Origin of the sequence: Dysgonomonas gadei ATCC BAA-286 (genome assembly GCF_000213555.1) — a bacterium.
GTDB classification, from domain to species: Bacteria; Bacteroidota; Bacteroidia; order Bacteroidales; family Dysgonomonadaceae; genus Dysgonomonas; species Dysgonomonas gadei.
Map to the genome: position 1 here is coordinate 525,899 of NZ_GL891979.1, position 57,671 is coordinate 583,569.

37 protein-coding genes (2 of these 37 running past the window's edge) are annotated in these 57,671 nt (G+C 40.6%); 18 read left to right on the forward strand and 19 right to left on the reverse strand.

Annotation, left to right across the window (positions count from 1 at the left end; translation table 11 throughout):
* From HMPREF9455_RS01950 to HMPREF9455_RS01980, 7 genes are all read left to right on the forward strand, one after another.
* Positions 1-1,012, forward strand: partial view of a DUF418 domain-containing protein gene (locus HMPREF9455_RS01950; RefSeq protein WP_006797890.1) — the 3' portion only. Its footprint begins 242 nt before the window's first position; only the last 1,012 of its 1,254 coding nucleotides appear in the window; the start codon falls outside the window, past its left edge; the stop codon is at positions 1,010-1,012.
* A 78-nt stretch (positions 1,013-1,090) separates the two neighbouring features.
* Positions 1,091-2,104, forward strand: a complete 1,014-nt coding sequence (locus tag HMPREF9455_RS01955) for a sensor histidine kinase (protein WP_006797891.1) — start codon at positions 1,091-1,093, stop codon at positions 2,102-2,104.
* A gap of 5 nt (positions 2,105-2,109) precedes the next feature.
* A complete protein-coding gene (locus tag HMPREF9455_RS01960; RefSeq protein ID WP_006797892.1) occupies positions 2,110-2,862 on the forward strand; it encodes a LytR/AlgR family response regulator transcription factor in 753 nt (250 codons plus the stop codon).
* A 308-nt stretch (positions 2,863-3,170) separates the two neighbouring features.
* On the forward strand, positions 3,171-3,812 hold the full coding sequence (locus HMPREF9455_RS01965) for a hypothetical protein (protein WP_006797893.1): 642 nt from the start codon (positions 3,171-3,173) through the stop codon (positions 3,810-3,812).
* A gap of 6 nt (positions 3,813-3,818) precedes the next feature.
* Positions 3,819-5,693, forward strand: coding sequence for a TonB-dependent receptor (locus tag HMPREF9455_RS01970; RefSeq protein ID WP_006797894.1), 1,875 nt, complete (start codon positions 3,819-3,821; stop codon positions 5,691-5,693).
* A gap of 20 nt (positions 5,694-5,713) precedes the next feature.
* Positions 5,714-6,703 carry a DUF362 domain-containing protein gene (locus tag HMPREF9455_RS01975; protein WP_006797895.1) on the forward strand — a complete coding sequence of 330 codons (990 nt, stop codon included), beginning with the start codon at positions 5,714-5,716 and terminating at the stop codon, positions 6,701-6,703.
* Between the two features lie 250 nt (positions 6,704-6,953).
* The gene (locus tag HMPREF9455_RS01980) at positions 6,954-7,898 is read left to right on the forward strand and encodes a DMT family transporter (protein WP_006797896.1); all 945 of its coding nucleotides are present in this window, start codon (positions 6,954-6,956) and stop codon (positions 7,896-7,898) included.
* A gap of 55 nt (positions 7,899-7,953) precedes the next feature.
* On the opposite strand, the gene HMPREF9455_RS01985 is transcribed toward HMPREF9455_RS01980, so the two are convergent.
* From HMPREF9455_RS01985 to HMPREF9455_RS02015, 7 genes are all read right to left on the reverse strand, one after another.
* Positions 7,954-9,339, reverse strand: a complete 1,386-nt coding sequence (locus HMPREF9455_RS01985) for a DUF1080 domain-containing protein (protein ID WP_006797897.1) — start codon at positions 9,337-9,339, stop codon at positions 7,954-7,956.
* 44 nt (positions 9,340-9,383) lie between these two features.
* Complete coding sequence (locus HMPREF9455_RS01990) at positions 9,384-10,298, reverse strand: sugar phosphate isomerase/epimerase family protein (protein ID WP_006797898.1); 915 nt, start codon at positions 10,296-10,298, stop codon at positions 9,384-9,386.
* A gap of 94 nt (positions 10,299-10,392) precedes the next feature.
* Positions 10,393-11,280, reverse strand: a complete 888-nt coding sequence (locus HMPREF9455_RS01995; protein ID WP_006797899.1) for a 3-keto-disaccharide hydrolase — start codon at positions 11,278-11,280, stop codon at positions 10,393-10,395.
* A gap of 28 nt (positions 11,281-11,308) precedes the next feature.
* Complete coding sequence (locus tag HMPREF9455_RS02000; RefSeq protein ID WP_006797900.1) at positions 11,309-12,778, reverse strand: Gfo/Idh/MocA family protein; 1,470 nt, start codon at positions 12,776-12,778, stop codon at positions 11,309-11,311.
* A 34-nt stretch (positions 12,779-12,812) separates the two neighbouring features.
* Entirely contained in the window at positions 12,813-13,886 is a 1,074-nt protein-coding gene (locus HMPREF9455_RS02005) for a Gfo/Idh/MocA family protein (protein WP_006797901.1), read from the reverse strand.
* A gap of 242 nt (positions 13,887-14,128) precedes the next feature.
* Positions 14,129-15,802, reverse strand: a complete 1,674-nt coding sequence (locus tag HMPREF9455_RS02010) for a DUF6377 domain-containing protein (protein ID WP_006797902.1) — start codon at positions 15,800-15,802, stop codon at positions 14,129-14,131.
* A gap of 149 nt (positions 15,803-15,951) precedes the next feature.
* Entirely contained in the window at positions 15,952-16,341 is a 390-nt protein-coding gene (locus tag HMPREF9455_RS02015; RefSeq protein ID WP_044215403.1) for a VOC family protein, read from the reverse strand.
* A 126-nt stretch (positions 16,342-16,467) separates the two neighbouring features.
* Here HMPREF9455_RS02015 and HMPREF9455_RS02020 point away from each other — a divergent pair, with 126 nt between their 5' ends.
* Positions 16,468-17,040, forward strand: a complete 573-nt coding sequence (locus tag HMPREF9455_RS02020; RefSeq protein ID WP_006797904.1) for a Crp/Fnr family transcriptional regulator — start codon at positions 16,468-16,470, stop codon at positions 17,038-17,040.
* Between the two features lie 129 nt (positions 17,041-17,169).
* Here the strand turns inward: HMPREF9455_RS02020 and HMPREF9455_RS02025 are convergent, their stop codons facing one another.
* Together HMPREF9455_RS02025 and HMPREF9455_RS02030 are read right to left on the reverse strand one after the other, a co-directional pair.
* Positions 17,170-20,499, reverse strand: a complete 3,330-nt coding sequence (locus HMPREF9455_RS02025) for a glycoside hydrolase family 2 protein (RefSeq protein ID WP_006797905.1) — start codon at positions 20,497-20,499, stop codon at positions 17,170-17,172.
* Between the two features lie 242 nt (positions 20,500-20,741).
* Positions 20,742-23,318 carry a hypothetical protein gene (locus tag HMPREF9455_RS02030; protein WP_006797906.1) on the reverse strand — a complete coding sequence of 859 codons (2,577 nt, stop codon included), beginning with the start codon at positions 23,316-23,318 and terminating at the stop codon, positions 20,742-20,744.
* 570 nt (positions 23,319-23,888) lie between these two features.
* Here HMPREF9455_RS02030 and HMPREF9455_RS02035 point away from each other — a divergent pair.
* The 9 genes from HMPREF9455_RS02035 (at position 23,889) to HMPREF9455_RS02075 (ending at position 42,701) form a co-directional block, all read left to right on the forward strand.
* Complete coding sequence (locus HMPREF9455_RS02035) at positions 23,889-25,172, forward strand: carbohydrate-binding protein (protein ID WP_006797907.1); 1,284 nt, start codon at positions 23,889-23,891, stop codon at positions 25,170-25,172.
* 14 nt (positions 25,173-25,186) lie between these two features.
* Positions 25,187-28,192: a SusC/RagA family TonB-linked outer membrane protein gene (locus HMPREF9455_RS02040; RefSeq protein ID WP_006797908.1), complete on the forward strand. Its 3,006-nt coding sequence runs from the start codon at positions 25,187-25,189 to the stop codon at positions 28,190-28,192.
* A gap of 20 nt (positions 28,193-28,212) precedes the next feature.
* Positions 28,213-29,940 carry a RagB/SusD family nutrient uptake outer membrane protein gene (locus tag HMPREF9455_RS02045; protein WP_006797909.1) on the forward strand — a complete coding sequence of 576 codons (1,728 nt, stop codon included), beginning with the start codon at positions 28,213-28,215 and terminating at the stop codon, positions 29,938-29,940.
* A 17-nt stretch (positions 29,941-29,957) separates the two neighbouring features.
* On the forward strand, positions 29,958-30,341 hold the full coding sequence (locus tag HMPREF9455_RS02050) for a hypothetical protein (RefSeq protein ID WP_006797910.1): 384 nt from the start codon (positions 29,958-29,960) through the stop codon (positions 30,339-30,341).
* Between the two features lie 5 nt (positions 30,342-30,346).
* Positions 30,347-31,183, forward strand: a complete 837-nt coding sequence (locus tag HMPREF9455_RS02055; protein WP_006797911.1) for a lipoprotein — start codon at positions 30,347-30,349, stop codon at positions 31,181-31,183.
* Positions 31,184-31,313: 130 nt separating this feature from the next.
* Positions 31,314-35,621 (forward strand): discoidin domain-containing protein, encoded by a 4,308-nt coding sequence (locus HMPREF9455_RS02060; protein WP_006797912.1) that lies wholly within the window; start codon positions 31,314-31,316, stop codon positions 35,619-35,621.
* 41 nt (positions 35,622-35,662) lie between these two features.
* Positions 35,663-38,227, forward strand: coding sequence for a glycoside hydrolase family 3 C-terminal domain-containing protein (locus HMPREF9455_RS02065; RefSeq protein WP_006797913.1), 2,565 nt, complete (start codon positions 35,663-35,665; stop codon positions 38,225-38,227).
* 10 nt (positions 38,228-38,237) lie between these two features.
* Entirely contained in the window at positions 38,238-39,404 is a 1,167-nt protein-coding gene (gene porV, locus HMPREF9455_RS02070) for a type IX secretion system outer membrane channel protein PorV (protein ID WP_006797914.1), read from the forward strand.
* A 423-nt stretch (positions 39,405-39,827) separates the two neighbouring features.
* Entirely contained in the window at positions 39,828-42,701 is a 2,874-nt protein-coding gene (locus tag HMPREF9455_RS02075) for a glycoside hydrolase family 3 C-terminal domain-containing protein (protein WP_006797915.1), read from the forward strand.
* 49 nt (positions 42,702-42,750) lie between these two features.
* Here the strand turns inward: HMPREF9455_RS02075 and HMPREF9455_RS02080 are convergent, their stop codons facing one another.
* The 4 genes from HMPREF9455_RS02080 to HMPREF9455_RS02095 form a co-directional block, all read right to left on the reverse strand.
* Positions 42,751-44,727, reverse strand: a complete 1,977-nt coding sequence (locus HMPREF9455_RS02080) for a glycoside hydrolase family 97 protein (RefSeq protein ID WP_006797916.1) — start codon at positions 44,725-44,727, stop codon at positions 42,751-42,753.
* Between the two features lie 11 nt (positions 44,728-44,738).
* On the reverse strand, positions 44,739-45,860 hold the full coding sequence (locus tag HMPREF9455_RS02085; RefSeq protein WP_006797917.1) for a glycoside hydrolase family 26 protein: 1,122 nt from the start codon (positions 45,858-45,860) through the stop codon (positions 44,739-44,741).
* Between the two features lie 420 nt (positions 45,861-46,280).
* Positions 46,281-47,447, reverse strand: coding sequence for an AGE family epimerase/isomerase (locus HMPREF9455_RS02090; RefSeq protein WP_006797918.1), 1,167 nt, complete (start codon positions 47,445-47,447; stop codon positions 46,281-46,283).
* Entirely contained in the window at positions 47,444-48,841 is a 1,398-nt protein-coding gene (locus HMPREF9455_RS02095) for an MFS transporter (protein ID WP_006797919.1), read from the reverse strand. Before HMPREF9455_RS02095 ends, HMPREF9455_RS02090 begins: the two co-directional genes overlap by 4 nt.
* A 39-nt stretch (positions 48,842-48,880) precedes the next feature.
* On the opposite strand from HMPREF9455_RS02095, the gene HMPREF9455_RS02100 reads away from it, so the two are divergent.
* Positions 48,881-49,156 carry a hypothetical protein gene (locus HMPREF9455_RS02100; protein WP_006797920.1) on the forward strand — a complete coding sequence of 92 codons (276 nt, stop codon included), beginning with the start codon at positions 48,881-48,883 and terminating at the stop codon, positions 49,154-49,156.
* Positions 49,157-49,422: 266 nt separating this feature from the next.
* Here the strand turns inward: HMPREF9455_RS02100 and HMPREF9455_RS02105 are convergent, their stop codons facing one another.
* The 6 genes from HMPREF9455_RS02105 to HMPREF9455_RS02130 form a co-directional block, all read right to left on the reverse strand.
* Complete coding sequence (locus HMPREF9455_RS02105) at positions 49,423-50,625, reverse strand: glycoside hydrolase family 130 protein (RefSeq protein WP_006797921.1); 1,203 nt, start codon at positions 50,623-50,625, stop codon at positions 49,423-49,425.
* 73 nt (positions 50,626-50,698) lie between these two features.
* Positions 50,699-51,430 (reverse strand): 3-keto-disaccharide hydrolase, encoded by a 732-nt coding sequence (locus HMPREF9455_RS02110; protein WP_006797922.1) that lies wholly within the window; start codon positions 51,428-51,430, stop codon positions 50,699-50,701.
* 33 nt (positions 51,431-51,463) lie between these two features.
* A complete protein-coding gene (locus HMPREF9455_RS02115; protein WP_006797923.1) occupies positions 51,464-52,906 on the reverse strand; it encodes a glycosyl hydrolase in 1,443 nt (480 codons plus the stop codon).
* A 79-nt stretch (positions 52,907-52,985) separates the two neighbouring features.
* A complete protein-coding gene (locus HMPREF9455_RS02120; protein WP_006797924.1) occupies positions 52,986-54,134 on the reverse strand; it encodes a glycan-binding surface protein in 1,149 nt (382 codons plus the stop codon).
* Positions 54,135-54,164: 30 nt separating this feature from the next.
* Positions 54,165-55,928 carry a RagB/SusD family nutrient uptake outer membrane protein gene (locus tag HMPREF9455_RS02125; protein ID WP_006797925.1) on the reverse strand — a complete coding sequence of 588 codons (1,764 nt, stop codon included), beginning with the start codon at positions 55,926-55,928 and terminating at the stop codon, positions 54,165-54,167.
* Between the two features lie 25 nt (positions 55,929-55,953).
* Positions 55,954-57,671: the 3' portion of a SusC/RagA family TonB-linked outer membrane protein gene (locus HMPREF9455_RS02130; RefSeq protein ID WP_006797926.1), read on the reverse strand. It continues 1,486 nt past the right edge of the window; only the last 1,718 of its 3,204 coding nucleotides appear in the window; the start codon falls outside the window, past its right edge; its stop codon occupies positions 55,954-55,956.

The following is a 57,671-nucleotide window of genomic DNA, read 5'->3' on the forward strand; positions in this document are numbered from 1 at the left end:
AAGCTTTTTCATTCAGATGGACAGAGCTTCTAAAAAAGGGATTGATTTCCGGAAACGTTTCTTGTGGCGCATGGTTATACTTTTTATTATCGGAATCATCGGAAACTGTTTTTATACTGGAGATATTTTATCCATTTACGCTGTATTCGGAGTATTAATGGTTTTTCTTTATAAGTGTAAGAATTGGGTATTAATTGCTATCATTACCCTTTTGCTGATAGGCCTTCCCCGTATTTTAACAACGAGTTATAATCAAATGGTAAAAGTAGAGCAAACAACAAATTCGGGCAGTGCCCAAACTTCGGAAAACCGCCCTGCTGTACGTCCGCAAGCTTCAAATACGGAGAAACCTTCTTTTCTTAATTCAGCAAAGAATAACCTGACAAGAGGGCTGGAGGGAAAATTAAATTATCAATTTGGCTTATTTGGCCGTGGATATATTACACTGGCATTATTTATCCTAGGATTGATTATTGGTCGTATGCGCTTCTTTGAACAGGTTGAGATACAGAAGAAAAGGAACTTCATCCTTTTTGCAGGATTTGTTCTTGCCGTTATTGTTGTAAACTGGATTGTTGGATTATTTCCACCACAAGATATAAGGATGCTTATGAGGTCGGGTGCTGATATATCACCTGCTTTATTAGCTGTAATGGCTTTAGAAAATATTAGTACAGTATTATTCTCCGGGGCTTTGGTCATGGGATTTATAATACTTTACCAGATTAAAGGTATTGGAAAATGCCTGAGTGTGATGACTCCATATGGTCGTATGGGACTCACTAATTATGAGATGCAAAGTGTTATCGGTTGTCTTATATTCTCTATGTGGGCATTGGGTTCTATTTTTGGCAGCTGGGGAATTACAGAGTTATTTGCTTTAGGATTGGCTATATATGCAATGCAAGTCATATTTAGCAAATATTGGCTGAAACACTTCTTGTATGGACCTCTTGAATGGCTCTGGCGTTCGGCTACTTATCTGAAACTGCAACCATTCAGAAGGAAATAAATAAAATTATTTCGGTAGAATTTAAACAGTTACTCAAATAACATCAGTATTTTTATAATCCGGATATCATTTAATAAAATGAATATTTTAAATAAATATACAACTTTTAAACTGCTACTGATTACATTGATCAGTGCAGTTTTTATTGTCTATCCCAATATAGCTTGTCTACCGTGGGAATTGGATTTTATAAAGGGAATTGATAGGACTTATCATCTGCTTTACTTTGCTGTCCGCTATGTCTTTTTCTGTATATTAATTTTTGCGTTGCTCAAGGCTAATGTACAGGTGTTTAATACACAGTCGTTTAGGAGACGATTTTGGAATAATTTTATTGTCAGTTTGGTCGCTTATATTACTTTTATCGGGACTACTTTGCTGGTTTATCCCAAAGGAACTCATTTTGGGAGCATATTAGTGTTTCAGTTTTTTGTGGTATGCTTTCTAGTCACTTTTACCGGGCATACCTATTTGCTCTATTCTGTTCAGAGGAAAAAGGAGCAAGAGATAGAACGACTTAAAATGGAAAACTTGCAGAGCCGTTACGATGCATTGATGAACCAGATAAATCCACATTTTTTCTTCAATTCGTTGAACGGACTGACTGCTCTGATAAGAAAAAAGAATGATGAAAATACATTGACCTACGTAAACAAAATGTCGGATGTATTCAGGTATATATTGCAAAGTGATAAAAAAGGTCTGGTTACACTTGAAGAAGAATTAGAGTTTGTAGATGCATTCTTTTATATGATGGAGGTGCGTTTTGCCAATAAACTGGAATTCAAAGTCTGTGTAGATAAGGAAAAATTATCTTGTAAATTACCCGTTTTGTCAATTCTTCCTTTGATTGAAAATGTAGTGGTTCACAACAGGATTGACAGCGAGCATAAAATGGTGGTTACAATCCGCCTGAATGAACAAGATGAACTGGTTGTCACCAATCCTATATATCCGAAACTATCACCTCCTGAAACAAACGGAACAGGACTTAAAAATCTCGAAAACCGTTTCTTATTACTCATGAATAAGCAAATCAGGATAGTAGATAAGGATGACCTGTATTATGTCTATTTACCATTAATCATATAGTCATTATGAAAGTACTGATTGTTGAAGACGAAACGGCAGCTTACGAAAATCTTGTTGACATACTCAATGAGATAGATCCTGCAATAGAAATTGTAGGGAATACGGAGAGTATCAGTCAAACTGTAAAATGGTTAAATTCCAATCCTACGCCCGACCTCATACTCATGGATATTCACTTATCGGACGGTTCGGCTTTTTCCATCTTTGATGCTATGGAAGTAGAAACTCCGATTGTTTTTACTACTGCCTATGATGAATATGCTATCGAAGCATTCAAGGTAAACAGCGTCGATTATTTGCTTAAACCAATTAAACCGGAAGAACTAAAACGTTCGTTACAGAAACTGAGTAAATGGACACGTAATGATATTACCGCATATCTGTCGAAATTGATGCAGCTTGCACCCCAACCACGGTATAAGGATAAACTGTTGATACCGGTAAATGACAAACTGCTCCCCATCGATTTACATGATGTGGCCTGTTTTTATACAACGGATAAAACGACTCGGATATACCTTAAAAATGGTAATTCGTATCTATATACCAAAACGTTGGAACAGATATATTCATCGTTGAACCCGACAGATTTTACGAGGGCTAATAAGCAATTTATTATTGCGCGCAACAGTGTACAGAATATTACAGTCTGGTTTGATAATCGCCTGCTGATCACTCTGGATATAGAAGTCCCCGAACGTATTTATATCAGTAAGAATAAAGCCTCGGAATTTAAAGTCTGGCTAGTAAATGAATAGATTTTAATTGATATTACATAGAGTAGAGCAAACTGATGCCAAAAATATGCAGTGGAAATAGACAGAGTAGTATTGATGTCTGCTCACTTTTCGTTTTCATTATGTAATATCAATTCAGCCTGAGTACTAGATTGACTCAGGCTGCTTTCTGATAACTTTATTCTTCCAGATTTACTATTATTCGCTTTTATAAATATTTTTTTCGCATTCGTCAAACGTAGAGAATTATTTGAGAAAAAAAATAGATATTTGTATTAATATTCATTGATTTAAATCTAAACAAATAGAATTGAGAATTCCATATAAATATGAAGAAGAAAATCAAAGGCTCTTTCTTACTATCTATTCTTACTTTTTTTGCCATGCCATTTTTTGCACAAAATAATAATTTTGAAAATGCTGTACGGGAATCAGTGCGTCATCAAATGGAAATATATCCCCAATCGACACTGAAAGATCTTTACAAACATTTCTTTCAGGACAGATATGGGCCGGGTCATATCATAGATGATACAACTGCTGCCGGAAGATACCTTCAACATGAACTGGATTCTTATACAACAATTGCGGGAGAAATAGCGGAACCGACAGGCTGGCAGCATAATTTTTATCGGGTAAACCTATCCGTTATCAAGGATAAGCTCATTCCGTACGACGTATTTCTTAGTGCTTTTGTGAGAAGTGTGAATGGGATAACATCCATTCCTATCGAGGACTGGAAACAGGAGTGGGGCGAGATTGAAAAAATCATAAAATCGATGGGACTTTCACTTCTCGATTATGAAAAAGACAATGAAGAGATAGATGTAAAACTGGAGAAAGGCAATTATGTGGGGCATCATAGCGATATATTCAATAAGGCATACTCGCCGCATTACCGCATTGTCAGCCGCAAAATTTTTGAAGAAGAACTACTGCCATTATTAGAAAAACAAAAAGGAAATCAATAGAGAATAATGAAAAGAATACGAACCCTAATTATTTGCGGCATACTGTTGTCAACTATGGCTCAGGCTCAAAACCAACAAGTAACGGATACTGCATCAACAAGGAAATACGCCCTGAATGAAGTAGTGGTAACAGGTTCGCGTGTACCTGTTCAACGCAACATAATTCCAGTACCCATAAGTATCGTAGACCGTAAAACAATAGAACAGAGTGAAGAGACTAACCTCCTTCCGGTTTTGATGAAATATGTTCCCAGCCTGTTCGTAACATCACGCGGGATAGCAGGGTACGGAGTGTCTACCGGTGCGGCAGGTGGTATCAGTCTGCGTGGTTTCGGCGGAGGAGCCGGGCGCGTGCTTATCCTGATAGACGGGCATCCCCAATATGCTACTATTTACGGACATCCTGTGGCTGATGCTTATATTGCATCAGATGCACAACGTGTGGAAGTTTCACGCGGTGCGGCATCTATTCTCTATGGATCTAATGCTATGGGAGGAGCTATTAACATCATAACCCGTAAAGCAACAGAAGATGGCAACAGGCTTTCTGCAAGATTGATGGGAGGCTCTTACGGTACACAACGCTATTCCATTACAGATAGTTATCGTAGTGGACGGTTTACTGGTGTGGTAAGCGGTAATTACGAACGTACCGACGGGCATCGTATTAATTCCGATTTCGAATCTTTCAGTGGATTTACCAAACTGGGATATGAACTTACAGAGGAGTGGAAAGTTACAGGTAATGTAAATATAGCGAAGTCTAAATCCCAAAATCCCGGAACAGAAAGCATGCCTATGCTGGACGGAATAGCCGATGTATTGCGTGGCATGTCGGGCCTGTCTGTTGAAAATAATTATGGTAAAACAAGTGGAACTGTAAATCTGTATTATAACTGGGGCGACCATGAAATAAACGATGGGTATTTTGCAGGAGGAACACCTCGTCCTTATCTTTTCAATTCGACAGACTATATGGGTGGCGCGAATATTTACCAGTCGGCAAGCCTGTTCAAAGGAAATACAATAACAGGAGGATTCGATGCAAAGATATATGGAGGAAACGCTTACCGCGATCCTCAGACTGAGGTATATGCCGATCATATAAAACTTCATGAAGTAGCCGGCTATCTTTTTGCTCAACAAGAAGTGGATATATTTATGCTGAATGTTGGAATCCGTCTGGAAAACCATAAGTTATATGGTACTGAATGGATACCACAAGCCGGTTTTTCAGTAAAGGCAGCTGAAAATACACACCTGAAATTCTCTGCGTCTAAAGGCTTTCGCACACCTAATTTGCGCGAATTGTACATGTATGCTTCTGCCAATGAAGATTTATTGCCTGAACGCAGCTGGAGTTACGATCTTTCCATTACACAAGGCTTGTTTGACAATCATATGTCAACAGAGTTGACTTTTTTCTACACTGAAGGGGATAACATCGTGGAGACTATTCAAGTAGATGGCCGACCACAAAATCGGAATGTGGGTGAGTTTGCCAACAAAGGGATAGAATTCAGCCTCAATTATCAACTGCTGAAAAACCTCAGAATGCATACCAATTACAGTTATCTCCATATGAATACGCCTATAACAGGTGCCCCGAGACATAAGTTATACGCAGGTATGTCATACGATCCGGGTAAATTTTCATTCAGTGCAGGTGCACAACTTATAGATAAACTGTATCTTTCTACCGGAAGCAATGCTCAAATGAGCAATTATACATTAGTAGATGCCCGTGCATCCTATCGCGCAATGAAATGGCTGGAAGTTTTTGCTAAGGGAGATAACTTATTAGCAAGAAAGTACGAGACAATGCTTGGTTTTCCTATGCCACGTGCTACATTTATGGGTGGAGTAAATTTAAATTTTTAACACAATAAAAAACAGAAGCAATGAAAAAGACATATTTTACTTTGTTTGTTCTATTCGCATTCTGTATCGTTTCTGTATACGGATGTTCCTCAAACAACAAAGAAAAGAAAAGCCAATCCGAAGAAGCAACAGAAGAAAACAGCTTACCTAAAGTTTATTTTACGAAAGAAATTACACCTGAAAGCCTTATGCGTGTTTATAAGGCTTTGGGGCGCGAAGCAAAGGGGAATAATGTAGCCATAAAAGTCAGCACGGGAGAACCCGGAGGAAAGAACTTCCTTAAGCCAACCTTGATTAAGGATTTGGTACAGTCTGTGAATGGTACTATCATCGAATGTAATACTGCCTATGGCGGAAACCGATCCAGTACAGAACTTCACCTGAAAGCTGCGCGCGATCACGGTTTTATGGATATTGCAAAAGTAGATATAATGGATGCTGACGGAGAAGTGGACTTGCCTGTAACAGGAGGCTCACATATTACCCGGGACATTGTAGGTAAGAACTTTCTGAATTATGACTTTACTGTTATACTCTCGCATTTCAAAGGCCATGCAATGGCCGGCTTTGGGGGAGCTATCAAGAATATGTCCATCGGTATTGCTTCTGCTAACGGTAAACGCCTGATTCACTCAGGGGGAGCTAGTACTACCGATTGGGGAAGTCCTACGCAGGAAGAATTTCTGGAAACAATGTCGGAAGCAGCTAAAGCTGTTGCTGACCATGCCGCAGGAAAGATCATTTATATAAGCGTAATGAATAATTTATCAGTCGATTGTGACTGTGATTCAAATCCCGCTAACCCCGAAATGGGAGATGTTGGCATTTTGGCTTCACTAGATCCTGTTGCATTGGATAGAGCCTGTGTAGATCAGGTGTATGCCTCTACCGACCATGGTAAAATCCATCTGGTAGAACGCATGGAGTCGAAGAATGGAGCGCATGCTTTGGTACATGCAGAGAAAATCGGTATGGGCAGCCAGAAATATGAGCTGGTAAATCTTGATTGATAAATTACTTTTTCGTAATAAATTGTAGCTAAACTATAGAGAAGAGTGTGTTCAGTAAATCCTATGGGTATGTAAAGCCTGTAGGATTTATTTTATTGTAATATATCATAGGCCGTATATTGGTTTTCCGGCATCATTATTTAATGTTTTACCAGACAAGCTTTCCATAAGCACCAATATTTCTCTTTTACTATAAAAGGAATTAACAGACTATTTATCTACTTTTGCATCCCGTAGAAAAGTTGAAAAAATGAGCACAAAACTGAAAGGTACTATATACGGCGTTATCGCTGCTGTAAGCTATGGGACAAATCCTCTTGGCGCCTTGTACCTGTATAAGGAAGGACTAAATGTAAATTCTGTATTATTTTACAGGTTTTCTCTGGCTGCTATAATACTTGCCGGAATAATGCTTGTACAAAAGAAATCATTTGTTGTAACTAAAAAGGAATTAGGTATATTGGGCGTTTTAGGCATATTATTTGCCACTTCAGCTTTGTCCTTATTCACCAGTTTTCACTATATGGATGCCGGGGTAGCGTCTACGATTCTTTTTGTTTATCCTGTGATGGTGGCTGTTATAATGGCTCTATTCTTTAAAGAAAAACTATCGATGGTAACCATATTGTCTATTTTATTGGCTCTCGGAGGAATAGCACTGCTTTATAAGGGAGAGGGTGGGAGTACATTAAGCTCAATAGGAGTATTACTGGTAATGTTGTCATCCCTGACATATGCAGTCTATATAATAGTTGTGAACAAATCAACTTTAATGATGTCAGCTGTAAAACTTACATTTTATGTTTTGGTTTTTTGTATGCTGGTAATTGTAGTACATTCATTCTTCGAGACAAACAACCATTTGCAACTACTTACAACGCCTACTATGTGGATATGGACTGCTATGCTGGCATTGGTTCCCACTGTTATATCTTTGATTACGATGGTTAAGGCTGTACATGCTATTGGTTCTACGCCGACTGCTATAATGGGCGCATTGGAACCGCTTACGGCCGTGATTATCGGTATAGCGATTTTTGGAGAGGTCCTTACGATAAGGTTAGCTACAGGTATTGTTTTGATTTTATCGGCTGTTATCATTATTATAGCCGGGAAATCCATTACACCTCTTAAACTTCATACAGCCGTAAATAATGTAGGGCGGGTTCTGAAAAAGTATTTCAGATGGAAATAAAATATTCTCGGTAGGCTCTTATAACTGTAGGTGGGGAAATATTGATTGCTAATATTCAAAGTTTAACTTTTGGCTTGTACATATCTAGTTGCATCAAGTTACATTCTCTTTTCATGCGTATGGAATATTCCAGTCTTCCCATTTCCGGGCTAATATTATTTGAGCCAAAAGTAAATTTAATTCCGGCTCTTTTTGCTTTCATTATGATTGCTTTGTTGGGAATGCTGTATAGTTCATTTATTTCTAAAGCCATACCGCTTTTAACGAGCGCATCGATGACTTTATCTATTCTGTCTTCAGTCCAGAATGCATCGTAACGGTCATTCATTTGTTCAGGAAGGAAGAACGGGTTAACGTATACATCAGCCGGTTCTTGCAAAACCGAACATATCCGGTCAACAATCATGTCCATGTATTGTTGTTCATCATTGATCACAACTTCTTCATTTACCCATAAGTGTACCCGTTGCCCTCTCAGGTCATTAAAGGTCAAAGCATCCGTAAATACAAAGTCAAACCCCTGCCGGGCTTCTTCAGAGAAAGTTGTTGCCCATTCCCGGCCTTCGCCTTGCATGGCAAGTATGAAGGGTTGGGTACGCATTGTGTCCAGAAAGTTAAATACTTCTATGTCGTTTGTAACCGGAAATCCAATTCCACAGTTAGGAGCAATGGCATAGTTAATACCTGTTTTCCGTGATTGTTTTGCGGCTGCTTCCTTCGTAAATCCTCCTTTTAAATGTACATGATAATCGAGAACCGGAAAGTCTTCCTGATGGAGATGAAGTATATCATCGTTTTGTTCGTCTTTAGCAATGGCAAGTTGTGCCGGAATATTTATGTCTTTTCTGTCGAGTGCTTCGATCGAGATATTTTTAAACTCTAAAGCTCCGTCCCCTTTGCTTGCTACCGAAATTGTACCATTCGAGAGAATGCATTTTTCATTTGGTGATATACGTAAGGGATGTGCGGGTTCTATATATTCTACAACAGGCTCTCCGTTCACTTTCACTGCTATGGATTGACCCTCTACCCGGATATTCATAGTAAACCACTGGTTGTCCTTTACCAGACTTTTGGTGAGGTTGCGTACAGATAAGAGGCTGCCTGTCATTCTCCACCATATCGGATCTGTAGCGTCGTTGTTAATCGCTATCCGGTAGCCTTTACCGGAATCATCAGTATGAAAACAGATAAAGCCTTTGCCATTTTGAGTGGTTCGTAATACCAACTTTAAATCGAAATCTTTATATTCACCGTTTTTCAGGGTGGCACGGGAGTTTGGCCCTGAGAGTATTAGCGTGCTGTCATTTATAGAGACATTACCGGCAGTCTGCCAATCTTTATTTTCATTACCATTAAATAATATCCTGCTTTTCGAATCGGTGCAGGAGCTTAACCAAATGGAACTTAAAACGAGTAGTAATATTATTGTCCGACTCATATGTCAAAGGCTTGTTTCAATTTTTATACAGATAGAAAACCTAATTATTTACTATAGCTGGCTTTCACAAATTGGGCATTTAAAAGATAATCCAGACTGGTTTTTATACTTTCCTCAATAGTCGTACTATATTTCTCTACTTCGACGATGATATGCTTTACACCGGCTGTTTCGGCATTCTTAAAGATGGCGTCAAATCCGACCATCCCGCTTTGTCCGATCTCACGATGGTCTTTTATATGCAGCACAGAGAATCTGCCTGGATATTTGTTAAAATAATCGACCGGACTATTTTTGCCTATTACGACCCAATATACGTCCATTTCGATAAATACAAATTCAGGATTTGTATTTTCAATCATAAAGTCCATCATCACTACTTTGTCTTCTACTTTCTGAAATTCATGAGCATGGTTATGATATCCGTATTTCAGTCCGTTAGCTTTACATCTTTTACCTATTTCATTGTAATAATCACAATATGTCTTTAAGTCTTTAACTGTCTTCGGTACCTCCAACCAGGGGGTGACAATATAAATCATTCCGGCATCTTTATGTGCTTTAATTGCTGTATCCCACCATTTTAAAGATTCTGTAAAATTGCCGGAAACCAGTTCTTCGGGTGTCAGCGGTTTAGTGCAATGCGAAGACAGGACTTTCAGTCCCGCTGTTTCTACGTCTTTTCTGAATTCCTGTGGTGTGCGGTTATAGAATTTACCATCATTATATCCGGCTGCTTCCACTGCGGTATATCCCATTTGTGCCAGTTCTTTCAGTATTGCTGTATAATCGGTATCATACTTGCCTGTTTGATTTACATAACTGCCAATTCTATCCCTGACTGAATATAATTGTATGGCTATATCCTTTTTTGCATTTTCTTTGTTCTGTGCCAGAATCGTTTGTGGTAATATTATTAATGAAGCTAATACCAACAGTAAGTAGAAGTTATTTTTCATGATATTTATTTCTGGATTGTAAATACTAAAACATACTCCATAGGAGAATCCTTAAACTCCCCTATGGAGTTGATAACCAAACTCTAAAAAACTATTAATCTAAAACCTTTATACGTATATTACGGAACCATACATCATCTCCATGATCTTGGAGTCCGATATATCCTTCCCGGTCTGGCCCTCCCACATTATTTAATAATTCGAAAGCCAGCGGCCATTTTTCCTCACTGAATTTGCTTGCTTGCAACATATCTGTCCATTGTGGAGTCCAAAGATGATATTCAACCACGTTCTCACCATTCTGCCCATGTACCACAGTTCCTTTAGAGACAATTATCTTAGCCTGGTTCCACTCTCCGAAAGGCTTCGCGTTTTGTGGTTTAGCCGGAATCATATCATATAATGACATCGATTTGCGGTTGTTATCTTTACCCAATTTTGCATCAGGGTGATTTTCGTTATCTAAAACCTGTGCTTCGGGAGAAGAAATATAAATAGGCTCCATTCTCATCTCTCCTGTTTTGGGATCTTTGGATTCTATTTCTTGTGCCAAAATAAATATACCGGAATTACTTCCCTTGGCCACTTTATATTCCAGTTCGAGTTCGAAATTTTTGAACTTATGTGCAAAGATCAGGTCGCCTCCGTCTCCGTCTTGCGCTTCTCCACCACCCGAACCATTGAATTTAATAGCTCCATTATCTACTGTCCATTTTCCCGGAACATTATCTTTGCCGTATCCACGCCAGCCTTTCATGTTTGTTCCGTCAAACAGGATAATGTAGCCATCTTTGTCTGTTTTGAATTCGGATAAGTTAACTTGCGGCTTATCAAGTGCTCTATATTCAGGCAACTTGCTTTCTGCTGTTTTATTTTCGTCCATATTAGTATTGCTACTTTCTGTATTTTTTGAACTACCGCCGCATGCTGCCATAAAGCCTGATAACAGGATGCAGCTGATTGTATATAAAGATTTATTCATCACTCTATTTTTTATATTATTATATGGTTTATCTTGGCATTTCAGGGAGTTTCCACCCTTCACGGTAAGTATGTTTGATCAACTCCTGCGCATAAGCCTGCGCATTTACCGGGTCAGTCCATGTCTTATCGAATGTCGGATGCCCGTCTTTAATCTGGAAACCGTCTTTGATAACCGTGCGGATGGTTGCGTTCGGATCGATATTGGTAAATTTCATATTTGGTCCGTCCCAATGCAATTCCTGATTAAGGGATTGTAATCTCACAGCAAGCACGCCCATAACCACCATTTCGTTAAACGGTCCGGCTTCGCTGAAAGGTGATGCAGTCTCAATACGGTTCGAAGCATCTTCTTTACATGCACGTACCCAATCCATTTCGTGGGAAGTTGTCACTTCTCTTAATACTTTAGGTGCGCTCGGGGTTCTGCCTGAAAGCAACCATGGGCGTACACCATAGCAACCGCAGATGAGAGTGTCTTTTGTTCCGTGAAATATCACGCCTCCTCCTTCATCATTCAAATCTTTATTGGCAGGGAATCCTTCAGGCAGCCTTGGTCTCAATCCTCCGTCGTACCAGATTACTTTAACCTCAGGCATTGCTACTTTAGGCATATTTTCCCTGGCCGGGAATGTTAGTTCTACAGTTTGGGCGGTAGGAGCGCTGTCGGTCAGAAGAAGGGTTGAACTTGCCTGTGCCTTGGTCGGGTAACTTAACTTTAAGCCCTTAAAAACAGGATGTAGGATATGGCAGGCCATATCTCCCAACGCGCCAGTTCCGAAATCCCACCAGCCGCGCCAGTTCCACGGTGTATAAATGGAGTTATACTCACGATATTTTGCAGGTCCGAGGAATAGATCCCAGTTGAGGGTATTCGGAGCTTTTTCTCCTTTTTCAGGACGGTTAAGTCCTTGTGGCCAGATAGGACGGTCGGTAAAGGCTTCCACTTTTGTTATTTCGCCTATCTCACCGTTCCATATCCATTCGCACATCTTGCGCACGCCTTCACCGGATGAGCCCTGATTACCCATTTGTGTCGCAACCTTATACTTTTCTGCCAGTTTTGTCAGCAGGCGTGATTCATAGACAGTATGGGTCAATGGTTTTTCTACATACACGTGTTTTCCCATTGTCATAGCTTCGGCCGCTACAATAGCATGTGTATGGTCTGCCGTTGCAATCATTACCCCGTCGGCCTCTTTTCCCAGTTCCTCAAACATTTTACGATAATCGTAATATTTCTTTGCGTTGGGGTATTCTTTAAATACATTTGCGCTATATTTCCAGTCCACATCACATAGTCCTATGATATTCTGAGAATTCATACTCCTTAAGACGTGTGCCCCACGACCGCCTACACCCACACCTATGATGTTAAGCTTATCACTAGGGGCAACATGTCCGAATGATTTTCCCAGAACGGTATTGGGCACTACTGCTAGTCCGGCTAATGCTGTAGCTCCTGTTTTCAGGAACTTTCTTCTTGAAAAGTCTGACATAATTTAAAAATTGTATTTATTAGTAACTGAAATATTATATTTGTTGTAACAGGCCATACCCGTTTTTCATTGTTTTTCTTCTTTGCAGTATTTTTTCCAGAGTCTGTATTTCTCCTATAGCCGGCAGGTCCTTACTCTTGGCATCTTCCAGAAATTCCCATGCATATTCTGAAGATATGGCCGAGTCTCGCAATGTTGGCAAGTTGGGGTGTCTGACGCCCGATTCTATAGAATCGGCAAACAGGTTACATAATACGTCAATGTTTTTGCCTCCGAATGGCCTTTCTTCCCGTATAGTCTGGGTTACTCCGTGTAGTTCGACCACAGCTGTTTTAAAGTCGTGCGTCATACGGGCAATACCTTCAGTCCCAATCATATCTATATATGAGTTGTGTGTTTGCTTGGCCGATAATTGTCCATATACGTGTCCTTGTGTAATATCGAAAACAACACCATTCTCAAATGTGCCGTGACATTGTAGCCACCACGGGTCTTTATAATTCCACATCCGTACAGCCTGCGCATTCCATGTTCTGAAATTGCAGTCGGTGTACCAGCGTGCGATATCGACATAATGCATTCCGCAATCGTGAAATGAAGGGCCTTCGTATTCATGCCCTTCTCCCGGAGCGAGTCCCGGTGTAAGGTGGCATATACGTATGATGGCCAGTTCGCCGATTTCACCTTTTTGTATAAAGTCTTTGATTAATTTATGATACCACGAGTTGCGCAGATATAGATTTACGGTAGAGAACAAATCTGTGCTTTCCGCAACACTCACTGCGTTCCATTCCCTTGTAATAGTATCTGCTATCGGTTTTTCGGAGATGACGTGTTTTCCGCTTTGAATAGCTCTCTCTATCTGCTCCTTTCTTGAGTTTGCCAGAGCAAACAGGCCAACAACCTGTACTGTCGGGTCATCAAATATTTTCTGTTCGTTTTCTATAATTTCAGATTCCGGAGAAAGTTTTCTGGCCAACTCTCGTGAGCTTGGACTTACATCACATATATAAGCCACGTTCCACCGCCCACTCTTCTGCATTTCCTGAAGATAAAACCTTCCCATTCTGCCAAACCCTATGAGTCCGACTTTAATTCTAGTATTCATGCTATTAACGATAAAAGATCATTTGTTAATTTATAGAGGAAAAGCGTCAGATAAAAAGCTTCAATTGCCTTTCATGGTAAAAAATACTTCGGGTTTTCCTCTTTATTACAAAACTAACTGGAAATGATGTAGGTCGATTTTTCTAAGTAGTATTTTGTAGAAGTAGTTTGTGTATATGTTGTTGATATATAGATTGTAAGTCTTTTTCTGAAGTTGAAAAATGTAGATCGGTTAGAATAAATTTATTCTGTTCTTTTGCTTATTGTTCCTATTTTCATAACCATTTCTTCAAACTCATCACGATTGGAAGCGGCTTTGTTTCTCATCTTTGTCCGGTAGTTGTAAATTGTACTCATAGAGCAGCGTAGAAAACTTGCGATCTTAGTACTGTCTGTTATGCCTAGCCGCAAGAGGGCATAAATCCGTAATTCCTTATTTAGCAGGTCTTCCGTTTTGAGTGTAACCTGCTCTTCTTTTGCCAGAAGGGAATTAAAATCGGATACAAATGTGGGGTACAGACTTAAAAAGGTATTGTCAAAATGTGCATATAAGTCATCCAGTTCTTTATCAACTACTGTGGTCGATTTCAATTTTTTAATCAGCTCTTCATAGTGCCTGTTTATACCCAACTTATAAAGGGTCTTACGATAATCCTCCATTTTGTCGATGTAAGTCGAGCAAAGATCCAGAAATTGAGCAATATATTGTTCCTTGATCTGGTTCGATTCCCATAGCTGTTCATTCCTTTCGTTCAGCAGATTATTGGTACCGTTAATCTCTTCATTCAGAGTAATCAGCTTTTTATTGGTTGCGGACAATTCTTCTTTAATCCGGGATAATTTTTTCATCTGCTTATAGATATATATCACCAGTAAAATGAGAAATAGAGACAACAGGCTGATCAATATTAGATAAGTTTTTAATTTACTGTTTGTCTTTGTCTCTTTTGCCTGATACGAAGCATTGATAATCGAATAGAACTTTGACATTTCTGCGGTGCGGAACTGAACTCCCGAGAAAACAGCATCTTCGATGGCAGATTGTGTATACTTGAATGCTTTTGATATATCGTCACTGTTATAATATATAACCGCCAGGCGTTGAAAAGAGGCATTTTCCTTAATGGAGTTTTTTATATCAGCTATGGCTGACATAGTATAATATTTTTTTTCCAGTTCGGTATTGCCCTTCATACCGTTTATTGATCCTAGATAATGAGTAATTAAAGCATATTCAGGCGTGTCGATATCTTCTGTGTTGAGCAGATCGTTCAGTAGCTCGGATGCTTTTTCCGTATTTCGCAAAGTGATATATCTGTGGGCAATATTAATCTTATATAAAAAAGAAGATTGATCCAAGACACCTAGCAATGAGTCTCTGTACATTTCCACCTGATGATAGTATTTACTCTGGTTGCTTGTAGCTCCGTAGTGTTCGTAAAACCGGGAATATGTTTCATAATATTCGGCCAACAGATCTTTTGGAAGTTTGCTCGAATCCAGGCTTGTCAGTATTTTCTCCGATTCGAGTAATCTTCCGGCATAGGAATAAACCTTGGCAAGATTAATATTTGAATTGTATTTCAGATTTTGATTATTCAGAGATTCTGCGATCTGTACATTTCTTTCAGCATAATGTATTGCCGAATCCAGTTTAAATTTCTTGTATTCGTTGTACAGCCTTAGGTTTATTTCATATTCATATTCCGATGAAGAAGGTTTCTTTTCCAACAGCCTTTTCAGGTTACTGATTCCTTTTTCTTTCTGTTCTGTAAATTGTTCTTTATTATCAATTATGTGATCCAGATAATCAGACATGGATTTCAGATCATCTTTTCCATATAATGAAATAGAAAAAATGAAAAGAATAAGAGGTATAATATAATACTTTTGACGTATACTTCTTTTGTTTCTCATGGTTCTTTATAACCTTGTCTTGGGGCACATCTGTTTGATGAAATACAAATGTATCTGATTATATTCAGATGCGAAATGATACAGGTCAAATTTTGTATAAAATTCACAACTTAAGCATATCTTCGATTATAAAGAATCCCCTCTATATGCTAAGCTATTATCTCAACAATATTGCCTTCAGGGTCTGATATTACACTCTCATAGTAACCGTCGCCTGATGTTCTGGGCTCGCCTTCTATTATATATCCATCTTTACGGAGGAGTTCCGTCAGTTCATTCACAGCTTCTTTGCTACCTACTGTAACGGCAAAATGTGTATTTCCCATAATCAATCCTCTGTTTCCGGGATTACTTGAAATATCGGGACGGTTCATCAATTCTATCCGGCATCCTCCATCATTAAATTTTATAAAATATGAGGTGAAATTTTTTTTCGGATTAAAATATTTTTCATTGGATGTTGTGTCAAAGTATTTAAGATAAAATTTGCGCATTCGTTCAATATCTTCGACCCATATAGCTAAATGTTCTATTCTCATAATATATTTACTGATGATTATTGTTGCCCAAAGATACATGCTGAATTGATTTTATGAAATGACGAGCGTCAATTTCGTAAAATGTACGGGGAATGGTTATCTTTAAGGTGCTTAATTGAAGTGAATATGATAGGTGTGGCAGAGAAGCTCGCTAAGGGCTATGACATGGTTTTATCGCATGAGGCTGTGAGGGAGTTGGACTCAATACTTATTCGGAAAACATATCCGAAAGAAACAGTTGTATTAAACCTCCATGAGGTCTGTACAGATATGTATATTGTTGAGACAGGTATGGTCAGGCAGTTCTATTATAAAGACGGACGGGATATATCCGAACATTTCTCTTGCGAGGGGGATGTGGTATTCTGTATAGAAAGTTTGTTTTTGAAAGAGCCGACTACTTTATTGATGGAAACAATAGAGCCTTCTGTTATCTATCACTTGAATTATAGTCAGTTTCAGCAATTGTGTGATCGTTATACTGATATCAACAGATTGTACAGACGGATCGTAGAACAAGATCTGATAGTATCGCAGCGTAAGGCTGATTCATGGAGATTTGAGAGTGCACGGGAGCGGTATGAGCGTTTTTGTCTCGAATATCCGGAAGCTGCCCGCAGGGCTTCTGTTGCGCATATCGCTACTTATCTACTGATGACTCCGGAGACATTGAGCCGGGTACGTTCCGGAATCTTATAAGTTCCTGATGTCTGTTAAGATACAATATAGGATGTATTGTTGCATTCATAATATAAAACAATCCTGCCCTTAACAGGCAGGATTGTTCATCTAAAACTGAAATTAAAGTTATCCTTGTTATATCTGAGATTATCTTACAACAGAAGATAATACTTGTTTCATAAAGTTTTTATCAGCAGAATCGAAGCGTATATTTGACTTTATCTGGAAATTATTCTTTGGATTCACCAGTTTTATTATCATATGGTTCCAACCTTTGTCAAGCATAATGTTAGGAATTTTACTCTCTTCTTTTCCCGTAATTTCCATAGAAGCTATCTGGTTATTATTCAGGTAAACCGTAATACCTCCCTCTCCTCCTACATGCATATCCAGACTAGGCATATCCGGTTCAGCCAGCAGGTTGCTTAAAGAACGCGGACTATATATCCAGAAGCTCATATATGCCACAGGTACTCTGTCCCTTTCGGGTTTGGCTAAAGTGAAGATTCCATCATTATCACTGGTGGCAACTTTCCAACTCTCATTATCGGATACAGTATTTAACTGTGGAACAACAGACGATTCGCCATGTATAAAATCGGTAGATAATAGCTTCTCGGTGCTTTGGGTATTTTTGCTTAAAGGGCCTAACAACAGTGCACGGTACAATCCGGCATCACTGCTGAGGGCTTGCATATTTTTTATATTGTCATTTGATATAGTAGCCCCCAGATTAGACAATATTTTTGTCAATAGAGAGGTGGTTTCCATTGAAATTTCGCTCAGGTCTAATGAGGATATGATAATTTCAGAGTTTCCTGATTCTATAGAAGCAATTACGATATCAGAACCTTTAGCTTCACGTTCGCTACGAAAAACATTTCCTGTCTTAGATGTTTCCGCCTGATAATTCCAACGCTGCCAATCTGTATTACAAGCTCTCAGGATAATATTTGCTTTCATAGCAAAATCACCCGACAAGCCATAATGCATAGCTGTTTTTCCTCGTGGGATCAGTTCAGAGAAATAAAAATCGGAATGATTTAATCCTTGCAGGAGCAAAGGAGTCCCTTCTTTCAGGAAAGATGTAGCCTGCCTGTCTTCTAAGGACACAGGATATGGTGCAAATTTATTAATAAAGTCTATTGATTGCCTGTTAATACCCATTACAAATATTTTTGCTCCGGCTTCTATTGCTTTCTGTATTTTAGGTAACAGGTTATCCGTTAAATTATTGCCGTCGACTATAACAAGGCTCTTATTGGTCACTTTACCCTCTGTAAGGATTTTCAAACCCATATTTTCTAAATCTTCTTTTAGTTTAGAATTTGGAGAGGCATATACGATGATTGCATCTGCTGGATTTACTGTATTCTCAACCTCTGCTGTATCTTTTATTTTGTCATTATATGGAAGTATAGGCGTAGCGTTTGCATTCCGTACAGCTTCGAATAGAGGCCATGTACGGTATAGTGGTAGTGAGGCGTCGTAACCCGGATTCAGTGTTGTTGTATATGGCCCCAATCTTTCAGGCTGCATGCCATATGCTCCTTCTTCGAATCCAAAGAAAATTCCATCTTCGGATACAGGTGGACGCTTCGTATTTTTTAGCCCTAGTTCGAGTGGTTGCAAAGCGTACCAGGCCATATTGAATATAGAGCTGTACGACGCATTCAACTCCCGCTGCGTTTTTATTAACCCATAACTCTCAATAGCAACGGCTTCCATCCGCCCCTGCATACTTTCATATGCTCTGTTTCCATTATATTCAGAGGCTTGTTTGGGTGTTCCATAATATGCCATACTTTGTTCTCCTATGCCCCAGGGTTTACCTTCCGATGACCATTTTCTCATGCCATCCATGCCTCCATAATGTCCTATGACTGTAGGTAGATTTGTCGGGCGGTCGGTTTCTCCATCACCGGAAATCCAGGGGCGGGTAGGGTCTGCTTCCTTTGTAATTTCAACCCATCTGTTTATTTCATCCAGTTGCTTCTGAATAAGCGCCTCTGGAGCTTTAAAAACGTGCATAGCTACAGGTACCGTTTCATTGCAAACACTCCAACCAAATACTGATGCATGGTTTTTATCCCGCTTTATCAGACGGCGGATATGCTCGGCACAACTTTCCCAATAGTTATCACTATCAATTTTAGGACCGCCATCGCTTGACCAAATGCCGGTTTCATCAAGTACGCATATTCCCATTTCGTCGGCAACATCCAGATAAAAGCGTGGAAAAGGCTGAGCATGAAATCGTACCGCATTTGCATTGGCATCTTTTAGCATGCTGAACCATGCCCATGCATAACGGCGGGTCATTTGAGGCACACCCATAAAGTGCCATGAGTCGCCTCTTAATGAGACAGGCTTTCCATTGAGCAGAAGACGGTCGCCGGATATGGTAAACTGCCGCCATCCGAATCTGTCTTGCTTTATGTCGATTGTTTTATTATTTTCTTTCAGGCTTATTACAGCTCCATACAGATTTGGTGTATCAGGTGTCCAATAATCCAATTCATTAGAAACGGCTCTTTGTATGGTAATTTTAGTTACGGTATTTGCGCCTAATGTCACTTTCTTCTCTTCAGGAAAAACGAGAGATGCTTTTGTGGCAAGCTCGCTCTTTTCTTCAGGGCTTTCATTTATTGAACGGCCGGCCAGATTATACCATTTTTTTATCTCTGTATTCAGGCTTATTGTTTTCTTTTGGGCAGAGGTATTATTTATTTCGAGTTCTATTTTTAAATTCTTGTTCTGCACATCGGGCTGAATAAAAATATCTTGTATATATACAGGATTATATGCAAATAAGTATACATCTTGCCAGATCCCGGCCATTTCTATACCCCACATTGAACCTCCTACATATGTCCGGCGTCCGTATTTACCCGGTTCATCGAACAGACTGCCTTTAGCAACACCGACCATTATTTCATTTTCCTGTCCGGCTTTGATATAGGGGGTGATATCTGCTTCGAAGGGCAGGAACAGCTCGAAGTTATCCGCCACCTTTTGCCCATTCACATATACTTCGCTTTTTCCCATTACTCCTTCAAAATGAAGTATTATCTGTTTTCTATTCCAGTCGGACGGTATAGATATATTTTTCTTCATCCAGCCTATTTTGGCTTTTTCCCACTCTTTAGGATAGCTGGGATAGGCTATAAAATCACCACCTCGCCCGTCAGTAAAATTATTTACATTCCAAGGTGATGGTATTTTTATAGGAACACTCTCTTTTTTGAATGTGGACGGCACCCGGAAATCTGAGGCTTTTGCATCATAAACGGGCATAAAGTCCCATTTTCCATTTAAACATAATTCCTGGCGATAAGGCCTCTCTTCATCATTTACTAACCCTTTTACCGGATTAAATGGAAATTTATAATCTATCGGGGACTGTGCCTGTACTTTATTTGTACATATCATACACAGAAGGATAGCTGCTATAAACTTTAAATAATTTTTTTTCATGAAACTGGTATTTATATAATAATTTAAGACAGATAATTTCCACAACCGGAAAAAGGCTGGACTTTTCCGGTAGGACTATGCAAATAAAGACGAAACAGATTAACGGTCTGATTAACTTTTAGGTAAAAAAAAGATTAAAATGTGAGGTCTTATATATTATATATAAAAATGATGAAATAAAAGAGGCTTGTTTTTCACAAGCCCCTGAATAAATTATATTTTATCAGAATAGAAAACTAATTTTAAAACTTCTTCTCTATCACATCTGTCAGAGAATATTTGTATTGTACACCCAGCAGGTTAAAATATTCTTTGCAGAAATTATCGTAAATACTTTTGGCAATTCCTTTTTTCCCCGAGTTGAACAGAATCGAGCATTTCAGATATAGAGCTTCCTCATTTATAAAATCATGCAAAAGAATTGTGTCAGCAATATTAAGCTTCATATTATCATCCGGTTGATACTTTCCACTTTGTAGTATATCGGTCAAAACATCTATCGTCAGATTAGAAAAATCGCTTTTAAAATTATCTGTCCAGTCTGTTTCAGTATTAGGTAATAATACACCTCTCAATAGTAATTCAAGAAGGCGGTTTATCGAATCCCGGTCATCAAATTGGCTTTCTTTTATTGTAGAAAACAACTGCATCGCCTCAAAATAGTCGCAAGTGATACTTTTGCCAAATTTGATAGACCAAAAGCCATTCTGGCTTCCGATTTCAACGCCTCCCACACTTTCGAATATAGATCTGAGTTTACTAAAATATACATTCCTGTTTTTCTTTGCGGAAACTTCATCCTTATCGAACCACAAGAGCTGTATTATTTTCTTTCCGGATATCCCTCTTGCGTCTTTCTGTGTATATAATATGAGTAAAACAAGCAAATATTTCAGAGTTGGGGTAAACATTCCTGTGATATCATTTCCTTTATTGTCTTTTACTGTAAACCCTCCGATAAGACAGACCGATTGTTTTTCAAAATTGTAATGATTTTGTTTTTGGATAACAAGCTCATCCGGAATTCTTTCTACGTCCGATCTTTTCTCTTGTACATTGTCGGTGGTAGTAAATCTCTTATATATGGTGTTTTCTTGTTTTTTGCTTCTTATTTTTACTAACAGGGCAAATACGGCACAGATTATAGCAACGGATAGTATCGAAATAACAATAGGCAATAGATAATCGTCCTCACTATCGGATTGTTTAACAACCGCCTGCTGTAGATCGGCTATATAAACCGGCGGAAAATCGAGGGAGTAAATAGAAAGTAAGGATTCTGTGTCAGAGACCTTTCTGTAAAAAAGAGCAAATAGTTTTTGTTGAGAGGCTGAATAATACAAATTCGTGTATAAGAAAAAGGCTTCGAGATCTTCATGAATAGGGTAGGATATCTGTTCGAATCCTTTTTTATCAGGACTGATTTTAAACAGAGTTCCTCCGTCTTTTGTGGTAAACAGATAAAAACAGTCTCTATCCTTATCATAAACCATGTTTTCCCCAGGCATGAAATCTCCGTCTATATTTTCCTCTTCCCACAACTTATTAGCTTGCCCCATAATGAGATTGACAGAATAGAAGTCATAATAATTGCGGGGAGATAGTTCCTGTCTCCCGGATTTACTGCCACGTCCGCCGAATATATACATCTGATTATCTACAATTGCTGAAGAGGCAGAGAATCTGGGTGAAATTTCAGATAGTTGAAACTTTTTCATACTTCCCCCATCTGTATTCATTTTTACTAAGTCGTGGTTATATTTATAAAATCCATAGCCGCCAAAAGAATAAAGAGTAGATTCATTAGCCAGATAAACCGCAGTATTATTCATATACCCCGGCTCTTTTACTGGTTTTGAGGGATAACTCCAGCTATTCGTTTCGAAAGAGAACGTAGATGTTATATCTTCATCTAAATTATATGTCACTATATTATTTCTAATGGTATCGAAGTAAATCATATTTGCCACATTGGCAACCATATATCCACTTTTGGACATAATTTCCGTTTCTCCTCCGGATTTTGAGTCGAAGACAGATATATTTTTAGAATCCGGCGATACGATATAAAACAGATGATCTTGATCGAATGTAAACTGGGAATTATCTTTAATTTTTTTCGAATATATTTTTTTCCATGACGAATAATCATCTATAATCCATTTTGGATTAGTTGCGATAGCCGGAACTTGTGATATTGAATCGAGTGATATATTCTGATTATGTTCTTTGAGTTTCCAATAGCGGGTCAGAGCCCCATTATGGAATATTTTAATATCCCTGATATTAACAGAAGCAATGTCGGTAATTCCGAAGTTTTCGACAGGACATATCCCGTAAGAAATATAGACATCAGAAGAGGATGATAGATCGTAAGGTTTAGTCAATGTCGCCAAGCCATATGATAATGTGATTTCCTTGTGTTCTCTCGATAAAGTGATACTGACGGGAACCCATTGTTCACGGATAATTTCTTGTGATACAGTACAAGCTACTTCATTAATTGCTAGAAGAGGATATCGTTTATCATCATCGCTCACTGTGATCATCAGGTCTATATTCTCCTTTTTATCCGTGATAATACGAAACACTATACCAAATAAATATTCAGGACGAATATACATCTCAAATGACATCGTAAACTCTTTTCCCAGTTTCAAGGAAGAGCCATTCTCCAGAATAAATGCGGTTTTTTGAGAATCACTTTCCGGATGGGATTTTATAAACAGCCCGTAGTCTAATTTATTTAATTTATCTTGTGCATGTGCAGAACAAAGGCTCAATAGGAATAATAAAATCAGGTAACTTACTTTATTCATCGATTAGGTGTCTTTTCTGTATGACTAAGGAAAACTATAGTATATTGTAAAATTAGAATAATTCTTCATGTTTGCCAAAAAATAAAAAAACTAAATATAAATACACCAGCTATAAGGGTAATCCTCTATAATATTTACCTTTTTTTTATCTGTTTGTTAATTATTTTACCAACTGATGATGCTTTATTTTCCATCAGATTCCTTTAATTGATGTGTAAATTATTACTAAAATCAGAATAGTGTTCCTGATTTAACAGGAAACACACACTTCATAATAATTTTTCAGTAACCTGGCTTTCCTGTATTTGAAAATCTCTTTGATAAAAGACATGTAGTCTTAATCTTTTAACATTTTGAAGAAATTATAAATAGTGAAAAACAGTTTTTATTAGTCAACTTACCAGCCTTTATATGATTTTATCATAATTTTTATCCGGGTGTTGTCTTTTTTTTTATGACCTTATTAATATGCTGCGGCTATGTTTGCACTATGAAAAACCTGGAACTAAAGATATAATACTTGTATACTGATTGAAATTATTAATCATTTATTTAAACTTAAGTCTAACTATGAGAAAAAAGAAGATTCCTTTGATTTCGAGAATGTTTATGTTCTTGCTCATAATTCTATTGAGCTCATGTGAAGAACGTTCTTTTCCTGTATCTCCTATCGATGACCCTTATCCGTACATACCGCCAAGTGACGTAGGTATGTTAACGACAGAGTCCGGAGATGGTAGCATAAAACTAATATGGAGTGACCCGCCTGAAGATAATGTGTCGGATATAGAAATTACAAATCTGAATGACAATACATCCAAAGTGGTCTCTAAGGGGGATAAAGCTGTTGAATTTACCGGACTGGAGAACTTCGAAAAATATTCATTCGAAGTTAAGGCTAAAAACTCAGAAAGCCTGTATTCAGTAGGAGTGGTCATATCTGCTTATCCGTTTAAACAGGACAATGTAGCACCCGGCAATGTAAAGGATGTTATTAGCTTTAAGGGAACAACCATAAAGGATGCTATACTTACATTTGCCCTTTCCGGAGACGTGGACTACTCTCATGCTGTCGCATACATTAATGGAAGCAATGAAGGTGTTGCTTCGGCACTTCGCGGCAAGGTTATCAGGTTGAGAACTGAGGACGAAGCAGGCATCCAATCTGTTTTGATTAAGTCTTTCGACTTTTCAGGCAATGAATCTGCAGGTATCACAGTCTTACCATCCGATATCCCGTTGGCGAATGTTGCCGGAGGTGATGAAGAGACTTCGGTAAGAGTTAAATGGACTCTGCATCCTAGTGTAGACTTTGTAGAAGGTTACCGTGTTGCATGGGGCGACAATTTTGCGAACACCAAAACTTTAGAAAAGACCGCGACAGATTATTCTTTCCCGTTGGATGAACTACAAAGCAACACTCAGGTGAATGTTTCTATGCTCGATGAAAATAATGCTGTATTAAGCACATATCCTCTTATTATAGACGGTAAGAGTATTCCTGGCACAGTAAGAGCGGATGCCGCAATAGCCTATAATGGATTGCAGATACGTGGCGACGGAGGCTTTGGTAATGTAGATAATAACTCGTGGGCAGAATATGAATTGAATGTAAAAGAAGACGGAGAATATCGTTTCAGTCCATACACCGGGGGGCCATCAGCGACTAAGGTGACAATATTTATAGACGGAACAGAAACAGCGATTGTAAATACTACACCTTCCGGAAATTGGGACGGTTTCATCAAGCAAACCCCATCTACGAGCTTCCATCTGACGGCTGGCAAGCATAGAGTGAAAATGGTATTCGGAGATGGTCAGAATATTCTTAAATATTACTTCAGTCAGGAATAATAAATCTAATAACAATGAGAAAAACAAAGAAAAAATATAGCAGGTTGTTGATGCTTGCCTTGATGATGATACCCATTTTCATACAAGCTCAGACGATAGATATAAAAGGTACGGTGGTGGATGAAACCGGGGTTGGACTTACCGGAGCAACAATTATAGTACAAGGCAAAACCGGAGGAGTTTCGGCTGATGTAGACGGGAATTTTACAATAAAAGCTGCAATTGGTGAGCAACTGCAAATCTCTTTCATCGGATATGCAACAAAAGTTGTTGACATTAAGGATAACAAATTTCTTACTATCGCAATGGATCCCGATTCAAAGGCTTTGGAAGAGGTGGTGGTTGTAGGATACGGTCAACAGAAGAAAGCCTCGGTAGTAGGAGCTATATCTGTGGTGTCCACTAAGGAATTGAAGCAAAGTCCGACAGCGAATGTAACAAATGCCCTGGCAGGAAAGCTGCCCGGACTGGTAACGGTGCAAACAACAGGTGAACCGGGCGCGGATAATTCCGACCTCTACATTCGTGGTATCAGTACATTTACAGGAAGTCAAAAACCTCTGATACTTGTTGATGGTATCGAACGAGACTTTAAATATATGAGTGTACAGGAGATAGAGTCGATTTCAATACTGAAAGATGCATCAGCTACGGCAGTCTACGGGGTGCGTGGCGCGAATGGTGTGGTATTGGTAACTACAAAACGCGGGCAGGAAGGAAAGCCGCATGTTACATTGAATGCCGATTTTGGTTTTCAAAGCCCGACGCGGATGTTTGATATGGTAAATTCATATGAAATGGCCGTCCTGTCTAATGAATATCATGTCAATAATGGTAATAATCCTATATTCTCTCAGGAAGAATTAAATGCTTACCGTTATGGAACAGATCCGTATCATTATCCGAATATAAACTGGGCCGATGAACTAATAAAAAATACAGCACCGCAACAACAATACAATCTTACAATATCGGGAGGAAATCAGACTGCGAAATATTTCGTAATGGTGGGTATGTTAAACCAGCGAGGGCTATATAAGTTCGAAAACTATAATGCTGATTTTAATACGAATATCAGCTATCAAAAATATAATTTCCGCACAAATGCCGACTTTAAAATCAGCCCTTACTTATCAGCAAAGGTCAATCTTGCCGGAGTGTTGGGTATGAAACATCAACCGAAAGAATCTGCAGAAACAGTGTTCGACAGAATCAGGGTGGCTAACCCGAACAGGGCTCCTATCAAAAACCCTGATGGAACATGGTCTACTCGCGAAAAGCAGAGTTTCAACCCCGTGGCTGAAATCCTGGATGGAGGTTACTCTGATCAGAAAGAAACAGCAATTACTGCAACCGTTGGTATGAAGGCTGATTTCTCAAAGATACTAAAAGGCTTATCTGCAAATATTGATTTTTCGTTCGACTTTAATAATACATTCGAGCAAAGAAGAACCAGGAGCAATGATTTCTTCCAGTTCAATGAAGACGGTACATATACAAGATTGTATGAAGGATCGAAACTTGGTTACGGCTGGGGACTCAATGTTTACGAAACCAGATATAACTTCGAACCATCTATCTCTTATGCAAATACATTTAATGATATTCACGAAGTTACCGGACTATTATTATACAACCAGTCCGAAAGGCTCATAAAAGATGATAATTCGCTCAAGCGGCTGCCATATCGCCGGATGGGGGTTGTCGGACGTGTTACATATGGTTTTAAAAGTAAATACTTTGCAGAATTTAATGCCGGTTATAATGGGTCGGAAAACTTTGCTCCGGGCAACCGTTTCGGATTCTTCCCGGCTGGTTCCGTAGGATATCTTATATCTCAGGAAGACTTTTGGAAATCTGATATTGTAAGTTATCTCAAATTCCGTTTCTCATGCGGGCTGGTTGGTAATGATGCTATCGGTGATGTAGACCGTTTCTTATATATGAGTTTGTACAAAGATGCAGAAGGTCCTCAGTTCGGTTATCCTAACTCGGCAGGAACATCAGGCTTGGCCGAATTGAGAATGGGAAATGAGAATCTGACATGGGAAAAATCGACTAAATATAACTTTGGTATTGACTCTAAGTTCTTCAAAGATCAGCTTTCACTTACTGTAGATGCTTTTTATGAATACAGACGGGATATATTGACTTCACTAAGTACGATCCCGACCATATATGGCTTCTCCTCTATTGTTACAAATGACGGGGAAGTAAGTAATCGTGGGTTTGAAGTAGATGGTATGTGGCGCGGACGTATCGGAAAAGACTTTTACTATAATGTGGGAGGTAATATGTCGTTTGCCCGCAACAAAATAGAGAAAATACCGGAATCGCCTCAAAAATACGATTATAAGTACTCGCAGGGTAATCGTATCGGACAGCCATATGGACGGATTTCTCTCGGACTGTTCCAGTCGGAAGAAGAGATCTTAAGACATGCCGACCAACAGAATCCGGTCAGTCCCGGAGATATAAAGTATCTGGATATAAACGGTGATGGTATCATTGACGATAATGACCAGTATCCGATTGGCCATCCGCAGGTACCTGAAATATTTTTTGGAGGAACACTGGGCTTTTCGTGGAAAGGATTCGATCTCGCTGCTTTATTCCAGGGCGCCGCAAATTCGTCTTACAATTTCCTTACAGGGCAGAATATGCCGTTCTGGAACGAAAACAATACACCTCTGGCTGTATGGATGGACAGATGGACTCCCGAAAACAGGGATGCAAAATATCCCCGTATGGCAGAAAGCACGAACAACCGCCATACATCGTCTTTCTGGCAAATAGATAATAAGTATTTGCGCCTGAAGAGCTTGGAAGTAGGCTATACGATTCCAGAAAGACTAACCCGAAAAGTGGGAATAGATGTACTCAGAGTATATGCAAATGGAGTGAATCTGCTGACATGGGATAATATAAAGGTTTATGACCCTGAAAACTATGTAAAAGGTAGTGGACGCGCTTATCCGATGATGCGGGTTGTAAATTTTGGATTCAATCTTTCTTTCTAATAACTATAAAAGCAAAAATAATGAAATTCAGATATTTAATAATAGCAATTGGATTCTTCTGCACAATAAGTTGCAGCGACTTCCTTGACAAGCAAGCCAGTGAGGACATCACGGAAATGGATGCCTATAAGGATTTGGCTAATGCCCGGAAAGTACTGAATAACCTTTACTACGAGTCTACAACAGCCTTGTACAATCCCGTATCGCGCAGATTCGGGTACGATCTGGCCACAGACGACGGGGTACAGGGATATGCCCCTATATGGCCTAAGTCATACAATCAGGGTACTATCACAGCCGACGATAATCCGAATGGAGACGACAGGGATGAGGGCACTCCTCCATCCACCAACTTTTGGAACAATTCATACAAGAAAATAAGGAAAGCAAATATCTTTATAAATAAGATCAATAGTGTTCCCGGGGATGAAAAGATAAAAAGGCGTTACCTGGCTGAGGCCCGGTTTTTAAGAGCATTCTTCTATACTCATCTGATTCGCAATTATGGTGGTGTTGTAAAATTAGACTATGTATTGGAAGATTATCAGGAAGCCCTGAATATGTCGCGTATTACATTCAAAGAGTCAGTAGACTGGGTAGTACAGGAACTAAATGAGATAGCACCTGATATACCTACATCCAATGAAATTCTTTCCACAGAATTCGGCCGTATAACCAGAGGTGGAGTTTACGCATTAAAAGCCCGTCTGCTACTCTATGCTGCCAGTCCTCTTTTTAATACATCTAGCCCTGTAATGCCGGAATATACAGATATTCAATACTACGGCAATTATGACAAAGAGCGTTGGCTGGCTGCGGCAAATGCAGCACAACAGGTAATAGAACAGGGTTATGCTCTGTATAGGGGAGTACCAGATGAAAACGGACAGTATCCGACTAATTATACAGAACTGTTTATGAGTATATTCTGGACTGTAAACAGTGAATATGTATGGGGCTTTTATCCGAAGCAGGATAACGGATTTGTTGATGCATCCCATAACCGGAGCTGTGGAGGCTGGAACTGGACTAATCCTACGTTGGAACTGGCCGAAAGTTTTGAAATGCTGAATGGGAAATTACCGAATGAATCGGAAAGTGGCTATGAGTTCAGTAATCCCGGAAAAGACAGGGATCCACGTTTCAAAGCATCTATTCAGTATCCTAATGCCGAATATAAGACTTACAGTTTCAAACCATGGATAGGCGGGAGTGCATCACATCTTGAGAGCCAGCGTACAGGGATGTGCCGTCAGAAATGGATTGATGGTTCTACATATCCGGGCGACCCCAATAATCCGAACAGTGGTTTTATCTATCCGTATGTGCCTTACTTCCGTTTTGCTGAGATCTTATTGATTCATGCTGAAGCATTAAATGAATATTATAATTCGCCTAACGATGTTGTATATAATGATATAAATCTTATAAGAAGACGCGTAGGCATGCCGGATTTACCCAAAGGTCTGACTCAGGCTCAGATGAGGGAACGTATCATGCGCGAACGCCGTGTCGAATTGGCGTTTGAAGACCATCGCTTCTTCGACTTACGCAGATGGGGCACGGCATACGATAAGCTGAATGGAGCGGTGCATGGCTATGATGTAACCAAAGGTCAGAATGATGGATTCTACAATAAAGTACAAATCGGGGATAAGCGGGTCTTTATGAAAAAGCATTATCTATCACCTATTTCGACTTTCGACTTATTGTTGAATTCTAATTTACAACAGAATCCCGGTTATTAATAAAAAACAGAGATAACATGAAAAAATTAATATATACCATATTCATCCTCGCTGGATGTATACTGCTTAACAATTGTTCTACACCGGATGACGATATTGATGCTGACCTGGCTTTGAATCAAGCTGATAAAATAACAAGATTCAGAGTTTACAAAAATATTAATGAGTTCTATGATGCGACTATATCGCATGATGACACCACCATTGTATTGTCTCTCCCTGCTAATATGGGGCTTGATAAATTACAACCTGAAGTAATCGTTTCTGAAAATGCCAAAGTTTCCCCTTCGTCGGGAGCTATACAGAGTTTTATCACACCTCCGGTTATTTATAAAGTTGTAGCACAAGATGGAACTCATATCAGGGAATATAAAGTTACAGTAAACAACAATCTTAATTAATTGCTATGAAAAAAATATTGACCATATTATTGTCACTTCTTGTATTAGCTGGTTGTAGCGACGAAGATTACCCGCTGCTGGAACCATATATATATTTTGCTGACAATGTAGATTATTATGTAGTAGATCCGGATGTGGAAGTGGCCTATACGATAACGGGAAGTTTCAGTGCCGAAGGTATGATCCAGTCTGTATCAATAGACGGGGTTCAGTACACTGAAGAAGAAATAGGAGCGGAACTCACTTCTACTTCAATATCCCATACCGTCGATCTTACGGGATTTACAGAATCCAGAACTATCCGGTTTACACTGACTGACAAAAGAGGAAAAACAACAACTCAGGATTTTCATTTTATCAAGGCGCAACCCGTTGAAACTTTTGTTGTTGAACTTGGTGCTCAGAACAATAGTGTACAGGGATTCTTTCTATCGCTGACTGATTATAAGACATATTCGGTAACAGACTTCCTGAATACTCAGAAAGACGTTGAAGGTATCTGCTTCGGATATAATAAAGATAAGAAAGAACCACTGTTGTTGTCTCCTACAGGACTGCAAATAGCTAATGTGTTGCAAGATAAAGGAAACAAGATGGTAAGTATAGGTTCTGTACCTAAAGTTGATGGGGCGGCCTTCACCAAGATGGAGAATGATGCCATCATGAAAAATCTGGTTGGAGCCTCTTTCCGCACATTCGAATATACGACTGCCCGCAACGAAACTTCGTATTTGTTTAAAACAGAATCGGGGCGATGGGGCATGTTATATGTACAGGAAATGTTGTCGGGACTTGCAGGCAACATGAAAGTGATAGTCAAAATAGAGAAAGTGGGTAATTAAATACATATCAGGAAAACAGGCTGGTACTTCGATTCTATCATACAGTATCAGCCTGTTTTTTACTTCTTATCTTACTGATTTGTATATCAGTAGTTCTTCCTATCAATAAATTAATTCGGAATCTGTACTTATGAAAAATTGGTTGTCATTAATAATAAAATTTAAAAGGAGATTCTTTTCTTTATCGATATTTCTTATATCAGGATTTTTTATCTCTCTCTACGGACAATCCTGGAAACTGATAGAATCTACTAAGTTTCCCAAGCAGGAAACGTTCGTTGCCACACTGTCTGTCCTCGATCATGGGGCTAAAGGAGATGGTGTAACAGATAATACTCAAACATTTCAGCGGTTGTTGGATCAGCTTGCTACATACAATGGCGGAACCCTTTATGTGCCCGAGGGCAAGTATGTCATAAAGGGAGCCTTAAATGTTCCCAAAGGAATAACCATTCGCGGAGATTGGAAAAAACCACAAAAAAACATGCCTATCGAGGGTACTATTATTATGGCTTACTCAGGTAAAGGTGATTCAGGCAGTGCGCCTCTTTTCACACTGGAACCCGGTGCCGGAATAATGGATATGGCTATTTGGTATCCCGAACAAACTCCGGACAATATCCAACAGTACCCGGCATCTATAATGTTCGGGAAGACAGGCTATTGGGGTAATGACTATTGCAATGCAAAGAATATTACATTCGTAAACTCATATATCGGATTAATGCTGTCCAGAGTAAACGGTGGTGGTTGTCCGATAATGAATCATCTATATGGAACACCGCTTTCCGTAGGAGTGGAAATAGATAATATTGCCGATGTAGGGCGGATTGAGAATATTAACTTTTCTCCCGAATATTGGGCTTCATCCGGCCTGCCTCATGCTCCTGTTTCAGGAAGCTCATATAAAAATTGGATATATAATAATGGTACAGGTATCGTTATGAGACGTAACGACTGGTCTTATACATGCTATGTCGATATTGAAGGTTATAGTATAGGGATGCTGTCTGCTCATTCATTAGTGGCAGGTCAGGAAACATCCGTTCCCAACGGACATAACTATGCAATGACTTTTACGCGTTGCAAAACAGGTGTCTATAGCGCCGACGTTAACGAAGTAGGAGTTATGTATTCTAATATAAAGATGACGGATTGTGAAAACGGATTTGTGATAGGTCCCAATACAAGTGGAACGGTTCAGATTCAGGCATCTGAAATCAGTGCGACAGCCGAAGCTGTAAAAATAGATAAGTCGTCTAGTGTAAAAACTCTCGTAAATCAATGTGTTATAAATAAGGGAGTTGTTAACGCAGCCGGAGGTATATTAGTCGCAAATGATTGCGATTTTAAAAATCAGCAGCCTCAGATAGCATTAGGCATCGGGGCGCGTTCTGTTCTAACAGGAAACCGTTTTACTCAGGAGGTTAAAATTGATGATAAATCGATAATGAAATCAGTTATCGACCATAGCCCCCTATCCATCAAAAAGGTTCCGGATTTCACCAGAGTGGAAGAAAAAGCGAGAAAGCCTTCCCGCAATGTGATGTATCTGGCTACCGTAGCGCCATATAATGCAAATGGTAACGGAGTGAAAGATAATACAACAGCTATACAGTCGGCATTAGACAAAGCTGCTGCTGATGGAGGTGGTGTAGTCTTCCTACCTCCGGGCAACTACAAAGTTACCGGAAATTTATCTGTGCCAACGGGAGTAGAGTTAAAGGGCGCAGTCGATTTAAGTTCGGCTCCTTTAGGTAAAGGTACAATCATTGAGGTGTATACAGGCAAAGGAAATCCGAATGGCCAGTCCTTTATGAAACTTGCGAAAAACAGCGGTATACGGGGAATTGTATTCAATTATCCGGAGCAGAGAGCAGCATATCTGCCCAATATGTTCGCATATCCTTATACTGTACAGGTTACAGGGTCGGATGCTTACATTATAAATGTGGGAATGCGTGCTGTAGATAAATTCGCTGATTTATTTACCTACAAATGTGACAATCACTTTGTAGATTATGTAATGGGACACGTATTTAATGGAGGGATTAAAGTAGGCGCCAATTCCGAAAACGGAGTGATACAGAATGTACATGTCAATATCGGTTGCTATGCAACAGGTGGCGAATCGAAATGGGGAAGCTGGCCTAATTCACCGATACCCGGGATAGAAGAAAGTCTTGTGCAGGCTTCATATAAATACGGACTGGAAAAACTGGATTTTATCGAACTGGGAGCATGCAAAAATCAACGTTTATATAATAATTTTATCTATGGAGCTCACAAAGGGCTTATACTAGGTGACAATAGTGGCAATGGCCCCGAAGGTATCTCGATGGGTACCGGAATAGACGGGACAACAAGCGCTGTTTGTATTGAAAAGATAGGTACAGGAGGATTCGATTTTATAAATACACAACTGGTTGCTATTGGCGACAATAACACATGGTATATAGAGACCGGAGCAGGATTTACAGGAAGCACTACATTCTTTAATTCCGATTACTGGGGTAATCCTAGCAGAGGAATGCAACTAAGAAATGGAACAATTGAACTGCAGTCTGCCAATTTTCATCATCCGGGACAGAGTGGGTTGGCAACACTGAATCATCCTGCTAAGTTAAGTTTTGTAGCTTCTACTGTCGCCCCTACGGACGCAATTCTGACAGATCCGGCAGAAGCTCAGTTATCAGTTCAGTCATCCGTATTAAATCCATCCCGCATCAATCCGGAGAAATGTGCATTGTGGAAAAACAATCTGGATTATGCAATTAGGTATACAACCGAATATGTGTATGACAGGACAGGGTGGACAGCAACTGCATCTCACAACAACAATAACGCATACATGGCTATTGACAGCAAACCCGAAACCAGATGGGATACAGGCGCGTCACAGGCCTCCGGGCAATGGTTTATTGTTGATATGAAGAAAGTACATAAGCTAGATGCTATCATTTTGGATGTGGCCGCAAGTGCAGGCGATTCACCTGTTTCTTATAAGATGTATCTCTCCGATGATGGTCAGACATGGACTAGTGCTGTGGCTTCCGGTAAGGGTACCCGAGATGTTTCTTTCATCTATCTGGATGAAACAACAAAAGCAAGGTATATAAAGATAGAGCAGACGGGACAGGCCGGGAATTACTGGTCGATACATGAGCTTTATGTATACAGCGCCGATTTGAAAAAAACTAAAACCCCTTTGGACAGGACTGGTTGGATAGCTTCGGCTTCTAAAAATAATGACGGTGCGCAGAGGACTCTCGACGACGACCTTTCTACACGATGGGATACTGAAGCCGTACAGGAATCGGGTGAGTGGTTTCAGGTGGATATGTTGCAACCACAAAAGTTTAACAAAATCCATCTCGATTATACAGAAAGTCCGAATGATGGACCTGATAAATATGAAATCTATGTATCTGATGACGGAGAATCGTGGGGAGAACCCATCGCTTCCGGTGGCGGAACTAAAAGTACATTGAAAATTGAACTGGATGATCAGGAGGCGAGATATATACGCATTTTGCAAACAGGAACAAACGAAGGGGGGTATTGGTCGATACACGAATTCTGGGCTTATAATAATGAAAAGGAAATTGGAACTGTCAAATTTGAGATTATACCGACTCCGTCGAATGCCACAGTTCATATAAATGGGATAGAGCAAAGTTTTGCAATTATAGAAAAGGGCGAAGATGTGACTTATAAAGTATCGGCAGAAGGGTATGTTGCAGTTGAAGATACCCGCTCAAATCTTCAATCCGATACCCGTATCGAAGTAAAGCTCGAAGCTATATCTGTACCAAAAGTCAGATTCGAAATAGTGCCTACTCCTTCGAGTGCTATAGTAATAATCAATGGAATCGAGCAGAGAATTGTAGAAATTGAAAAAGGGAAAAGCGTTATTTATAAGGTTAGTGCAGAGGGATATCTAGACGCAGAGGGAACTGTGTCTGATATCCAATCGGATACTCGCCTTGAAATTAATCTCGATCCAATTCCTGTAATCAGATTCGAAATTATACCTACGCCTTCGGATGCTACCGTAATAATGAACGGTTCGGAACAAAAAACTATAGAAATTCAAAAAGGACAGGATGTAACTTATAAAGTTTCGGCAGAAGGATATATTCCTGAAGAGAAAACGGTAACTAACATTCAGTCAGATAAACAGCTAATAGTTAATCTGAATCCTATAGTTTCAGATCCGGACAAAGAAATAAGTTTTTCATATGACGGACATCACATAAAGGTAAGGGGAACAACAGGTGAATTCAGGCTAAGAGTTTACTCTGTATCCGGTAAATGCCTTATTGACAATACAACAAAAGGAGATGTGCCTTTCATCTGTCCTGCAAGCGGAGTGTATATTTTGAGACTGGATTATGAGGGCAGTAAATATGAAAAGAAAGTATTCCTCAACAAGTAGTCGAAGTAGTAGTTTTTAACTTATAATAAAAAAGCAGAATAATGTTTAGAAAGTTTTTAGTATGTGCATTGCTCACATTGCTGTTGGTTTCCCTGTCAGCCGGTTTAAAAGCCCAACAGAAAGATGTATATCTGGATGAAAAAGCGCCGACACACGACCGTATAATGGATTTGTTGTCGAGACTTACCATAGAAGAAAAAATAAGTCTTCTCAGGGCAACCTCTCCGGGAATTCCCCGTTTGCAAATACCAAAGTATTATCATGGAAATGAATCATTGCATGGCGTTGTTCGTCCTGGCCGTTTTACGGTTTTCCCACAGGCAATAGGCCTGGCAAGTATGTGGAATCCCGAACTGCACCACAAAATAGCAACAGCCATATCCGATGAAGCCCGTGGACGGTGGAATGAACTGGAACAGGGCAAATTACAGACTCAGCGTTTTACCGACTTGCTTACTTTCTGGTCGCCTACAGTGAATATGGCCCGTGACCCGCGATGGGGACGTACACCAGAGACTTATGGGGAAGATCCTTATCTGTCTGGTATATTGGGTACTGCATTTGTAAGAGGATTGCAGGGAGATGATCCCCGCTATCTTAAAATAGTTTCCACTCCTAAACATTTCGCTGCTAATAATGAGGAGCACAACCGGTTTGTTTGCAATCCGCAAATATCGGAGAGACAACTGCGTGAGTATTATTTTCCCGCCTTCGAAATGTGTGTGAAAGATGGTAAATCTGCATCTATCATGTCGGCATATAATGCGATAAATGATGTTCCCTGTACAGCTAATCCGTGGCTGTTGACAAAGGTTTTGCGGCACGATTGGGGATTTAACGGATATGTGGTTTCCGATTGCGGAGGACCGAGTTTATTGGTGTCGGCAATGAAATATGTAAAAACAAAGGAAGCCGCCGCTACTTTGTCTATTAAGGCTGGGCTTGACCTCGAATGCGGTGATGATGTTTATATGCAGCCACTGCTGAATGCATACAATCAGTATATGGTCAGTCGGGCAGATATAGACACGGCCGCATACCGGGTACTGAGGGCAAGGATGCATCTGGGTTTGTTCGATGATCCTGATCTTAATCCTTATAACAAGATATCCCCATCCGTTGTTGGTTCGGCTGAACATAAACAACTGGCTCTTGAAGCGGCTCGCCAGAGTATCGTTTTATTAAAAAATAACAACCGGACTTTACCTTTGAATCCTAAAAAAGTAAAGTCTATAGCAGTAGTCGGCATTAACGCAGGGAATTCCGAATTTGGGGATTATAGCGGTATTCCGGCTAATGCTCCGGTTTCTATTTTACAGGGAATCAAAGATAAAGTAGGGGACAATGCGAAAATCCTATATGCACCGTGGAAATCAGCGATGGACGGTAAAGAGATGATTTCAGCCCCTTATTTCCCCGGAGGTCTGAAAACGGAATATTTCAGTAATATGGAACTTTCGGGTACGCCAAAAACACGCACCGAAGAATGGGTAAACTTCGAACCAGCCAATCAGGCGCCGGACCCGTTTATCCCTCCGTTCCCAACTTCGATCCGATGGTCGGGTAAATTACGTCCTGAGGTGTCCGGAGATTATACAATCTATTATACAGCTGACGATGGCAGTCGACTGTTTATCAATGGAGAGAAATTAATCGATGCATGGGTTGAGCGTAGTATCGCTACTGATTCAGTGTCTTTATATCTTGAAGGAGGTAAAGAATATGATATCAGGGCCGAATATTTCAATAACCGCGACAATGCTGTAGCCAGGCTATATTGGAAAGTGCCGGATGTAGGTTCAAAACAACGTCTGGATATGTACGGTGAGGCCGGAAAGGCCGTCAGGGAGTGTGAGCAGGTAATAGCTGTTTTAGGGATAAATAAAACCATTGAGCGTGAAGGACAGGACAGGTATGACATTCATTTGCCTGCCGATCAGGAGGAATTTATCCGGGAAATATATAAAGTCAATCCTAATATTGTGGTAGTATTGGTTGCAGGAAGTTCTTTAGCTATTAATTGGATGGATGAACATGTCCCTGCCATCGTGAACGCATGGTATCCGGGAGAACAAGGTGGAACAGCCGTTGCAGAAGTGTTGTTCGGTGAGTATAATCCGGGAGGACGTTTGCCTGTTACATATTATAACAGCCTTGAAGAAATCCCATCTTTTGACGATTATGACATTACCAAAGGACGTACATATCAATACTTTAAAGGGAAGCCGCTTTATCCGTTCGGCTATGGACTGAGTTATACTACATTCGCTTACAAAAACTTACAGATAAATGACAACGGAAATAATATCAAAGTCTCCTTCGAACTGAAAAATACCGGGCGTATGGACGGTGATGAGGTTTCTCAGGTATATGTGAAAATACCTTCTTCGGGAATCTTTATGCCTATAAAAGAACTGAAAGGATTTCAACGCAGCACCCTCAAAAAAGGTGCGACGAAAAACGTAGAGATAAATATAAGGAAAGACCTCTTGAGGTACTGGGACGATGCAACGGAAACATTTATTACACCTAAAGGTGAATACGAATTTATGATCGGAACTTCGTCTCAGGATATACAATTGACAAAGAGTTTTACTTTGAACTAAAAACTATTAAATGAGAAATATTGCAACCAAAATCCTGATTTTAATATACTTGTTTATTTCAGTTACAGGGTTTTCACAGAACAAAGAATATAATCCGATAGAAACAGCAGTACCCTCATTAACCATTGCGCCCGATGCACGTTCGGGCGGGATGGGTGATGTTGGAGCAGCAACAACGCCCGACGCTTATTCTCAATACTGGAATCCGGCAAAATATGCTTTTGCAACCAGTAAAGCCTCTTTAGCCCTGTCATATACTCCATGGATGCGGAGTGTGGTGAATGGAATATCTCTACTCAATGCTGTAGGTTATTACAAACCGGGAACAGAAAACAATCAGGCATTGAGTGCATCTCTACGATATTTTTCGATAGGAGATGTGTATCTGGCCGATGCGCAAGGTGAGTTTATAAGCACTGTTGCTCCATCGGAACTGGCTGTGGATATCGGTTATTCACGGAAATTGACAGAGACTTTTTCCGGCTCTGTAGTTATCCGTTATCTACGTGCCAACTATTCCGGCATAGAGGACGAAGATTCTTCTGACGGTACATTTGCCGCTGATGTTGCCGGCTATAATGAATCCTATATCAATATAGGAAAGTCGGAAAGCCTTTTGGGACTTGGGTTTAATATATCCAATATAGGAGGAAAGATATCTAACGGTGGACATAACAGAGAAAGTTTTATTCCTGCGAATTTTAGAGTGGGCACATCATTAATGTACCCTTTGGATGAAAAGAATTCATTAACCATTGCCGCCGATCTGAATAAACTGTTAGTACCTACTCCTCCTGTCCTAAGAGATGGTGAATCGATGGAAGATTATAGAGAAAGAGTACTCGAATATGAAAAGATGAGTTCCTTCAAAGGGATATTCAAGTCCTTTGGAGATGCTCCCGGTGGATTTTCGGAAGAGATGAAAGAAATAACCTGGGCGCTAGGGATTGAGTATGATTATGATAGTAAATTCAGGCTGAGGACAGGTTATGCGAATGAGAATGCAATGAAAGGGAATCGCAAGTATCTGACATTTGGCACAGGACTCAAAATAAATGCATTCCAGCTAGATGCAGCTTATATACTGGCAACTAATAACTCAAATCCTCTGGACCAGACATTACGTTTCTCTCTGGCGTTCGATTTTGAGGCTATTATGAAATTACTGAATAAATAGTTTACAGATTGGCCGAAAACTTTATCTATAGTATGTAGCCGGTAGCCTTTGGCCGTTAGCTAATGTTCTTTGAAAGATTGATTCGTAAATTTGTAGATTAGCATATTAGCAAATGGGTGAAATAGTGTAACCTTTGTAACCTTTTTGGAGAAAGATATGAGATACGAGGTGTTAACTACTCTCTATCGAGATGCTTCGCTTCTCTGAGCAAGCTAATTATTAATTTTTCATTCTTAATTATTAATTGTTTTCTGTGTTACTTTTGTTACCTTTTCTTCTAATATACCTGCTAATACTCATCATTAATTGAATTTTTATATATCTGTTAACCTTACATCGGACTATTTATTAATGGCATACTGTTTTCTTTGTGCTATATGAAAAATACACAAGAATAAAATATCATAAAAAACTAAGAGTATAATGAAAAAAAAGACGAAAGCATTTATTTGCCTGCTATGTGTCCTGTTTTTCTCCACTATAGCGGTGGCACAGAATAATATTGCGGGAATTTCTACATCAGTCAATGAAAAAACGGTCAACGCCGTAGCTGACAACAACCTGAAAACGAATTGGAAACTGGCCTCGAAAGACTTACAAAAAGCGGAATGGCTGATGTTTTCGTTACAAAAAGCGGGAGATGTTAATGCAATCACCATAGACTGTGAGGGAATAACACCTCAGGAATTGCAAAAACTTCTATCGGTGTATATTACATACGATCCTATGAATCTGGGGGTTCCTGTTAGTTACACTGTGTCGGCCAAGGGTAAGGTATCTGTACTGTCATTTACACCAAAGTATGGGGCGCATGTCCGTTTTGTATTTAAGGAAGGGGTACTGAAGAAAGACTTACTGATAAAAGAAGTCTCGGTATCTATCCTCGATAAAAAAGCGGAAATAGCAAATGTACCATTAAAGGAGAGGGCTTATATGAATCCTAATCTGCCTCTGGAATCCCGTGTAGAAGATCTGCTGTCTGTGATGACTGTAGAAGATAAAATGGAACTACTTCGCGAAGGTTGGGGAATACCGGGTATACCACATTTAGGAGTTCCTGCTATACATAAAGTGGAAGCGATACATGGCTTTTCTTATGGCAGCGGTGCAACTATATTTCCTCAGTCAATAGGTATGGGCGCTACATGGAATAAAAGGTTGATAGAAGCTGCTGCTATGGCTATCGGAGACGAAACCGTAAGTGCCAATGCCGTACAAGCATGGTCACCCGTATTGGATGTTGCACAAGATGCCCGGTGGGGGAGATGTGAAGAGACTTACGGGGAAGACCCGGTATTGGTAACGGAAATAGGAGGTGCATGGATAAAAGGATACCAGTCGAAAGGCTTAATGACCACTCCAAAGCATTTCGCAGCGCACGGAGCACCTCTGGGAGGAAGGGATTCTCACGATATAGGACTTTCCGAGCGGGAGATGCGCGAAATTCATCTGGTACCTTTCAGAGATATCTATAAAAAATATAAGTATCAATCGATAATGATGTCTTATTCGGATTTTCTGGGAGTTCCTGTTGCAAAGAGTAAAGAACTCCTGAAAGGAATTCTGCGCGATGAATGGGGCTTTGACGGGTTCATTGTCAGTGACTGCGGAGCCATAGGGAATCTGACGGCCCGCAAACATTATACAGCAGTAGACAAGGTGGAAGCCGCAAGACAGGCTCTTGCGGCAGGTATTGCAACCAATTGCGGAGATACCTATAACGACCCTGATGTTATAGCGGCAGCTAAAAGAGGGGAGTTGAATATGGACGATTTGGACTTCACTTGTAAAACTCTTTTACGCACATTATTCAGAAACGGATTGTTCGAGAATAACCCATGTAAACCTCTCGACTGGAATAAAATATATCCCGGATGGAACTCACCGGAGCATCAGGCATTAGCCCGCAAAACGGCTCAGGAATCTATTGTGTTGCTCGAAAACAAAGGGAATATTCTGCCATTATCAAAATCGCTTAAAACGATTGCCGTAATCGGCCCGGGAGCAGACAACTTGCAACCCGGAGACTACACTTCCAAGCCTCAGCCGGGACAGCTAAAATCTGTGCTTACGGGTATTAAAGCCGCTGTAAATAGCAGTACAAAGGTATTGTATGAGGAAGGATGCCGCTTTATCGGCACAGAAGGAACTGATATAGCTAAGGCTGTGAAAGCAGCAGAAAATGCGGATGTAGCAGTACTTGTACTGGGTGATTGTTCTACAAGTGAGGCTTTAAAAGGGATAACCAATACTTCAGGAGAAAACCATGATCTCGCTACATTGATATTACCGGGAGAACAGCAGAAATTGCTGGAAGCTGTATGTAAAACAGGAAAGCCGGTTGTACTGATATTACAGGCCGGACGTCCTTACAACCTGTCTTATGCTGCTGAAAATTGCCAGGCTGTACTTGTAAACTGGTTGCCGGGTCAGGAAGGTGGTTATGCAACCGCAGATGTGCTTTTCGGAGATTATAATCCTGCCGGACGGTTGCCAATGACATTCCCACGGGATGCAGCTCAGCTGCCACTGTATTACAATTTCAAAACATCGGGACGGGTTTATGATTATGTGGATATGCCATACTATCCTTTATATCAATTCGGTTATGGGTTGAGTTACACTTCATTCAACTATTCGGATCTGAATATATCATTAGAAAAGAATGGCAATGTGTCGGTGAATGCTACTGTGACAAATACGGGGAAGGTAGCCGGGGATGAGGTTGTGCAGCTATATATAACCGATATGTATGCCAGTGTGAAAACACGTGTAATGGAACTGAAAGACTTCGACAGGGTTTATCTGAATCCGGGAGAGTCGAAGAAAGTGTCCTTTGTTCTTACCCCTTACCAGTTGTCCTTGCTTAATGATGAGATGGACAGGGTGGTAGAAAAAGGTTTATTTAAGATAATGGTCGGAGGCAAAAGCCCTTCTTACGTTGCAAAAGATCGTATAAAAGACAGTGTCGGTTTCATCGAAGCTAAGGATGGAATCAACGGGGAGATAGACTATCCTCTGAACTTTAATGCAGATTTTGCTATAACAGTCGTAAGTGTTGAAGACCAGCCGGGAAAAGACGCAAAAGTGGCAAATGTACTGGTTACAAATACAGGAAACCTGACCGATACAGGAAAGCTGATGATGTATCTCGACGGCAAGAAAATAGGGGATACACGCCATTATGATTTGGAACCCGGTGAAGAAAAGCAATTCCAAATTGAAGTATCACAGAGCAACTTTAAGACATTACAATTCACATCGAAATATAAAAGCGTAACTTATACAAGTAAATGATATGAAAATAAAGAACTACAAGCTTACCCTTGTAGTTCTTTATTATACTTCATCGGGGATAAATATGTATTACTGCACCTCCGTCAGAGGCTAAAGGCAGTTCGATGGTATCTCCTTTTTTTACTTGCTTAATCTGCTTTTTCAAATGATTTGGATTTATACTTACATCTTCGGCATCAGTATATATTTCTGCGGTAAAGTCACCTTCACCAAGGAAATCCAGAGTAATAGTCAGGGTACGGGCTTTACTATTATTCAGGGAGCCAATATACCAATCAGTATTGTTCCTTCTTGCTATGGTAACATATTCATTTACTTTGGCGTCAGGGACTTTGGTTTCATCCCATACTGTGGGTAATTTTCGCAAGAAATCGAATCCCGGTTGCCCTTCATAAGAAGGAGGCGTGTCGCATATCATTCCCAGATAACTTTCCAGTACCACATACATAGCCAACATATGACAACGGGTGCTGGTCACTAATGGATTTGTATATTGTATCTTGAACTTGGCTTTCGGCACAGCTCTGAAACCGCCCAGATGATAATCGGTAGCACCGGCCAGCAGACGAGTAAATGGCATCGAGATATCGTGGTCTGCATTGATAATCGTATCCCATTTATATACTTCATAATTGAGCGTACCCTCCCTTGTGAATTCGTTCGGATAAGTACGCTGTAAGCCTGATGGCTTGCTAGAGCCGTGGAACTGTATAAATAGCTTATATTGGGCTGCGGTGGCTAATATCTCTTCCTGAATACGGATCATTTCCTGATCGTCACGATCCATAAAATCAACCATCATACCTTTTACACCCCATTCGTTAAACTGCCTGAAGGCTGCATCCAACTTTGCATATAAAGGCTTCCAGTTTACCCAGACATGAATATTGATTCCTTTACTTCCTGCATAATCGCATATTTTCTTCATATCTATCGGCTTGATAGTCTTTGTAACATCTGCATTAGGGCCCGGAGTACTGAAATCGTATCCGTCATCTACATACCATGACTGCTCCGCGTAACCATAAACTGAATGGTAATCAAGTCCGTTTCGGGCAGCAAAGTCAATGTAATACTTATTTGTCTCGAAATTATTACCCGGCAGGAAGGTTGTGTCCGGAACAACATTTCCGTTCCACCAGGTAAACGTAGTCTTACCGGGCTTTATCCATGAGGTATCTTCTATCTTACACGGCTCATTGAGGTTTGTAAGTATATTGGATTCTATAAGAGCTCCCACCCGGTCACTTATAGACATTACACGCCATGGAGTATGATGAGGCAAATTGACCTTCACCTTTATTTTATCCTGCCCGGGAAGAGGGGATAGCTTGCCCACAAACATACCATCTTCTTTCACCAGATACATTCCGGCATAGTTTACGATAGCTGCTTCGGTGATTGCCATAAAGATATTGTCCGGATATTCCAGCATGATGGGCATATCCATTAATCTGTTTTCTTCTATGTCGTTATAATCCAAATGTGTATATAATCCTTCATGCGAACTTGTATATGATGGCAGGAACAAGGTTAATGCCTTCGGGTCTCCTGCGAGATTGAAAGTTGTCTTCTCGTCATACATGACATAAGAATCCCAATTGGATTGTCTAGGAAATTCATAGCGGAAAGCTATGCCATCATTAAAGGCCCTTACTACTAAGTTTATTTTTCTGTTAGGTGCATTTTTCTCTTCGAGGGGGATTAAAACCTCTTTGTAATGACTATGGATCGTTTTGGTCTTACCTACAATTAATTCATATGTTTCATCACCGGTTCTGAACATGGGTTTATTCATCTTCAGATCCTCTCCGAATTTCCCGTTCTCAAAATCCAGTGAAAGGGGGGAATCCTTTATTAATGTTTGTTTTTTGAACGTCACTTTGTAGGATGGACTTATGTTATCCAGTTTGAAAGAGAATGTCAGGCGCCCGTCAGGAGAAGTGAGGGATACGTTCTTTTGAGCAAATAGCGATGGTAGCATCACTATCAGAAAAAAGACTATTCCAATGTATGAGTTTTTCATTTATATAAGTTTTAATTAATATCTCTATTCATAAGAATCGAAGGTTTACCAATAAATACATTAAGGTCTTCTGCTGCAGGATGCCCACCGTAAGGCATGTAATAATGCAAAGGCTTATCAGGCTCCCATGCATTACGCCAGAAAAGAGCCCATGCAACTTTATGCTGTGTTATGATAGGATAAACAATATTAGTGAAATAAGTAGAATCCGGTATGCTTTCCATTCCGGTTTCCCCGATAACAGGAACTTTGTTCGTTTTGCTGGCATAGTCCGTCACAATCTTTAGATTGCGGCTCATAGCATCTTTGTATCTCTCTATATCTTCTGGCGATTTACCGTTCACATAGCTGTCATAGCCTACTATATCCACATATTTGTCTCCAGGATAGCGTTCCAGATAGGCTTCCTCGCTTTCCGTTTCGGATGGCGAATAGGTATACAGCAAGTTATGGACATTTTTCTTGTCACGCAGGTATTCGACAGTCATTATCCATAATTTCTTGTATTCATCCGGTGTACATTGTTTGCTTCCCCACCAGAACCAAGCTCCGGTATGCTCATGATACATACGGAATATCACCGGAATATAATTGCTGTCCTTATCCTTCAAATCCAAGAAGAAATCGGCGACACGGTCGAGCCATACAAGATATTTCTCATGGTTAGAACCATTCGGCAGAATAGTTCTAACGACAGAATCCTGCGCGCAATCCCATGCTGTATTTCCCGTTACTATATTGTCCCCGTGCCAACTGACAGTGGTAATGCCCCCTCTGTCATAAGTTTCTTTTATATAACGCTTCATATCCGAGAAGTAAATAGAATCGAGATTAAACTCCGCTCCTGTTTCCACATGCCCCAGTTCCCATCCTATCACGGCGGGATAGTCCCCGGTAACATCTTTCACGTCAGACCTGCCGGCTTCTTTGTACCATGCATGCCCATAGGCCAGATCATCCTGATGGCCCACCATAATACCTTTGTCCATCAGTGAGAACAATCTGTTATACAATACGACTGTCTCTTTCGTCGCATTCTTGTCTATAGGTAAAATTTTGTTCTCCACTTCTTCTTTTTGTTTACAAGAAAGCAATATTAGAGTAAGAAGCGTAAATACTAGTAAATGTTTCATTATATTTTTTTTATGAATGTTTCTATTTTATGTCTTTTATTACCAATAGGTATTTTATTAAAAAGTAACAGAAGTAACAGAAAAAACAATTAATAATTAAGAATGAAAAATTAATAATTTGATTATTATGCTGAGTCGAGCAAAGCATCTCGTCAGTAAACGATTAATAACTTGTATCTCATATAACTTTCAACTTATTACTTAAAACTTACTACTTGTTAAAAGGTAACAAAGGTTACACCTTTTCACATATTTTCTTCTGTAACTGTATTCTTTATAACACGCTGGTTATACGCATTGTATAGATAAAATTATAAGTATAAAGTTACAGCTGCTCCGGAGAAATATTCAATAATATGTTTTTACAATATAACTGTCTTTTGTTGTTATATACCAAAGGAACAAAATAGAACTGCGACCTTAATCAATTCCAAAATGTTCTAACATTTCCATGCACATACGTCCATTGTGATAAGGGCATTTCCAGAATCCGGCTTTGTCATCTTTTCTGTTGATACTTCCGTCCGGCAGGCGGCTCCAGTACCATTCACCGTTTTCGTTGTCGACCATCCGGCTTTGAATATACGACCATACTTGCGATGCCCGTTCTTTATATATAGCATTCTTGGAATTTCTGTATGCGTACATATATCCCACTACAGCTTCGGCCTGCACCCACCAGTGGCGTTCCGTATCCATATGCCCGTTCTTATATTCGTATATCATACTGCCATCGACCCCGATACCTCCGGAAGCAGCATCGGCTATCTTCAAGGACAGATCTTTTATCTCAGCGATAAGCGCTTTGTCTCCCAATACTTCTGCCGCCTCGAAAAGCAGCCACGATGCTTCAATATCATGGCCATAAGATACGGCAGTAGACTTTACATTCCAATCTTCGTCGAAGAAAAGATTCAGGTGATTAGTATTGCTATCCAGAATCTTATCCGTGAAAACATCTATCAATTGCCTCTGTGCCGATTCCAACTGCGGGTCTTTCCATATACGGCAAAGATTTGTATATGGTTCCAGTATATGAAGGTGAGTATTCATCGTTTTCACCTCATTCTCGTCTTTATCGCTAAGGCGCATATCTTCTATCGGTTGCCAGTCGCGGGTAAATGCCTCAGGATAACCGCCTGTAACCTTATCCCTGTATTTTTCAATCAGGTAAAAGAAATCTTTAGCCAGTTCCAATGCCTTTTGCTCACCTGTGGCACGAAAATATTCCGAAAAACCGTAAAGCATAAAGCCCTGTACATAAGTCTGCTTCTTCGTGTTTACAGGATTACCTTTATAATCGAGTTCCCAGAAAGCTCCGCCGTATTCCTTATCGATAAAGTATGCAACGATATAATCGAAGGCACGTTGTGCCATTTTCAGATATTCTTCATTCTTGAGGATACGGTATGCAGAAGAAAAAGTCCATAAGATGCGGGCATTCAATATCGCCCCCTTATTAGCCCGGGAATTCAGCATATTATTGCCATCTATCTGTCCGTAGAAGCCGCCATTATGGTTGTCCTGCATTTTATTTATCCAGAATGGCAGGATGTTTCCGATTAATTCTTTCCTGAATCCGTTCATTTATTTTCCCTCCTTAAATTCAAATCCGATGTTATTTCTACCAGTTTCTTTTCCGTCAGGGGATAGAAATAGATAAATACGACCGATAATAAGGTACCCACTGCAGGAAGGAAACTCAGGAACATTTTTATCACATTGATTGTTTCAGGATTCTGCGCCTCATTCGCCTGAAATCCGAAGTAACCGAGCAGCCAGCCTGTCAGGGCGCTGCCGATTGCCCAACCGAATTTCTGGCTCATCGACGACGAACTGAATATCAGTCCTGTCGCCCTGTTGCCGGTCCTCAGTTCCGAGTAGTCGGCACAGTCGGCATACATGGACCATAGCAGCGGAAAAATGCTTCCTGCACAAATACTTATCAATGCCTGTAAAATAAAAATCAAGGTGAGGCTGTCTTTATCCATCCAGTAAAATACAATGCTTAGTACAGTAGCTATTGCCATCGCACCCATATAGGTATATCTCTTGCCTATACGGTTGCTGACCGGAGCAGCCAGTATGACGCCCACTATATTGGCAGCCTGCCCCAATGCAAGGTATAACCCGCTAAGGACGAACGGTATACTGAACACATTGATTGTACCGAAACCATCCTCCACGATATAATATTTAAAGTAATAGACAGTAGCTCCGTCGCGTATCGAATTGAATACCAATGCTGCGACACCTGCTCCCAACAGAATCCACCAGGGCTTATTCTTTATCAGATCGCGCAAATCGTCAAGCAAGGGTGTTTTCTCCTGCTTTATCGGTTTCACACGTTCTTTTGTGAATGAAAAGCACATAAAGAAAAGTATAGCGCACATCACAGCAATCACTATCACTGCCATAAACCAGCCGCGCTGCTGATCTTCGACGGCATTGCTGCCATTGCTGAAATAATTGACTAACGGCATAAACAGCAGGAATGTTACAAAACTGCCTATATATGCAAAGGTCATGCGGAAGGTAGATAATACATTCCTGTCTTTCTGGTTAGGGCTCATCACACCCAATAACGAGGCATAGGGCACATTGATAGCCGAATATACCATCATCATCAGGGAGTAGGTTACATAGGCATATATGACCTTACCCGTATAATCCAGACCGGGGGTAAAAAAAGTAAATACCCCGATAACGGCAAAGGGTATTGCCAGAAACAACAGATAAGGACGGAATTTACCCCACCGTGTATCCGTGCGGTCGGCAACCATACCTACAATCGGGTCGAAGAGCGAATCCCAGATACGGGTAATCAGGAACATAGAACCCACCACAGCCGCAGGCAGCCCGAACACATCGGTATAGAAAATCATCAGGTAGGAACCGAACAGTTTCCAGAACATGGACGATGCCGCATCCCCGAATCCATAACCTATTTTCTCTTTTAATGTAATTTTTACAGAATCCATTATGAAAATCTTCTATTTAGCTTCAAAAAATATTCATTGATGTATTTAAATGTTGGATTAATTTCGACTTCACTTTGTTTCGTCAGAACGTTCATTTTGGCATTGCCCAAAACGAACCAAAAGGCTAGCGCTCCGTTCCTCGGCGACCTGTCAACAGCTTGCCGGCTGAAAGGGACAAACGGGCTATCGCCCCGTCCCTTTCTTAGCCGGCTGCACCGGACAGGTGCCCGCCTGCGTCACGAATGCGCAGAGGCTGATGCCTTAGTAAGGCAAAGCCCTTTCAAGAATAAAATATGCGTCAGCCCGCGCCGTTAGCTTCATGGACGGGGTACCCGTAGGTTGAAAAGACGAAAAAACGGAAACGTGTTTGAGCTTATCCACTAATTCGGATTATACAATCTTCCCAGCGAGTTTTTCCGTTTCGTCTTTTTGTCCGTTACGGGTCGGCCTTTGAAGCGGGGCGTTAAAGCGTTTTTGGTTCCTTTTGGGGATTTGGCCAAAAGGAACACAAGCAATTTTTAATTGCGCGTAGTCGAAATTAATCCAACATTAAAATATACCATTAGTATTTATTAATTACTTTATTTTTGAACAGCTAAGCTATTTGTATTTTTAGTTAACTCGAAATTGTTTTCTATAAGCTTTGTTAATGTCTGCACAGAAGTCGCAGAACGGTATCCGTCCGGAGCTGTGTTCAAACAGTAGTCTAACAAACGGTTTATAGAAGAGACAGCAACATGCATACGTGTATCGCAAGAAGCATAATAAAGGAATACAGTACCATCGTCATCCGCAATCCATCCGTTGGTAAACAGCACATTGGATACGTCACCAATCCTTTCTTCCCCAACCGGGGCCATCAGATGTCCCGCAGGTTCGGCAATCAGCTTGTCGGGCTGTTCGAGGTCGGTAAGATACAGATAAAGGACATACCTCAATCCGGCAGCGCACATACGCACACCATGCGCAAAATGCAGCCAGCCCTTCGCCGTCTTTATAGGATGAGGGCCTTCGCCGTTCTTCAACTCCTTGATCGTATGGTAATAACGGTAATTGATAATCTTCTCTTCCTTTATCTCCGCTTTTGCAATATCATCGACCAAAGCCCAGCCTATACCGCCTCCGCTGCCGGCATCTATAAATCCGTCCTGAGGGCGGGTATAGAGTGCATATTTTCCATTTACGAATTCGGGGTGCAGTACCACATTCCGTTGCTGGCTTTTCGATTTCAGATCCGGCAACCGTTCCCAACTTTTTAAATCTTTTGTACGGGCTATACCCGCGGCAGCCACGGCAGACGATAAGTCTCCCGCCGGAGCATTCGGGTCTTTGCGCTCGGTACAGAATATGCCGTAGACCCATCCGTCTTCATGTGCCGTGAGACGCATATCGTAGACGTTTACATCGGGATTATCGGTTTCAGGCATATTTATCGGATAATCCCAAAAACGGAAGTTATCGACCCCGTTAGGACTTTCCGCTATGGCGAAAAAGGATTTACGGTCGTTGCCTTCCACCCGCACCGCCATTAGGTATTTCCCATTCCATTTTATAGCTCCGGCATTGAATGTACCTTCTATGCCGAAACGCTCCATAAAGTAGGGATTCGTCCCGGGCGACAAATCGTATCGCCAGAATACCGGGGCATGTGCGGCCGTCAGCACAGGATATTTATACCTTTCGAATATTCCGTTGCCGGGGAATACCGGTTCATTCTTACGCGTAACTAATTCTTCATATTCTTTAGTTACAGCCTCCAGACGTTTTTTAAAAAGCTCGTTCATTTCTTTTATTTTTTTAATATATATCATCAATTGAAATCTTCCCTATCGCATTTATTTCAGGGCTATTCCAATTTTATAAGTTTCTTATCCATATATTGCGGTATGCAACCGCATCGCCGTGATTTTGCAGCATCAGCGGCAATCTTCCATGTGCATTGTATTTCGGAAAACCGATATATTCGGTCGTACCTTTCAGCACATAGTTATTCTGAATTAATACACCGTTCAGCATCACAGTTATTATTGCAGGACTTTCCAGTTTTCCGTCTGTCCCGAATACCGGAGCCTTCCAGAAAATATCATACACCTGCCACTGCCCGGCCTTGGTATAAGCATCCGCCAAAGGCGCCCGCTGTTTGTATATGCTGCCGACCATACCGTTCACATAGGTAGGATTGTTGTCCCCGTCCAGTACCTGCACTTCGTAAATACTTTGGAGAAAGACACCGCTGTTTCCTCTGCCTTGCCCGCCACCCTTAGCAGGAGTCGGAGATTTGAATTCTATATGTAATTGACAATCGCCAAAATATTCTTTTGTGTAAATATCGCCTGCGCCTTGTGTTACTGTCATACCACCGTCCACTACTGCCCATTTTGCCGCGCTACCGTCCGCAGATACCCATTTCGACAAATCCTTACCGTCGAACAACACAATTGCGTCCGAAGGCGGTTGCCCTATATTGGCTGCCGGAACTATCTTAGGCGGTTGCGGATAATACCATTCTGTACTTTCAGGCTTCATCTGCTGCGCAGATACAGCAATAGTAACTGTGGATACGAAAACTAATAATGCAGTTCTTTTCATTGAAGATATTTTTATTAATTATTTATTAGCTGATTACTTTAAAGATGGCATTTCGTCTCTGGTTATTACCTTATCGTTATTAAAGACCTTCTTTATAAATTCCTCTCCGTTGTGTTCATCGAGGCGTGTCATAGGTCCGTTCCACGGCATAAACCACGACCACGCATCGCCGTATTCGAACATTTTATCTATATCGGGTATGGAACCGCATTCGCTAAGAGCGATTATCTTGCGGCCACCATATAATTCTTTTACCTTATCAAAGGCGATATATTGGGAGCCGTGCTGCCTCTCGCCCGGATAAATATCCATGCCTACGATGTCAACATATTCATCGCCGGGATACCATTCGCCTGCTTCGCCTGCGGCATCGCTTGTCCACACCCATATCAGGTTATTCAGCCTATGGTGGTTTGTAAGCCTGTCATACATCAATATCCATAAGGCTTTGCAAGGCTCTGATCCTTTTGCCCCCCACCAGAACCACTTTCCGGCTGCTTCGTGCAAAGGACGCCAGAGTACAGGTATATTCGACTCTTTCAGTTGTTTCAGATAATCCGCAATAATATCTATATCGGCTATCATCGCTTTATATTCCGGCGAATCCGTATCATTGATTTTAGATATGTCGAATGTTGTACTTTCGGTATAGAACTGGTCTGTCAGTTTCAATGGGTCGCGCCAATGCCACATGATGGAGACAATACCGTTGTTTTGCCACCACATTTTGGAATTATTTACTATGGCCTTGTAATTCACAAAATCCCATGTACGGTTATAGTCTATAAAATCGAAGCACGCGAGAGCAGGCCATTTACCTGTTTTCTCATGCATCCAGTTTGCTTCTTCCAGTCCTGTGCTGTAATTGGCCATAGCTCCGGATATTGTTTTCTTTCCGAAATTATCTTTCAGGAAATTGTACAGTTTTACTGCCTGTGCCGAAGCACCGGGTGTCACAAGAGATGGTGATACGATGAAAGAGATATCCTCCTGCGCTTTATTTACTTCTATGTAATCGAAAAACATCCAGCCCCAGCCTTTTTTTATGAGGACTATATTCTCCCCCTTATCTAGTATGAGACCGTTTACCGGGAGAGTTTCCCAGTCTTGTGCAGGATCGAATATCAGGCTCGACTGTTGTATGTTATTTATGAATAGCAGATTTTCTTTTTTCTGCCCGTTTGTAGAATATCGTATATCCAACTTGTATTTCCCTTTTTCGGGAACATTGATCCTGAAAGAAATATCACCGCCGTTTTGGTTCACATAGCCTGTTCCCGAAAATCCGGGTATGTTTTTTTCAACAACGGCATCGCCTACCAGTATTGCATTTTCTGCTTCGTAACGGATAGTCTCTACAACCGGAGAAGGATAACCGGATTCTTCACCTCCTTCTTTTTCCGTATCCCCCGAACAAGAGGCAAAAACAGAATAACAAAACAAATTGAGCAAGCAGATAATAATTCCTTTCTTCATTTATTTATATGTTAATCGATGAAGCTATTATCAGGCCGCAATGGCATATAACATTGCGGCCTGTATTACTTTACTATTCCTAATCTTTAGGAGTTATCCTGAAATTATCAAAGGAAATATCAATAGTCTCGGACTCTCCACCCGCAATATTGATCTGGAATCCAACATGGCCGTTTTCGTGAGGAAGATTCGTTTCTTTCATCCCGTTCATGACCACCTCCAAAGGAACTGTAATTGTTTTCCATTTTCCATTGGTATTGAATTCCACGATTTTCCCCGGCTCCCAATAATATCCGGTCTGGAATATCAATCCTATACCTTTGGTTTTAAGAGGAATTAATGTCAGTACTTCAAATTTGTAGTCATACTTTTCCGGATTATCGAAACAATCTGTCCCATCGAATACAGGATACCATGATGCAATGAAATCAAACCATTCCCATGGGCCCAAAGTCCTGTTGATACGAGTATATAACCCGCTACATGGCTTCGGATCATCAGGTCTGGAAACATCTGTAAACCAGTTTTGCCCTGTCCATCCCTGATAGTGGTCGATGTCCTGGAATAGTCCACGATTGTCCATATAACGGCCCGGCGCATACATATCGGCAAGCGGGCCGACCACATGTATCCTATCGCCCTGTGTTGCACCCTGCGGCACTATTACGGCTACATATTCCGCGGTGGTCGTATCTATCTTGGCCTCGATGTCTCCAAAATAAACCTTTCCTTTTCCATCAACAATTTCGTACAAGTCGAAATTAGCACCGTTCACATTTACGGTGTCTCCCACTGCTGCATATTCGTTGTCTAATCCCGAAAGGGCCAAAGGCGGAACATTGACTGTCAAAGGAACACTTACGGTACCTAACTTAGTTGTGACTTTTATCTTATTATCAGCTTCCATTGGCAAAATCCTGGGAACAGGCAATGTAAGGCGTGTCCTGACTGCATATATAGTAGACAGGTCGACCTCGACATCGTTAATAAAGATGGAGGTAACATCCGTCAGGTTATTACCGTGTAGCGTAATCATCTCGGCCAGCGAACTTTCGGTTATTATCGTCGCCGTATCTTTTGCAGTAGTTATACGGCTCACAGAAGGTGGGCCATATGATGCAAGCTGGTCGTCATATCCATCGTTGTACGTTACCACATCGCTGCATGCGGTTGCCAGAAAGACAAGCCCTGCAAATATTATCGAATATGTTATATTTATTATTTTCATATCTGTATGTATTTTTCGTTCTTGAAAATATTAACTCCAGCCTGGGTTGTTTTCTTTGATTTCTTTATTAGAGTCCATTTCGGAAGCCGGGATAGGGAGTAACTCATGCCTTGACGACCGTACTTTATATATACCCGATTCGTCTGTGCCTCCTATATTGTTCATCACATCCACATAGATACCCCAGCGAATCAAATCCCAGCGCCTGTCGCCTTCTAAAGCAAATTCCATCGCACGCTCTTCCAATACGGCCGAACGAAAATCCACAATCGAACCTATATTTCCTGTCCCTGTCAATGTCTTCTCAGTAGCATTGCTCCTGCGCCTAACTTTATTCAAGGCTTCCAATGCCGCATCATTCGGCACTCCGTTTGTTTCGGCTTCGGCTTCTGCGTATATGAGTACCACATCGGCAAAACGAAGGAATGGCCAGTGCGCGTCACTTCTTTCAATTGTTTTATCCGTTCTGTCATCGTATTTGGTCAAAAAGGCAAGGAATGCGGCATCTTTGTTACATGTATATCTCAATCCGTCGTTATATGGCGCCTGAGGTGGTATTTCATTACCGTGTTCATCTGTATATCCTAATGCTTTATTTCTGTATTCTTCCGTATCGGGATAGAACGATCCTATATTCCATACAACATCGAAGTTTCTTGCCCAGCGGTGCATTACACCTTTCTCGGCTCTGTAATCTTTGCTTTCGAATAGTTTATACCAATGATCGCGCATGCCGTACCATAGCCCGTTGAAGATATTTCCATTGCTGTCGTATATTCCGGCATAACCCACCGTATAAGCCATACCGAATTTAGGGTCTCCCGAAATAGACTGCAACATCCAGATATGTTCGGTCTTATTCCATGATTCTTTTTTCCACAGATTATCATAGGGCAGTAGGTCATATGTCCCGTACACTCCGTCCATCACCTGTTTAGCCTTATCACGCGCCAGCCCGTAATATTCCTTGTAATCGAAAGCGGCATATCCGGCAAGTTGCTTTTTTGTGAATCTTTTTGCCACCGGATTGGTATATACTTTTGTATCACCATTCATTACATAAGGGGTTCCTCCTTTTACAATAATCTCGTTTCCGGCCGGCATCGCACCCGATGCCATCGTAGCATATACCTTTGCCAGTAGGGAAGCCGCTGCGCCCGCTGAGGCACGGCCTTCAACAAATCCCGCATCCGTATTCTTATACATCATCGTTTCGGCATCTTTAAGCAATTCTATGATGTAGGCATAGACGTCTTCGATAGAAGAACGGGGGATATTTACTTCTCCGGTAGCATTTATCGATTCTTTTCGGATCGGAACCTCTCCGAAAGCCCGTACCAGAAGGAAGTAAGAATATGCCTTCAGAAAACGAAGTTCACCTATAGCATTTTCTTTATACCTGGGGGTAACGTTGCTCATCTTATTTATATTTTCTATCGCATAGTTAGCCCTGTGAATAATGACGTATGGTTTCTCCCACATATTTTTGGTTTCATCGATAGACTGGAAATTTCCTGCCCCGAAACTTTTGAATGCCCAGTCGGGACCGCTGATATAATCACAATCGAAATCAAACGCAGTAGGGAAGATACTCCATCTGAACATATCATCTATAAGCAGATTGTATGTACCCATCACCCATTGAGTAGCGCCATCGTCCGAATCGGCAATATCGTTGGGTTGAACAAAATCGAATTTTTTCTCTTCCAGCATATCGTTACAGGACGGTATGGTCACTATAAGCAGTGCCCCCAGAAGAATTAACCGCACTGTATTGTAGATTTTATTTTTCATGATTCAAATAATTAAAATTATGTATTTAAAAACCGACTTTCAGCCCCAGCGAGAATGTCCTGCTCGAAGGATATGAGTTCAAATCCACACCACGTCTCGACATATCTCCGCCGAATGCATTCACATCGGGATCGAACCATTTATAGCCCGTAATAGTGAATAAATTGGTTGCACTGGCATACACCTGAACATCTCCTATAGCTTTGAATTTAGGATTGAAGGTATATCCTATATTCAGGTTTTTCAGCCTGAGATACGACCCGTCTTCCACATATCTGTCTGAGATTTTCCATTCGCGGGTATATCCGCCCGATATCGCTTTCGGCCATTCTGCGTTATCCCGGTTGTCCGGAGTCCATCGTCTTTCGTACGCCCAACGTGGGATATTGGCGATATTTGTCATTGTTATATCCATCAGATTGGCATTATACACATCATTCCCGACAGATCCCTGGAAGAAGAAACTTAAAGAAAATCCTTTCCAACGGAGATTATTTGTTATACCATATACGAAATCAGGGTTTGCGTCGCCAATGATGGTTCTGTCTCCGTGAGCCGTTATAGCTCCGTCGCCATCGAGGTCGCGGTATTTAATTTCACCTACCATACTCTTCACTACAGCATCAGCTGCGTTGGCATAAATAGGATTGGCACGCACCTCGGCTTCATTGTCATATAACCCATCCTCTACATAACCATACATGGCACCGATAGGAACGCCGTTACGCTGAATAAATACATTACTTGCGGCATACCAGAGAGGATCAGCAAACTGATCGCCTGCCAGTCCGCCGATTTCATTCTTATTGAAAGAAATGTTAGCATCGATATCCCAGCTGAAATCTTTGGTCGTTACAGCATAGAATTTACCTGTCAGTTCGAGTCCGTTATTCTTTACCCAGCCTGCATTAGACCACATATTCCTGAATCCTGAATTGGAAGGTATCGATACATTCTGTAAAAGATCTTTTGTCTTTTTATAATAATAGTCTGCTGTAAGGTTTATTCTTCCTTTAAGGAAAGATATATCGAGACCGGCATTATACTGGTCTGTAGTCTCCCATTTCAGGTTAGGATTGAGGGCTCCGTTGTACACGTCTTCAGAGAAACCACTAACCTGAGAACTGCCTATCGGATAATTATTTGTACCCAGTCTGGCTAAAGTCTGATAAGAATTGATCCCCTGATTTCCTGTTTGTCCGTAGCTCAACCTCAATTTAAGGTTATCAAATATATTCAGGTCTTTGATGAACTTCTCTTCAGAGATCCGCCAAGCCAGAGCTCCGGAAGCAAAATTGGCAAATTTATTTCCTTCTATAAACCTGCTCGAACCATCGCGACGGTAAGATGCGGTAACTATATACTTATCATTATAGATATAGTTTGCACGGCCTAGCAAGGATACCATTCTCGACATTCCCCTGCCCGATGAAGGAGTTTCTATAGTCAATGCAGACCCGATGTTATACGGTCCTGTTATATCCGTAGGCAGATTGTATCCGCTTACCGACTTATTACCCCAGTTTGCTTCTTCGAAAGTGAAACCGGCCACCAGATTCAGGGCATGTACCTTATTAAAGGTCTTTTCGAAAGTCATAATTGACTCTGCCGTAGTTCCTTGCCACCAGTTGTCACTTTGCCCTATTCTTCCGTTTGTCGGCGGATAACCTTCCTGTGTCAGGCGGCTGTAGAATGTGTAACGGTTGTTTGCCGAATAGCTTAAACCCAGATTCTGACGGAATT

Excerpts from the sequence above, each read along its gene's own strand:
- HMPREF9455_RS01955 (WP_006797891.1), top strand. The coding sequence starts at position 1,091 with ATGAATATTTTAAATAAATATACAACTTTTAAACTGCTACTGATTACA.
- HMPREF9455_RS01960 (WP_006797892.1), top strand. The coding sequence starts at position 2,110 with ATGAAAGTACTGATTGTTGAAGACGAAACGGCAGCTTACGAAAATCTT.
- HMPREF9455_RS01965 (WP_006797893.1), top strand. The coding sequence starts at position 3,171 with ATGAAGAAGAAAATCAAAGGCTCTTTCTTACTATCTATTCTTACTTTT.
- HMPREF9455_RS01970 (WP_006797894.1), top strand. The coding sequence starts at position 3,819 with ATGAAAAGAATACGAACCCTAATTATTTGCGGCATACTGTTGTCAACT.
- HMPREF9455_RS01975 (WP_006797895.1), top strand. The coding sequence starts at position 5,714 with ATGAAAAAGACATATTTTACTTTGTTTGTTCTATTCGCATTCTGTATC.
- HMPREF9455_RS01980 (WP_006797896.1), top strand. The coding sequence starts at position 6,954 with ATGAGCACAAAACTGAAAGGTACTATATACGGCGTTATCGCTGCTGTA.
- HMPREF9455_RS01985 (WP_006797897.1), bottom strand. The coding sequence starts at position 9,339 with ATGAGTCGGACAATAATATTACTACTCGTTTTAAGTTCCATTTGGTTA.
- HMPREF9455_RS01990 (WP_006797898.1), bottom strand. The coding sequence starts at position 10,298 with ATGAAAAATAACTTCTACTTACTGTTGGTATTAGCTTCATTAATAATA.
- HMPREF9455_RS01995 (WP_006797899.1), bottom strand. The coding sequence starts at position 11,280 with ATGAATAAATCTTTATATACAATCAGCTGCATCCTGTTATCAGGCTTT.
- HMPREF9455_RS02000 (WP_006797900.1), bottom strand. The coding sequence starts at position 12,778 with ATGTCAGACTTTTCAAGAAGAAAGTTCCTGAAAACAGGAGCTACAGCA.
- HMPREF9455_RS02005 (WP_006797901.1), bottom strand. The coding sequence starts at position 13,886 with ATGAATACTAGAATTAAAGTCGGACTCATAGGGTTTGGCAGAATGGGA.
- HMPREF9455_RS02010 (WP_006797902.1), bottom strand. The coding sequence starts at position 15,802 with ATGAGAAACAAAAGAAGTATACGTCAAAAGTATTATATTATACCTCTT.
- HMPREF9455_RS02015 (WP_044215403.1), bottom strand. The coding sequence starts at position 16,341 with ATGAGAATAGAACATTTAGCTATATGGGTCGAAGATATTGAACGAATG.
- HMPREF9455_RS02020 (WP_006797904.1), top strand. The coding sequence starts at position 16,468 with ATGATAGGTGTGGCAGAGAAGCTCGCTAAGGGCTATGACATGGTTTTA.
- HMPREF9455_RS02025 (WP_006797905.1), bottom strand. The coding sequence starts at position 20,499 with ATGAAAAAAAATTATTTAAAGTTTATAGCAGCTATCCTTCTGTGTATG.
- HMPREF9455_RS02030 (WP_006797906.1), bottom strand. The coding sequence starts at position 23,318 with ATGAATAAAGTAAGTTACCTGATTTTATTATTCCTATTGAGCCTTTGT.
- HMPREF9455_RS02035 (WP_006797907.1), top strand. The coding sequence starts at position 23,889 with ATGAGAAAAAAGAAGATTCCTTTGATTTCGAGAATGTTTATGTTCTTG.
- HMPREF9455_RS02040 (WP_006797908.1), top strand. The coding sequence starts at position 25,187 with ATGAGAAAAACAAAGAAAAAATATAGCAGGTTGTTGATGCTTGCCTTG.
- HMPREF9455_RS02045 (WP_006797909.1), top strand. The coding sequence starts at position 28,213 with ATGAAATTCAGATATTTAATAATAGCAATTGGATTCTTCTGCACAATA.
- HMPREF9455_RS02050 (WP_006797910.1), top strand. The coding sequence starts at position 29,958 with ATGAAAAAATTAATATATACCATATTCATCCTCGCTGGATGTATACTG.
- HMPREF9455_RS02055 (WP_006797911.1), top strand. The coding sequence starts at position 30,347 with ATGAAAAAAATATTGACCATATTATTGTCACTTCTTGTATTAGCTGGT.
- HMPREF9455_RS02060 (WP_006797912.1), top strand. The coding sequence starts at position 31,314 with ATGAAAAATTGGTTGTCATTAATAATAAAATTTAAAAGGAGATTCTTT.
- HMPREF9455_RS02065 (WP_006797913.1), top strand. The coding sequence starts at position 35,663 with ATGTTTAGAAAGTTTTTAGTATGTGCATTGCTCACATTGCTGTTGGTT.
- porV (WP_006797914.1), top strand. The coding sequence starts at position 38,238 with ATGAGAAATATTGCAACCAAAATCCTGATTTTAATATACTTGTTTATT.
- HMPREF9455_RS02075 (WP_006797915.1), top strand. The coding sequence starts at position 39,828 with ATGAAAAAAAAGACGAAAGCATTTATTTGCCTGCTATGTGTCCTGTTT.
- HMPREF9455_RS02080 (WP_006797916.1), bottom strand. The coding sequence starts at position 44,727 with ATGAAAAACTCATACATTGGAATAGTCTTTTTTCTGATAGTGATGCTA.
- HMPREF9455_RS02085 (WP_006797917.1), bottom strand. The coding sequence starts at position 45,860 with ATGAAACATTTACTAGTATTTACGCTTCTTACTCTAATATTGCTTTCT.
- HMPREF9455_RS02090 (WP_006797918.1), bottom strand. The coding sequence starts at position 47,447 with ATGAACGGATTCAGGAAAGAATTAATCGGAAACATCCTGCCATTCTGG.
- HMPREF9455_RS02095 (WP_006797919.1), bottom strand. The coding sequence starts at position 48,841 with ATGGATTCTGTAAAAATTACATTAAAAGAGAAAATAGGTTATGGATTC.
- HMPREF9455_RS02100 (WP_006797920.1), top strand. The coding sequence starts at position 48,881 with ATGTATTTAAATGTTGGATTAATTTCGACTTCACTTTGTTTCGTCAGA.
- HMPREF9455_RS02105 (WP_006797921.1), bottom strand. The coding sequence starts at position 50,625 with ATGAACGAGCTTTTTAAAAAACGTCTGGAGGCTGTAACTAAAGAATAT.
- HMPREF9455_RS02110 (WP_006797922.1), bottom strand. The coding sequence starts at position 51,430 with ATGAAAAGAACTGCATTATTAGTTTTCGTATCCACAGTTACTATTGCT.
- HMPREF9455_RS02115 (WP_006797923.1), bottom strand. The coding sequence starts at position 52,906 with ATGAAGAAAGGAATTATTATCTGCTTGCTCAATTTGTTTTGTTATTCT.
- HMPREF9455_RS02120 (WP_006797924.1), bottom strand. The coding sequence starts at position 54,134 with ATGAAAATAATAAATATAACATATTCGATAATATTTGCAGGGCTTGTC.
- HMPREF9455_RS02125 (WP_006797925.1), bottom strand. The coding sequence starts at position 55,928 with ATGAAAAATAAAATCTACAATACAGTGCGGTTAATTCTTCTGGGGGCA.